43 protein-coding genes and 1 pseudogene (2 of these 44 cut by a window edge) are annotated in these 57671 nt (G+C 60.6%); 5 read left to right on the forward strand and 39 right to left on the reverse strand.

Going from position 1 to position 57671, the window contains the following annotated elements; translation table 11 throughout:
* The 6 genes and pseudogenes from IPI01_16800 to IPI01_16825 form a co-directional block, all read right to left on the reverse strand.
* Positions 1-566 carry the 5' end (the start) of a DEAD/DEAH box helicase family protein gene (locus IPI01_16800; GenBank protein MBK7259423.1) on the reverse strand. 1237 nt of this gene lie to the left of the window's left edge, so only the first 566 of its 1803 coding nucleotides appear in the window; the start codon lies at positions 564-566; the stop codon falls past the left edge of the window.
* Positions 567-1228: 662 nt separating this feature from the next.
* The gene (locus tag IPI01_16805; protein ID MBK7259424.1) at positions 1229-2062 is read right to left on the reverse strand and encodes a DUF3883 domain-containing protein; all 834 of its coding nucleotides are present in this window, start codon (positions 2060-2062) and stop codon (positions 1229-1231) included.
* Positions 2063-2227: 165 nt separating this feature from the next.
* The gene (gene vsr, locus IPI01_16810; GenBank protein MBK7259425.1) at positions 2228-2656 is read right to left on the reverse strand and encodes a DNA mismatch endonuclease Vsr; all 429 of its coding nucleotides are present in this window, start codon (positions 2654-2656) and stop codon (positions 2228-2230) included.
* Between the two features lie 6 nt (positions 2657-2662).
* Positions 2663-3524 (reverse strand): annotated as a pseudogene (locus IPI01_16815) (restriction endonuclease).
* 2 nt (positions 3525-3526) lie between these two features.
* On the reverse strand, positions 3527-4489 hold the full coding sequence (locus IPI01_16820; GenBank protein ID MBK7259426.1) for a DNA cytosine methyltransferase: 963 nt from the start codon (positions 4487-4489) through the stop codon (positions 3527-3529).
* A gap of 352 nt (positions 4490-4841) precedes the next feature.
* Positions 4842-5978, reverse strand: coding sequence for a glycoside hydrolase family 18 protein (locus IPI01_16825; GenBank protein MBK7259427.1), 1137 nt, complete (start codon positions 5976-5978; stop codon positions 4842-4844).
* Between the two features lie 209 nt (positions 5979-6187).
* Here IPI01_16825 and IPI01_16830 point away from each other — a divergent pair, with 209 nt between their 5' ends.
* Positions 6188-7429 (forward strand): hypothetical protein, encoded by a 1242-nt coding sequence (locus IPI01_16830; GenBank protein MBK7259428.1) that lies wholly within the window; start codon positions 6188-6190, stop codon positions 7427-7429.
* A gap of 88 nt (positions 7430-7517) precedes the next feature.
* Here IPI01_16830 and IPI01_16835 read toward each other — a convergent pair whose 3' ends face one another.
* The 3 genes from IPI01_16835 to IPI01_16845 form a co-directional block, all read right to left on the reverse strand.
* Entirely contained in the window at positions 7518-8018 is a 501-nt protein-coding gene (locus tag IPI01_16835) for a DUF1569 domain-containing protein (protein MBK7259429.1), read from the reverse strand.
* 216 nt (positions 8019-8234) lie between these two features.
* Complete coding sequence (locus IPI01_16840; GenBank protein ID MBK7259430.1) at positions 8235-10532, reverse strand: PAS domain S-box protein; 2298 nt, start codon at positions 10530-10532, stop codon at positions 8235-8237.
* Positions 10533-10544: 12 nt separating this feature from the next.
* Positions 10545-11027 (reverse strand): DUF1801 domain-containing protein, encoded by a 483-nt coding sequence (locus IPI01_16845; GenBank protein MBK7259431.1) that lies wholly within the window; start codon positions 11025-11027, stop codon positions 10545-10547.
* 522 nt (positions 11028-11549) lie between these two features.
* Here IPI01_16845 and IPI01_16850 point away from each other — a divergent pair.
* From IPI01_16850 to IPI01_16860, 3 genes are all read left to right on the forward strand, one after another.
* Positions 11550-12071, forward strand: coding sequence for a hypothetical protein (locus IPI01_16850; GenBank protein MBK7259432.1), 522 nt, complete (start codon positions 11550-11552; stop codon positions 12069-12071).
* Positions 12062-14209, forward strand: coding sequence for a methyl-accepting chemotaxis protein (locus IPI01_16855; protein MBK7259433.1), 2148 nt, complete (start codon positions 12062-12064; stop codon positions 14207-14209). The genes IPI01_16850 and IPI01_16855 overlap by 10 nt, the downstream gene beginning before the upstream one ends.
* A 99-nt stretch (positions 14210-14308) precedes the next feature.
* Positions 14309-15289 carry a HAMP domain-containing histidine kinase gene (locus tag IPI01_16860; protein MBK7259434.1) on the forward strand — a complete coding sequence of 327 codons (981 nt, stop codon included), beginning with the start codon at positions 14309-14311 and terminating at the stop codon, positions 15287-15289.
* A gap of 15 nt (positions 15290-15304) precedes the next feature.
* Here IPI01_16860 and IPI01_16865 read toward each other — a convergent pair whose 3' ends face one another.
* The 12 genes from IPI01_16865 to IPI01_16920 form a co-directional block, all read right to left on the reverse strand.
* The gene (locus IPI01_16865) at positions 15305-16762 is read right to left on the reverse strand and encodes a response regulator (GenBank protein ID MBK7259435.1); all 1458 of its coding nucleotides are present in this window, start codon (positions 16760-16762) and stop codon (positions 15305-15307) included.
* Between the two features lie 78 nt (positions 16763-16840).
* The gene (locus tag IPI01_16870) at positions 16841-18976 is read right to left on the reverse strand and encodes a PAS domain S-box protein (GenBank protein ID MBK7259436.1); all 2136 of its coding nucleotides are present in this window, start codon (positions 18974-18976) and stop codon (positions 16841-16843) included.
* Between the two features lie 571 nt (positions 18977-19547).
* A complete protein-coding gene (locus tag IPI01_16875; GenBank protein ID MBK7259437.1) occupies positions 19548-19946 on the reverse strand; it encodes a hypothetical protein in 399 nt (132 codons plus the stop codon).
* Between the two features lie 55 nt (positions 19947-20001).
* Complete coding sequence (locus tag IPI01_16880; GenBank protein ID MBK7259438.1) at positions 20002-21228, reverse strand: glycoside hydrolase family 88 protein; 1227 nt, start codon at positions 21226-21228, stop codon at positions 20002-20004.
* 76 nt (positions 21229-21304) lie between these two features.
* Positions 21305-24487: a hypothetical protein gene (locus IPI01_16885; GenBank protein ID MBK7259439.1), complete on the reverse strand. Its 3183-nt coding sequence runs from the start codon at positions 24485-24487 to the stop codon at positions 21305-21307.
* Between the two features lie 70 nt (positions 24488-24557).
* Complete coding sequence (locus IPI01_16890) at positions 24558-25511, reverse strand: sugar phosphate isomerase/epimerase (protein ID MBK7259440.1); 954 nt, start codon at positions 25509-25511, stop codon at positions 24558-24560.
* A gap of 304 nt (positions 25512-25815) precedes the next feature.
* Entirely contained in the window at positions 25816-26475 is a 660-nt protein-coding gene (locus IPI01_16895) for an epimerase (GenBank protein MBK7259441.1), read from the reverse strand.
* A gap of 222 nt (positions 26476-26697) precedes the next feature.
* Positions 26698-27042 carry a cupin domain-containing protein gene (locus IPI01_16900; GenBank protein MBK7259442.1) on the reverse strand — a complete coding sequence of 115 codons (345 nt, stop codon included), beginning with the start codon at positions 27040-27042 and terminating at the stop codon, positions 26698-26700.
* Between the two features lie 124 nt (positions 27043-27166).
* Entirely contained in the window at positions 27167-27475 is a 309-nt protein-coding gene (locus tag IPI01_16905) for a superoxide dismutase (protein ID MBK7259443.1), read from the reverse strand.
* 6 nt (positions 27476-27481) lie between these two features.
* Complete coding sequence (locus IPI01_16910; GenBank protein ID MBK7259444.1) at positions 27482-27844, reverse strand: CZB domain-containing protein; 363 nt, start codon at positions 27842-27844, stop codon at positions 27482-27484.
* Positions 27845-27883: 39 nt separating this feature from the next.
* Positions 27884-28648 (reverse strand): cation transporter, encoded by a 765-nt coding sequence (locus tag IPI01_16915; GenBank protein ID MBK7259445.1) that lies wholly within the window; start codon positions 28646-28648, stop codon positions 27884-27886.
* A gap of 306 nt (positions 28649-28954) precedes the next feature.
* Positions 28955-32131 carry a T9SS type A sorting domain-containing protein gene (locus IPI01_16920; GenBank protein MBK7259446.1) on the reverse strand — a complete coding sequence of 1059 codons (3177 nt, stop codon included), beginning with the start codon at positions 32129-32131 and terminating at the stop codon, positions 28955-28957.
* A 619-nt stretch (positions 32132-32750) separates the two neighbouring features.
* Between IPI01_16920 and IPI01_16925 the strand changes: the two genes are divergently transcribed.
* Entirely contained in the window at positions 32751-35288 is a 2538-nt protein-coding gene (locus IPI01_16925; GenBank protein ID MBK7259447.1) for a hypothetical protein, read from the forward strand.
* Between the two features lie 261 nt (positions 35289-35549).
* Here the strand turns inward: IPI01_16925 and IPI01_16930 are convergent, their stop codons facing one another.
* The 18 genes from IPI01_16930 to IPI01_17015 all read right to left on the reverse strand — a co-directional run.
* Positions 35550-36386, reverse strand: a complete 837-nt coding sequence (locus tag IPI01_16930; protein MBK7259448.1) for a hypothetical protein — start codon at positions 36384-36386, stop codon at positions 35550-35552.
* Between the two features lie 242 nt (positions 36387-36628).
* A complete protein-coding gene (locus IPI01_16935) occupies positions 36629-37036 on the reverse strand; it encodes a PH domain-containing protein (GenBank protein MBK7259449.1) in 408 nt (135 codons plus the stop codon).
* Positions 37033-37851, reverse strand: coding sequence for an EcsC family protein (locus IPI01_16940; protein ID MBK7259450.1), 819 nt, complete (start codon positions 37849-37851; stop codon positions 37033-37035). The genes IPI01_16935 and IPI01_16940 overlap by 4 nt, the downstream gene beginning before the upstream one ends.
* Positions 37852-37986: 135 nt before the next feature.
* Positions 37987-38544 (reverse strand): YdeI/OmpD-associated family protein, encoded by a 558-nt coding sequence (locus IPI01_16945; GenBank protein ID MBK7259451.1) that lies wholly within the window; start codon positions 38542-38544, stop codon positions 37987-37989.
* Between the two features lie 53 nt (positions 38545-38597).
* Positions 38598-39329 carry a hypothetical protein gene (locus IPI01_16950; GenBank protein MBK7259452.1) on the reverse strand — a complete coding sequence of 244 codons (732 nt, stop codon included), beginning with the start codon at positions 39327-39329 and terminating at the stop codon, positions 38598-38600.
* Between the two features lie 93 nt (positions 39330-39422).
* A complete protein-coding gene (locus tag IPI01_16955; protein MBK7259453.1) occupies positions 39423-39602 on the reverse strand; it encodes a hypothetical protein in 180 nt (59 codons plus the stop codon).
* 107 nt (positions 39603-39709) lie between these two features.
* Positions 39710-41323, reverse strand: a complete 1614-nt coding sequence (locus IPI01_16960) for a T9SS type A sorting domain-containing protein (GenBank protein MBK7259454.1) — start codon at positions 41321-41323, stop codon at positions 39710-39712.
* Between the two features lie 372 nt (positions 41324-41695).
* Entirely contained in the window at positions 41696-42307 is a 612-nt protein-coding gene (locus tag IPI01_16965) for a nucleotidyltransferase domain-containing protein (GenBank protein MBK7259455.1), read from the reverse strand.
* A gap of 207 nt (positions 42308-42514) precedes the next feature.
* Positions 42515-43267: a class I SAM-dependent methyltransferase gene (locus IPI01_16970; GenBank protein ID MBK7259456.1), complete on the reverse strand. Its 753-nt coding sequence runs from the start codon at positions 43265-43267 to the stop codon at positions 42515-42517.
* Positions 43268-43362: 95 nt separating this feature from the next.
* Positions 43363-45336 (reverse strand): DUF3857 domain-containing protein, encoded by a 1974-nt coding sequence (locus IPI01_16975; protein ID MBK7259457.1) that lies wholly within the window; start codon positions 45334-45336, stop codon positions 43363-43365.
* Positions 45333-47183: a transglutaminase domain-containing protein gene (locus IPI01_16980; GenBank protein MBK7259458.1), complete on the reverse strand. Its 1851-nt coding sequence runs from the start codon at positions 47181-47183 to the stop codon at positions 45333-45335. Before IPI01_16980 ends, IPI01_16975 begins: the two co-directional genes overlap by 4 nt.
* A gap of 39 nt (positions 47184-47222) precedes the next feature.
* Positions 47223-49550, reverse strand: a complete 2328-nt coding sequence (locus IPI01_16985; GenBank protein MBK7259459.1) for a hypothetical protein — start codon at positions 49548-49550, stop codon at positions 47223-47225.
* Positions 49551-49824: 274 nt separating this feature from the next.
* Positions 49825-50715 carry a hypothetical protein gene (locus IPI01_16990; GenBank protein MBK7259460.1) on the reverse strand — a complete coding sequence of 297 codons (891 nt, stop codon included), beginning with the start codon at positions 50713-50715 and terminating at the stop codon, positions 49825-49827.
* A gap of 433 nt (positions 50716-51148) precedes the next feature.
* Positions 51149-51595, reverse strand: a complete 447-nt coding sequence (locus IPI01_16995; protein ID MBK7259461.1) for a C_GCAxxG_C_C family protein — start codon at positions 51593-51595, stop codon at positions 51149-51151.
* A 170-nt stretch (positions 51596-51765) separates the two neighbouring features.
* Entirely contained in the window at positions 51766-53946 is a 2181-nt protein-coding gene (locus tag IPI01_17000) for a response regulator (protein ID MBK7259462.1), read from the reverse strand.
* Positions 53936-56974, reverse strand: coding sequence for a response regulator (locus tag IPI01_17005; protein MBK7259463.1), 3039 nt, complete (start codon positions 56972-56974; stop codon positions 53936-53938). The genes IPI01_17000 and IPI01_17005 overlap by 11 nt, the downstream gene beginning before the upstream one ends.
* Positions 56971-57387, reverse strand: coding sequence for a substrate-binding domain-containing protein (locus IPI01_17010; GenBank protein MBK7259464.1), 417 nt, complete (start codon positions 57385-57387; stop codon positions 56971-56973). The genes IPI01_17005 and IPI01_17010 overlap by 4 nt, the downstream gene beginning before the upstream one ends.
* A gap of 10 nt (positions 57388-57397) precedes the next feature.
* Positions 57398-57671 carry the end of a hypothetical protein gene (locus IPI01_17015; GenBank protein MBK7259465.1) on the reverse strand. It continues 857 nt past the right edge of the window, so only the last 274 of its 1131 coding nucleotides appear in the window; the start codon falls outside the window, past its right edge; it ends in the stop codon at positions 57398-57400.

A 57671-nucleotide genomic window follows, 5' to 3' on the forward strand; every position in this document is an offset into this window, starting at 1 on the left:
GAAATGAGCCGTGGTGTGCGTGCAACTGAAAGTCTCATGCGCTGCCGCTGGTAGAATTCCGGGTTTGCAAATGCCGCAAGATTCTTGAGACCACGCAGGATCGGAGAACCCATCCCCAACTTTGGGATTGCCAGATTGTTTGATAGACACATTTCCACGAACGGTGGAGCTGGGACCTCTATCTTCAAACCGCCTTCTCCGGCACCCCCCATCAGCAAATGTGTAGATGGTGGTATATCAGCGTCACGGACTCCCACAGCAAGCAGTGTGGTCCCGCCTGGTCCTTTGATCGCTTTAAGCGTGTCCGGTGTGAGCCGTTCGATCGTTGCAAGGAATTGCCATTGGTCCGGACAGTCTTTCAAATCTTCCCCGAGGAACATCGTGTTGCCCTGCTCTCTCGGACCGCGCTGAAGTGGAAGAGCGATAAGATTGCCAAATCCACCCCGTGGAAGCATATCCTGGTTTGGAAAGAGTCTGTCGTACGATTGAAGAGAAATCTCATGCCGCTGATTCATGGTCTGTGAGAGGAGGAAGAATCCGAAGGACCTGGCCAGCAATGCTTCCACCGGAACCGTGAAGAAGAACCACGCATGCGCTCCCTGGCCGGATCGGGATCGCTCAATCGCAACTCGCAGGCCATATCGATTGCAGGTCGTCGCAAGGCAGAGGCGTCGGAATCCCAGTGGATTCCGTCGAAGTCGAGAGCCAGGAACCAGCAGGTGTCATCACGGAGGAGGGGATATACCCCCATTACTTGCTCACCCTTCAGGTGCCGCGCGATCTCCTCATCCGTAACCGGTCGGAACGCCTGTGATTTGCATGCACCGCACACGGATATTCCGGCCCGCCGCGAAGGGCCAAGCTTCTCACAGATCCCCTCTCGCCATTCATTGCTGCAGGCAGGAGCGTATCCCGATTTCCCCGTGCGAGGGTTCTCCCACCTGAGCGGAAACACATCTTCACGGCCGCGGAAAAGGGATCGGAAGAGGGCAACCTTCTCAGGGTTTGAGGCGGGGACTTCATGCGCTGGTATTGGTTCCCCGGGGGTCTGAAGGTCACGAGGGACGGGGGGCAGAGCTGCAAGTTGCTCGTTGAGCTTCCAGATTCTCTCAAGACATGCAGATTCATCCCTGCGCAGGGTCGCGAGGATTGTTTCCTCGTGAGCAATGTTGCTGAGTATCTCTCTTCGCCGGGACACGATACTCCTCAAATCTCTGATTGTGAACTCTCATAGCTTCGCACGGTACTGGACCGGTTCGATCTTACAGGAATGCTCAAGCCGGCCTTTCAGGACGAAGAATTGTGGATTCGTCCTGAACTGATAGACCCGGTAAAGATGGTAAATTCTCTGGTGGCGGGCTGATGTTTGAAGCTCATCGGCAGACACAAAGAAAGGGGTGTATGCGCCGGAGGCAGTAGTCTTTACCTCAATGAACCTGTCGGTTCCATCGGACTCGTATGACCGGACATCATATCCTGCGCCGGGACCTTCCGTCACCGCGGTATGTTCGATATTCCTGGCTAGAACATCCCTTCCGGCTTCCTGCAGCCGAGCGCGTTCGAAGTCAAGCGCGGCGATTTCACCAGCGGCTCCGAGGGCAATGTTGCGCGCCTCCTGCTCGAGATAATTTGGAAATCCGGAAGGATACCTTGATGGCCGACGGCTATTCACCTGATAGGCGGTTCGTTCAATCCGGACAGGAGTTGGCACCAGTTGTAGCTTCCGGGAGCTGGGCGCAACGATGGCGCTGACAGCAGCACTTAGGCGTTCTTTGACACCTGGCTCCCTAATCATGTCTGAGACACCATCCATGAGAAGCCGCTGAAAATGCTTCAATGGTTTGTATCCAGATATGTACGGGCAGTCAAGTTGAATAAGTACAGCACTGATGTTCTGGTGTTTTGATTCGATGGAACTATCGCTCCTACCATTCAGCGCCTCGGCCAACAAGCGCCGGTGCTCGGTCTTATTGTACGACAGGCCATCCAGCTCTAGGAAGAGCATCGAGAAGTAATCTTCGATGATAGAATCTACTTCCTGACGTGACCAGGGGTTGGGCATCGGCTCATGCCTTTCGGGGGAGGCGGAAAGAGGTTTGAAACCGGTACGTGAGGACGCCTTGGTCCTCCCTTAGTGGGAATTCACGATAGAGTGCTGTCAAGAATCAATAAGAACAGACCACTTGGCAATGTTTCAACGGTTCCAGCGTCAAAGCCCCCCCCGAATCTATCGAGCTACGCTTGCTCTACGCAAGCCTGAGTTGCACAAGAATACACGCAGCTTCGAAGCCGTGGAATCCATGCTGCTGATCTGACATTCCCAAATGGTCAGGATGCGCCATCCGCGAGAGCGCAAGATATGTCTGTTGCGGCGGTCACGCATTCGGTTCTCGGTCAGCTTTGGGATCCAGTATTCTCTGTTGGACTTGGGTTTCCGGATTCCTTCCGCGCAGCCGTGCGCATGCCAAAAGCATCCATTGACGAAAACGGCGACTTTCTTGCGTGACCAAACGATATCCGGATTCCCAAGAATCACCCGATTATTGTTCCGGTAGCCGCGGAACCCAAGCCTCCCTATTGCTTCACGCACACGGATTTCAGGAAGAGTTCCCGTACTCCTTATGCGCCGCATATTCTCACTCCGGCTCATTCCCATGGTCGTTCACACCGCCAGGTCAAGTGGCAGATCTGAAATGTCCTTCAGTCGTTTGCCATCGACCATGATACTGAGCATCTCTTCCGCTTCGGGGTTGCCAAGGTCCCCGACCGCCTCGATTAGTTCATCAAGCGCAAAATGGTAAACACAGTCGATGTCACCGGTGCCCAACGCAAGTGACGCGAGGCGGCTTGGGGTGGGCTCGGCGGTGACAACTGCGATATGCGGCTGACGCCCTTTTCTATTGCGGATCAGATTTAGCGCTTCCGATCGTGCATTTTGAGCGCGGTCACTTCGGAGGGTCCATTTCGTACTAATACTTGCATGGAGCAGTGGAAGCTTGCCAGAGCCTTGGCGCAGGTCTGCTCTCGACGATACTTTCTTGTCAACGAGATACGCGGGCTTGTTGATCGAAGAATCATTCTCAAGACCACGAACCACAATAACGTCCGGTGTGATTGTATAATCATTCCCGAGAGCTGCAGCAAGTTCAGCATCCTTTGCAGCCGCACGCTCGGAGTGCCACCAAGTGAGCATATTGCGCGAATCCAGCAATTACACCCCTGTTGCGATTGCCCACCTGGAGTACCTCCCACTTCCCGGGTCTCAGATGTGACAGCTTCAAAAAAGTCGCCCGGACGAAAGCGGCAACCGTCTCCTCAAATTGGTTTCCCGATGTCTGTGCTGCCAGCCTGATTCCGGTCTCGGCCTGGAGCCGCTTGGCAATCCCGGTGGCGATCGACACGCTCGATTTATTGTCCTTGTCTGCATTGCTGGGAACATCGTTCGTGATGGTAAGCAATGTCTTCAGGAGTTCGTTGTGGAAATCCGTCCTTGCTTTCTGGAGAAATGGCTGGCGTTGAGTCATATCTATGCCGATTGTCTAGCTATTCGCCGCGATGCTGCACGCAGGGCTGCCGCGATCCGTTTCCCTACGGCTTCCGCCACAGGCGGAGGAAATGCATTCCCGATTTGACGGTAGGCTGCGGTCTTCCTGCCCCTAAAATGCCAGTCGTCAGGAAACCCCTGGATTCTAGCCGCCATGCGCGGGGTGAGGCGCGGCATCCCGGCAAAGGCCGCATCGGGAGCTTCATCCGCTATTCCCTGGCCGTCAACGCCAAGCGCTGCCCAGGCGCGTTTTGCCCGCGTGGGTCCAAGATCCGGACCTCCGTGCTTCTTCGACCCTCCAACAATCGTCGGGGCTATTGAATTTGCTTGCGCACGCCATTCTTTTGCCCCCTCCCAGCCGTTTCCCTTCATAAGATCAAACAGCAGCTCACCTACTGTGGGCGGGGAGACGTCCGCCGGATCCGGCCAGAAGAACTCTGAAGCGGTATCCTTCCTGAGACACACAAAGACGACCCGCGGTCTGAGTTGGGATACTCCAAAACTCGAAGCGTGAAGCAGCCGCCACATGGGTTCGTAACCAAGCCGCTTCATCTTGGCCTCAACCTTACCCCGATAGGCATCAAACCTTGGGTCGAGCAATCCCCGCACATTTTCAAGCATGACGGCCCGGGGTCGAATCTCGCTTGCGAGACGAATGGCCTGCGGGAATAAATCCCGTTCATCTTCCGGACCAAGTTGCTTTCCTGCAACCGAGAACGGAGGACAGGGTATGCCGCCTGCAAGCAGGTCTATGTCCCGATACCGAGTTCCATCGAATTCTCTCAAATCGCCTTCAATGACGTTCCATTTCGGGCGGTTTGCGCGCAAGGTTTCGCAAGAAGCAGGGTCGATTTCAATCAATGCTGCGTGATGAAATCCCGCCCGCTCAAGTCCAAGGGCCTGTCCGCCGGCTCCTGCACAAATTTCCACTGATGTCAGCGGCATTTCGTTCGCCCGTTTCGCTTGAAAATGTTCGGCAGAAGCCGAAAAGAGGTTTTCCAATTGATCTTCCCTCTAAGGTACGAACTTTTTCATTTCCGGGCGAGTGGAATAAGGGCTGCTGGCAGCTATCACGATCACAACTGGCGTGGCGATGCGGAATCCAGAGGGTTCGTGTATCTGCTTCAATCTGGTAGTTCAGTGATTGCCGAAGCCAAGGAACCCCTTCCGGATGTGAATCCTCCCCTAGCTATACAATCAAGACAAAGAGTTTCCGTAGTGCAAATTGACCCGTCCTGTGTTCGATGCCACGCTAAGGGTGCCCACGATATTCTCAAAGGAGACGAACGGAAGACCCTTACCTGGTCTTTCCTATTTCCTCATCCTTCACTTTGGTGGTAGCAATCGATTCCAGCAATCCGTCTTTCGGTACATCCCCCGTCAACTCCCAGAACATGATCCCCCTCAATCCTTTGTCCAGAGCATACGCGGTCTTCATCGCCACCGACCGCTTGTCATCGTACGTGGCATAGAACCCGTTCTTCGCATCGTACGCATACGGCGCACACGCGGTGCTGTCCCAGTACTGCACGAACTCATGCCCTTTCCACATGCGATCCTCGAACGAACGGTATGACGTAAAGGTCTTGAACTTCCCTGAACGGTACAACCCGTGGTTCACGTTGTCCACATTCTCCCAGACGCGTGCATAGAACGCCGCGCCGATCACGACCTTGTTCCGCGGTACGCCGAGCGAGTCCAGAGTCCGGATGGCGCTCGCAACGCTGGCGTCCTGCTGCGGGGTGCTGTACAGCGCCGTGTGATGCCCGGTCACGGTGCTGTTGCCGTTCACCAGGTCGTAGCTCATGATGTTCACGTAGTCCACGACGGGCATCACTTTGTCCCACTCCACGCTCTTATAGAAGTACGGACCGAACCCGCCGGCGGCAAACGTGATCTCGTACTTCTCGCCGAACTCTTTCCGCATCTCCTGCACAAGCAGGGTGAAGTTGCGCCGGTCTTCATCCCGGTACGTATGCCCGGGATACCCTTCGATCGCCGGATACTCCCAGTCAAGATCGATGCCGTCCGCCCCGAACCGCACGAGCAACTCCCTGCAGCTCACGGCGAAGTCCCGCCGCCCTTCAGCGGTCATGAACACGTCGGAAGCCGTGGGACTCCCGCCCCACCCGCCAAAGCTCAGCAACACCTTGAGCCCGGGGTGCTTGGCCTTCAACGCGACAAGCCTCGTGATGCCGATGGAGTCCCGCTCCCCACCCAGCTCCAGCCTGTTCCCGTGCAGCCGCAGGAAACAGTAGTTCATGTGGGTGAGGTACTGCAACGGATACTGCTCGAGGTCCTGGCCCCCACCATGCACGTAGGCGATGACGAGGAATTTGTCCTTCCGCCCCCCCGCCGGGTCTTGCGCCAGGAGGATGCCGGAGAATGCCACACACAACGCCACTACGAACACCGGCCGCAGCCGGCGCAACATAGACGATGCTGCCATGGATCTGTTCCGTTTCATTGAATGTCGATCGGTCTTCCCCTGATCTATACGCAAGGTACTCGCAAACGCGGAATATTGCAACCCATCGCACCATACCGTTAACCGAACCCTCCGCACGGCCTTCTGCAGGAATAACCGTTCAACTCTCCCGCACTGTCCGTATCTTGTCCCACCAGACCATCCCGGAGCTCCCTATGCCCGCCTTCCTGCGCTCGGCCTTGCTCATTCCTCTCGTCTCGTTGCACGTGGCACTGTGCTCTTCGCCATCGGTTACGGTCCCGTTCACGCTCGATCACAACAGGATGCTGATCCAGGCAGAATTCCTCACCCCCTCCGGCTCCTGGCTCCCCGTACGCCTCTGGGTGGATTCCGGCAATCCGGAACTGCTTCTTGCCTCCCGCTGCGCAGCAGACATCGGCACCCCGATCCCAGCCGATTCCAACAGCATCCCCGTAGCCACACCTGCCGGACTCCGTATCGGCGGCATGACGCTGAACCTCTCCGGTGTGTCCGCCCGTGCGATGAACGAGCCCCGCTGGCTCTTCTCGACGATGCACATCGATGCGAACCTCCCTTCCACCGTCCTGGCCCGCTACGATGTGGTCTTCGACTACCCGGCTCGCACCCTCACGATCGCCGCGCCCGGAAGCCTCCCCCTGCGCGGCACACCTCTCCCCATCGCAGTGCATCCGCGGACCGGCATCGCGCAGGTGGACGTGCGGGTCGGACCGGACTCGCTGAGCTTCGCACTGGATAACGGCGCCTCGTACAGCTTCACGTCGGTCGGCGTACTCACACGTCTGATGAAGAACTTTCCCGGCGCCCCGCTCATGACGGGCGCATATGGCTGTGCGAATATCTGGGGATGGTGGCCCGACGAAGCTTCATGGAAGGTGATACGCATCCCCCACATCCGGTGTTCCGTAGCGCCGGCTGACGCGGCATCCATCGGTACCGGCACAGCGCTGGAGTTCACGGAGATCGGCATAGTGGGCGTCCCCGACTTCTATGCCGGCGGCGTGTCACTCGGAACTCGATACTCGCGCAAGACCGCCCGCCCGGTCGTCGGTTTCCTCGGCCCGAACGCCTTCCTCAACTATCGCGTGCACATCGCCTTCAGCCGCGGACTGGTAACCTTCGAACGGGGTGCAACCACGTCTCTGCCCGACATGGACATCGCCGGACTCACGCTCCAGCCGTCACCCGACGGCGGATGGGACATCCTCGGCGTGGCACAACACAACGGCACTTCGATCGCCGATGGCATTGAGGCGGGTGACAGGCTGATGGAGATCGATGGCTTCGCGGTGACGGGCGCAACAATGGGCACGGTGGCGGACAAACTGCGCGGCACACCTGGCGAACGCCGTGTGCTCATGATCGAGCGGAACGGCGTCCGGTCGACGGTGGTGGCTACGGTACAACGGTTGATGTGACGATTCCGGACACGATGAACAAAGATGCCCGGAGCACAGCCGGTATGGCCGCGCTCCGGGCTTTCTTGTTGCCTGCTTCGTACTTCCTTCACGCCTGCACGCCAATGACCCCGAACTGCACCAGATGATGATGCACGTGCTTGAAACTCGCCCTCTCCCACTCTTCCATCTTCAACGGCCCGAAGATGGGGTGCGCCCGTACGGCGTCGGGCTCGCTTTCGGCCAACTCCAGGAACCGTTTAACCTCCGCCCGCAATGCCCCAACGGCAGCCGCCAAGTCGGGATGCTCCAGCGGCGGCAACCCCTGCGCCAACAAAGGGTTCATGAAATCATGCGGGGTCTGGCGGTCGTGGTACAGGAACCGCTTCGCCCGCTCGAGCAGGTGTTCGGGCGTGACTACGGCAAAGACATGTGAGCCGGTGGATCCGCGCACGGACCACAACAGATGCTCGATCATCTGCTGCGCACTCATCCGCCCCCACGCCGGCTGCGCATCGGCCTTCAGCCCCGCCAGGCACTGGTGCATCGTGGTGCTCAGGAACGTCTTCCTCAACACGGCATCATCAACAGTGAGCGGCACGATGATCATGCAGTCTTCCCTTTCTCAGTGATGTCCACCCTCTCCGCGGGCCAGAGGGCCCGCATCGCCAACACGGCCAGCATGGCCGCTGCACCCGTACGCCCAACGTGTCGCACGCCCACCCGCCCATGAACACCGCACACAGCAGGAATGCGATACTTCCGGTTACGAAGATCCCGATCTGCAGGTTGCGCACGGACCCCTCCGAAGGATGCGCTTCACCCGCTACGCGGTTTCAAACACGATGGTCCAGCGGGTCCCGGCCGCACTGCTGTCCACCGCAAGCTCGGCCTCGAGCTGCACACACAACATCCGCACGAGCGTGAGCCCGAACCCCTCCGAGTCTCCGATCGCGAACCCCTCCGGCAATCCTTTGCCGTCATCCCCGAGCACAAGGGTGACCACAGCCCCCTCCTGCTCCGCACTGATCCGCACGGTGCCGCATTCTCTCCCGGCGAACGCGTGCTTGATCATGTTGGTGACGATCTCATTGACGATGAGGCCGAGCGGGAAGAGCACCCTGGAGCCGAGCACAATACCCCCGATGCTCTTCTCCACCGCAACGCGCGTCTCGCCGGCCAGCAACCCCACCACGGAGTCCACCAGCCCGCCGAGATAGGTGTCGAGGTCGGCCTCCTGATACTGATCGGCCATGAGCATCCGCTCGTACAACACCCGCATGCCCGACACCCGCGACGCGGCGTCCTGCAACGCCCCGACCGCTTCGGGATTGCTCGCCGCCCGCGCCTGCATGGCAAGCAGGCTCTGGATGGAGGCGATGTTGTTCTTGATGCGGTGATGGGTCTCGCGCAACAACAGGTCCTTCTCCGCCAGCTGCCGCTGCACAGCTGCGAGCGCCGCTTCCTTCTCCCGCTCGGCCCGCTTCCGGTCGGTGATGTCCGTGATGATGGAGTGGATCACGCTCCGCTCGCTGCTCTGGATGGTGCTGGCATACACCGCCACATCCCGGATGGAGCCGTCCGCCCGACGGTGCCGGAATTCGAAGGTGGACCGCCCCAGGTTCTGCACCTTGGCGAGTTCGCTCTGTACTTCCTCCGGCGGCAGGGTGTTGATGTCCAAGACCCGCATCTGCAGGAGCTGCTCGCGCGTCCAACCGTAAAATGCCACGGCGGCTTCGTTGGCGTCCAGGATGCTCCCCGTGGCCGGGTCGAGCAACAACTTGACCGCAGTGTGGTGCTGGAACACGTTCCGGAACAACGCCTCGCTCGCGCGCAATGCGGCGCCGGCGCGCTCCAGCGAGGCGCTCGCCTCGACATGGTCGGTGATGTCCTCGATGACGCCGGTGGAGCGGATCACCTTCCCCGTTTCATCGCGGGTATGGCGGCATTTCTCCCGGACATGCCGCACTTCGCCCGTCCGCGCATGCAGAAGCCGGTGATCGATCTCATATCCTTCGTACCCCGGCTGCAGCGATGCCGTGTACTCGGCATCCACGTCCGCACGGTCGTCGGGATGAACGAGCTTCAGGAATTCCCGATAGGTGGGCGCGATCTCCTGCGGCTCGAGCCCGAAGATGCGGAAGACCTCCTCCGACCACCGGATCTTCCCGACGACCAGGTCCAGTTCCCAGCTCCCGACATGCGCAATGGATTGCGAGAGGGAGAGGAAATGCTCGCTGGCCTGCAGCGCCGCACGCACTTCCCATGTGGCAGTGATGTCCATGTGCGCGACGAGCACGGTGCCTGGCCGCCCCTTGAGCGGCATGACGCGCATAACGTACCACCGCTTCGCTCCGGGAGGGTGACACGGATATTCCATCGTGAAGAACGGCTGCTCACCGCGCTGCACGCGCCGGAGCCCCTCGAACGCCTCTTCCGCCTTCGTGGTGTCGCCCGACTCAGGCCTGCACTGGCGGAAGTAGTTCGCTCCCTTCCCCCATGTGCTCTCGTCCCCGCCACCGTTCTCCACTGCGAATCGCCGCCAGGAATCGTTGACCTCGCTGATGATGCCCTCGGGCCCGACCACCGCCAGCCGCGCATCGATGGAGTTGAACACGCGCTCCCGGAAATCGGATTGCCGCACGAGCATCTCCTCCGCACGACGGCGTTCGGCGATGCTCTCCTCCAGCTCCCGGTTGATCTCCTCGATCTCCTGCTGCCGCGCCTGCACCCGCAGCTTCTCCGCATGCAGCTTGAATGCCATCTTGATGGAGGCAAGGAGGACCACCTCGGAACTGTCCTTCACTACATAGCCATACGAGGTGACGCGCTCGGTCTTCTCGATGATCTCTTTTTCAGTGTGCGAGGAGAGGAAGAGGATGGGGATGTCGCGCTGCTGGATGATACGCCCGGCCGCTTCGGTGCCGTCCATGCCGTCGCCCAGGTCCACATCCATGAGGATGAGGTCGATGGCCGCCCCCGACTCCGCCAGCTCCACCGCACGCTTGCCGTCGCGCGCGGTGAGCACATTGTACCCCGCCTTCGCAAGCGTCTCCTTTCCGGACATGGCAAGGAACGCATTGTCCTCCACGAGAAGGATCGTGCTACGGACCTGCGCGGTCATCCTGCAACTCCTTTATCGTTTCCCCCGTGCCGTGCGCTTCGTTGCGTTCCTGCCGGTGCTCTTCCTGGCTGTCCGGACTGTCTTTGTCCTGGTGCTCTTGTCTTTGTTCTTCCGGATGCCCGTGCCCTTGCTCTTCTGCACGCCCTTCCGGGTGACCCTGTACTTCACGATCCGCGACACCAGCCCGAACGGTAGCGGCTTCTCCAGCGGGAACTGGATGGAACCCTTCGCATGCACGTACTTCGTGAGTTCGCTCTCGAACTCCACGATCGCCTGCGCGCCGGGATACAGTCCGATGTGCTTCTCCCATGCCGCGAAGTACACGAGCACACCGTTCAGGAAATACGCCGGCATCTGATAGCTGATCCGCTCTTCCGCCCCTGGGGCGTTCTTCAGGATCACCGACCGCAGCTTGCGGAGGACGGCCTGGGTTTTCTTATCCTGCCGTGCGATGTATTCCGCGGCGGTCGCCGGTGCCTCTGCCTTTCCCTTCATCGCATCCCTCCTTCTCTTGAAAATTATCCATTATCCATGATCCATGGATCATGGATAATTCTCCCGGTTGAGGAACAACACGACGATCGCCTGCAGTCCATCCACGGGGAACTGTTGGGTCCGGTCGGTATTGTCCAAAGTACTCTCCAGCCCACGAAGAAGCAAGCCCATCCGTGGTGTACAGAATTGTACATCTGGCTGCGCCCTGTCTCCTTTCCGGCCCTGTGGAGCGCAACTCCGCCCGATCCCTCTTCTCATCAGCCCCCCGCTTCGGCCATCGACGGTGCCCCGATCTGCTCTTTGCACACGCAACCACCCTGTTGCGGCCTGGATCTGCGGATCGTCCGGTCGCATCATGTGTAGGACAATTCGTACAAGACACCGTCCGTTCACCCTACACATACAGGTATACGTCATGCCGTACGTTAGATGTACGCGAATGGATCGCGAATGTCTGGATCGAACTATGTGACCGGAGGTGTGACGATGATCGAATGCTCTCCCTGCAGTAATGCGACTCGCATGTTGAAACGGGTCCTCGCCGGACTGGACCGCGTGACTGACCCGGAGTTCTTGACGCATCTGACGCGCGCGATCAGCACGATGCGCGATACCACCGACCCCGCCTCACTCCCGGACGTCCGCGAGGCAATGGACGGCATCGCAGAGGAACTTGGTGACCTCCGGGACGAGATCAATGCCTTCCTCGCCGCATACCGCGAATGGAATGCCGAGCAATCCCATTCCCTCGATGAGATGGATGCCCTCACCCATGTCCGACTCGGCACGGATGACGTGGAGTTCCTGAATATGGCCGCCCGGTTCTTCGGGCACGCCTCCGGACTCCTGTCTGGTTGTGCATCCTTCTGCACCGGCCCCGGCGTGCGCCTCTCCGATTTCCGGCAAGCGGTAGCGGTTACGATCTGCGGCCTCGGACAATATCTGGAGAAGCTGGAGATCGTGCGCCCGCCCGTACTCGAACTGCTCGACCGGATGTGGCGCGCGCGTGATGGCAGCCCGGAGGGACCCGGCGAATGCGCCTGATCACGGTTTCGAGACTACGTTGGCTGCTCCTCGCCCTCACACTCGCCGCAGGCAACTGCCCGGCAGCCCCGTCCGAGGATTCTTCTGCAGCCGACCGCCTGCGTGCCCTTCTCGGGCAGAATTCCCGGACCGTTCAGCAGCAACAGGAATCGGGACAGCTACCAGTACATGCATCGCCGGAAGTCTCGTCCAGAGGTCTCGCCGCTGCCGTCGGTCTGCCCGCACACGAAGCATCAACCACAGCCACCACGCCCACCCGGGTGCCAGCACGTGACCGCATCATCATTCCGCCACAGGTTCCTGCTTCCACGCACAGCACCGCAGTGTTCCTGGGTGCCGCGGGAACCTGCCTGACGATCTTTGTACTCATCACATACAACAGGAGAAGCACCATGCGTTGGTTCAACGATCTCACACTCAGAACGAAGCTCCTCGCGGGCTTCGGTATCGTCGCCGCGGTCGCCTCCGTGATCGGCGTTGTCGGCTATACGTCGATCAGCGAACTGACCGACCGCACACGGTCGATGTATGCGCAACAAACGATCCCCCTGCGCGACGTCGGGGAGATCTCCACGGCCTTCCAGCGGATCCGCGTGAACACCCGCGACATCCTGATGACAACCACCCTCGCGGAGCGGCAGGACAAGGCTTCGCGCATCCAGACCTACCGCGATCAGATCGGCCGTCTGGCTGCCAGCTTTGACAGCGCGATCACCGATCCGGCTTTGCGTACCTCGTTCGAGGAATACAAAGAGGCCCGGAAGGGTTACGTCGTCCACCTCGAGAGACTGATCCAGCTCGCTCTCGCGATGCGCGATAAGGAAGCGCTCGCACTCCTGAATGGACCGATGCAGGGGCCGGCCGATACGTACATGAAGTGCATCCTCAAACTGGTGGCCCTCGAATCCTCGCTGGCGGAAGCAGGCGCGCAGACGGCCGAAGCCGAAGGGAATACCGCCAGGGTCACGATGCTGGTCGTCCTGGGCGTGGGTGTCCTGGTCTCGGTGGTACTGGGATTTCTCCTTGCCCGGGCGATCAGCCGCCCCCTGCAGATCCTCGGCGAGAAGGCTGAACGCGTGGCTGAGGGCGACCTCACCGTTGAGTTCGACGATCCCACGAAAGATGAGATCGGCCAGCTGATCGCTTCATTCATCCGCATGGTGGCCAACCTCAGGCAGACTCTCGGCAAGGTGACGGATGCATCGGCCGCGGTGGCAAGCGCAAGCAACGAGATCAGCAGCAGCACAGAGGAGATGGCTGCGGGGGCGCAGGAACAGACCTCCCAGGCAGGTGAGGTGGCCTCGGCCGTGGAAGAGATGACGAAGACGATCGTGGAGAATTCGCGCAATGCCGGCCTCACAGCGGAGAATGCACGCAAGGCGCGTGAAGCCGCGGAGCAGGGTGGCCATGTGGTCGAAGAGACGGTGGTCGGCATGAAGCGGATCGCCGAAGTGGTGTCGAAGTCGGCTGAAACGGTGAAGCTGCTCGGCAAGTCGAGCGACCAGATCGGCGAGATCATCGGCGTGATCGATGACATCGCCGACCAGACCAACCTGCTGGCACTCAACGCGGCGATCGAAGCGGCGCGCGCCGGCGAACAGGGGCGCGGCTTCGCCGTCGTCGCGGATGAGGTCCGCAAGCTGGCAGAACGTACGACCAAGGCGACGAAGGAGATCGCAGGAATGATCAAGACGATCCAGGGCGATACGGATGGCGCTGTCCGCTCGATGGAGGAAGGGACGCGGGAAGTGGACAATGGGATCCAGCTTGCCGATCGTGCCGGAACTTCCCTCCGCCAGATCGTGGAGATGATCCAGACCCTGACGGACATGGTCACACGCATCGCTGCGGCCAGCGAAGAGCAGTCGAGCGCCAGCGAACAGATCTCCAAGAACGTGGAAGCGATCAGTTCGGTGACCGCGCAATCAGCGACCGGCACACAGCAGATCGCCCGCGCTGCGGAGGACCTGAACCGTCTCACCGAGAATATGCAGACGATCGTGGGCACGTTCATTCTCGAGCGGACAGCAGGCGGCGGTCATGCACAACCCGCTGCCGCACATTCCGTCACCAGGCCATCAAAGTCGACGACCGCCGTACGGCCGAACGGCAAACTCATCGGTCAGGAGGCACAGTAGCGGCAAGGACCCGCGCGGGTCCCGGCACAAGGGTATCGTGCCGGGGCCGGTGGGTATGTGGGGAAGATGGTTTCAGCGAACGGCCTGAGGAGTGGGTATATGATCGATTGGCAACGTTCGGTATACGACGACGCGTGGGACATGATCGAGTCCGGATTGGTAAGCGCGGCCCGGATCATCCACGACCGGACCGAGCTCCGGCAGATCGCCGAGGGTGCACTCGACGTCTTCGAGTTCCGCCGCCAGTTCTCAGCGGTACCGCCGATCCGTGCACAGGCAGGAAGCATGAATGCACGGGATGATGCGGACCGTTGGTCCGGGCCCGATGCCCGGGGCCCCGGACCCGGACCGCTGCTCCTCTCACGCGGCAGCCATGCGGCGGCACATGAACGTTCCAACGAAGCCGTGCTCACCTGTCTTAGCCACGAGTTCCGGACACCGCTGAACGGCATTCTCGGTTCGCTGGAGGGGCTGAAGGAGGAGATCCAGGGAGACGAACACCGCGCCCTCGTGGAAGCGGCGCTCAGCTCGGCAAAGCGCCTTTCACAAACTCTCTTGTGTATCCTGCGCCTCGCCGAGATCGAGAGCGCACGGCTCCATCCCGGGATTCGCCCGTGTAACGTCACCGCGGTCCTTGCGAAGGTCATGGAGGAGTACGCTCGCCGCGCACTGTTGAAAGGGATAGCGATCAGAGCGGACCGCTCGAATGCGCCGTGCATCGTGCCTGTCGATCCTGAGATCCTCACCGAGGCGCTCGGGCATCTGATGGACAATGCCGTGAAGTTCTCATCGCGGGGTTGTATACGGACGGAGATACGACGAACGGCATGTGGCCAGGAGAAGGAACGGCGCGTGGAGATCGTGATCGCGGATGAAGGCATCGGCATCCCCGCGTCACGGATCGGCGTCGTGCAGGACTCCTTCCGGCAGGCAAGCGAAGGGTACACGCGGCTCTACGAAGGCATAGGGCTCGGTCTCACGATCGCCACACGGCTCGTGGAACTGATGCGTGGCTCTCTTCGTATGGAGAGCACCGAGGGCAGGGGGACGACGGTCCTCGTCAGCCTCCCTGCGGAGTGAACGGCATCCGCCGTGTCAGGACGGTTTCTTCGTCGACGGGTACAGGACCAGATCGGCGTTCGACCGCAGACCCAGTTTTGTGAGGACACGGCGCCGGTACGTGCTCACGGTCTTCGTACTCAGATTCATTTCCGCCGCGATGGCCTTGAGCGGCTTCCCTGACTGTATGCCGCGGAACACCGACAGCTCGCGATGCGACAGGCGGCCGCTGAGGTCCTTCGGCGGGGCGGGGGTTCCACCCTTTCGCGTCAGGGGGAGGAACCCCGGACTCAGGAAGACCCTGCCCGCAGCAACCTCGGAGCAGGCGCGGATGAGCGGACCCACATGGTCGGTCGTGACCACCAGGCACGAGTGCCCGCGTTCGACGGCTTGCCTGACGGCATTGCCATCGGACTGTGCGGTCATGAAGAGCAACGGGATGTTCCCGGCGATCCGTTCGAGAGAGGCCCACACGGCAGGCGGGGCCTCGTCGAACTGACGCGCATCGATCAGCGCCACGTCGGCAGCGTCCGCGAGTTCCGGCCTGCCCAGGTCCTCGGGGTGCTGAACCTCGGCCACGATCCGGACCAGCGTTGAGGCATGCACCACATCGAGGAGTCCGCGCCGGAAGAACGGGTCGCGGCTGAGTACGACGATCCGCGTGAGCCGGGCAGGCGCGTGGATGACCGGTGATGCGCCGGTACCGTACCCGGGAAGGGACGCGCTTCCGCTCTCCGCGGCCCGGAGTGTCAGCACCAACCCGAGCGGCCGCCCGCTTGAATCCATCAACGGTGTCAGCGCATACGTGACGGCTATGGTGCTTCCGTCGGAACGGCGCACATCACCGGTGCCGTACTGATTCCGTGTATCATCGGCAGTGGCATCGGCGATGCACATGGGAAGGGGAATGTCGGCACGCGCACCGCGGATCGTGATGAGTTCGCCGATCGGCATGCCAAGCAGTTCACCCCGGCTGAACCGCAGGTACTGCTCGCTGCGTTCGTCGGCGTACAGCACACGCCCTTCCGTATCAAAGACGAGGCACGCAAGCACGTCGGGTTGGAAGGTCTCCGCAAGCCATTGATCGCTCTCCTGCAGACGGCGGTTCATCCGGCTCCGGTGCAATGCCACCTCCACGGCGGCGAACAGTTCCCTGTCGCGCACCGGTTTCACCAGATAGCCCAGCGGGTTCGTACGCGCCGCACGCGAGACCAGCTCATGGTCCGAGTAGGCGGTCAGGTACACGGTGGGGATACGCCAGAGGGAATTGGCCTGTCGGCTTGTCTCGATCCCGTCGATGTGCCCGGGGAGGTGCACGTCCATGAGAACCAGGTCGGCCTGCGAATGGGAGAGGACGCGTAACGCATCTTCCCCCGTCGGGCACAGGTTTAGAACCTCATATCCATTCGACCGGAGCCGCTCCTCAAGATCCATGGCGATCACGGCTTCGTCCTCAACGATAACGATACGTCCTTTGGTGTCAGTCTGAACCATGACACTCCCTTCTGTCCTGGCTGCATTACACGTTCACGCTGTCTGCCCCTCCTTCACCTTCACCGGCTGAAGGAGGGATCACGTGGGGCACGCAGTGAATATCAACGTCCAGCGTGTCCCGTTCGAACCCTGCACTGTGGCATCCCCGCCGAGCTGCCGGATGAGCGCATTGACCAGCCGGAGCCCCAACGAGGCCGACGTCTCCGTGTCGAAATCCGATGGGATCCCGGCGCCATCATCGGCGACCTCCAGCGCGAATCCTCCGTCCACGCCGCGATGCAGGGCGATCTTGATCGTCCCACGTTCGCGGCCGCGGAACGCATGCTTCATGGCGTTGCTTACGAGTTCGTGGATCACGATGCCAAGGTAGATCGCCGGCTGCAGGTTCAGCCTGAACTCGTCCAGCGCAAAACGAACGTCGATCTGCACATGCTCCTGGCGCATCGATTCTACAAGATCGTGCACAGAACGACGCAGGAAATCGGCGAAGTCGATATGGGCCAGGTTCTTGGATTGATACACCCGTTCATAGACGGACGCCATCAGCTCGATCCGGTGGCGGCTCTGATCGATCATCGAAAGTGCAACGGGGTCCTTGATCCCGCTCTTCCTCAGATTGAGCAGGCTGGCGATGATCTGGAGGTTGTTCTTGACGCGGTGATGTGTTTCCTGGAGCAGGACCTCTTTTTCGGCGACCGTATTCTTGAGCCGTTGCTCGGCCTCCCGGCGACGGGAGATATTGCGTCCGACGGCGAGGACCGCATCCTCGTCCCGGAGCCGGAAGTTCCTCACGCTGATCTCAGAGGTTTGGTTCGGTCCTGACGCTGACGGGAATGTCCAGTCGAAGATGCCCTCGCCGTTCTTGAGATTCTCATCCACGACATTCAGAAAACCTTCCCACTGCATGCCGAGAATGGTCCTCACGTCTGTCCCGATCACCTCCTCGCGGGGAAGACCCAGGATCTGACATGCCCCCGGATTCACATCGAGGATGATCCCGGCCATGGAGGCAACACAGATGGGATCGAACGACCGTTCAAACAATTCACGGTACCACTTTTCACTCTCCCGCAGGACCTCTTGATTGCGGCGCTCTTCCGTTATATCTGTCGCAATACCTACGATGGACGTGTCGTTCTTCCAGCCAGGCGACAGGGCTGCGAGCGCCATGGAGAGGATCATGGGAGAACCGTCCAACAGCCTCAGGGCCAGTTCTCCCTTCCAGTAGCCCTGACGCAGCGTTTCCCGAACGATCGCCTGTGCATGTGGCTCGTCGATTCCCGGGTTGTAGAGATCGGCGCCTGTCTTCCCGATCACCTCTTCGCTCTTCAGCCCGAAGAGAGCGGTCGCAGCCTTGTTCCAGTATGTGATCACGCCATCGATGTCCGAAACGATCACCGCCTGACCGATCGTGTCCAGGACATGCGAGTGGAACTGGAGTGCCCGCTGCATCTCTTCCTTTTCCGTCACATCTGTCACGATACTCAGGAGACAATCGGTGCCATCGATCTCGACCGGCTCCGCCGACATCCTTGCTTCACCTATGACCCCATTCCGTCTCCGGAAGGTGAACGGCATCTCTCTGACCCTCCCCGATCGCGCCATCTCCGCGAGAACGTCTGCGCGTTGCCCTGGCTGCACCCAGATGTCGAGGTCGAACGAGGTCTTGCCGATGCTCTCCGCCCGTGAATAGCCGGTCGCCCTCTCATACGCAGCGTTCACATCCACGAATCTTCCATCGTGCATCTGGGAGATCACAAAGATATCGGGTGCGAGGCGAAACGCGGTCGCGAACTTCGCCTCGGAGGCCTGCAGGGCGCGTTCAGCGGCGGTGCGGGCGGTGTCGTCACGGACAAACGAATGGAGGTGTGTGCCGTCGTCGCTGAGGAGTGCGCTGATCTGCAGACAGAGGACACTCCCGTTCTTGTGCCGCTGCAGGGTGGTGAAGCGCTCTTTCCCGGCGGCCGCCACGCGGGCGATATGGCGTTGAATCTCGTCCGGCGTCTCCTTCGCCTCGACCTCCGCGAGCGACATCCCGAGAAGTTCTTCGGCACCGTAGCCGATCATTTGGGAATACGCTTCGTTGACCTGCAGGAATCGTCCGGTGAGGTCGATGCGGAAGTAGCCGTCCAGCATCGCATCAAGGATGGTGGCGAGAACCCTGCGCTGGGGGGAATGGGGGCTGGACTCCTGGTTGCCGGGGCTTCTCTTCATCTCTTCCTGCCGTATCGCTCCGCCTCCGGTGTGCGGAGAGCGGGAAGCATGGTCACACGTGGCCCTTCGAGCAGAATGCGGAACGGGGTCTTCGTGGAGCGCAACCGACGACCGGTCGGCGAGGTTCAGAGACTGTCGCTGCGGGGATCATACGCCACAGGGCAGCTCTTCAGCCGGGGTGCGAAATTCTGCTACCGCCGGAACATGGGATGGTGGGTGGGATGATATTCGCTGAAATTCGATGGATTAGCTGTCTATCTCCGTTGGAACCAACCCATGCACATGATAACGATTGCACCTATAAATCGCAACCGTCTGATCAGCCCTGAAACGGAGTATATTCGGCATAAAGCGGGGAGTGTGTCAAGTTAACTTTACACTTCTTCTGTCTTCCAATTCTTGTTCCAATCGCATCCATTTTTCACAACACCACCCGCAGCTTCCGCAATCCGGCCGGTGTCTTCGTATCCTGCCGGGCGATGTATTCCGCAACCGTTGACGGTGCCGCTGCCTTATCCCTCATCGCATCCCTCCTCCTCTTGAAAATTATCCATTATCCATGATCCATGGATCATGGATAATTCGGCTCCGCCGGGGGCAGCCACCGGTTCAGCAACAACAGCACGATCGCTGCTATGGCTACCGCGGGCTGCAACCACGATGTGTACCCGATGATCATCACCTGCACCGCCAGCCACACAAACACGATGCCCATCGACACCACGACTGCCCACTGCGCGTGCCGCCACCGGCGGAAGATCAGAATGGATGCTGCAAGCATGGAGCCACCCACCACAACGAAAAGGATGAGAGATGGGATGAGATACGAACCGAACGGACTCCCGCGGAGCAATGCCGTCGGCACACCTTCGGCACCGAGCATACCGTAGATCCCGCCACCGAATGCGTTCAACGCCAGGAACGCCAGCAGCGTTCCCAGCACCAGCCGTATCCAACCTCTGTCCTTCATGCGTGCACCCCGTGCTTCCTTTTCCTGTGGCCGTTCGCCTTCAGCTCTTCCCTCTTCATTTCTTCGCCGACGCCCGCAGCCGCATCACCTCGATCCCCGCTTCGATCACCGCACCGAGCCCGTGCTTGTCGTTCAATGGCGCCGGACGGTTGTAGTAGTACGCCAGGTTGTCCTCAACGCCGGTGCCCGCACAGATGTCCACCACCTGGCCATCCGGCCGTATCTTGTGCTTCTTGAGTCCTTCCCAGCCCTGCCCGGCGATGGACCCGTAGCGTGCATGGATCCACCCCTTATTCACGGCGCGCGCTATGCAATACGTGAACATCGCCGAACAGGAACTCTCGACATACGAGTCGTTCTTGTCGAGGAGCTGGTGCCAGAGGCCGTCCCCGTTCTGATACTGCGCGACAGCGGCGATCTGCATCTCCAGGTCCTTGATGAGCGATCCCCGCTCGGGGTGGTCCCCGGGCAGAGCATCCAACAGGTGCACCTTTGCCATCATCACCCAACCGTTGCACCGCCCCCAATGCGCCACGCCGGTCCGTTGCAGGTTGGCATAGTAGCAGTGGAAGTATGTCCCCGTCCCGGGATCCCACAGATAGCGGGTGAATGCCTTCACCTGCCGGATCGCATCATCCCAGTACCGGCGATCGCCGGAGTAGCTCCCCATGCGCGCGAGGAATGGGACACTCATGTAGAGGTCATCCGCCCAGATGCTCGTCCCGTGAGGGTAGGGCCGTGCCAGCGTCCCGTCCGCAAGCCGCACCTGCTTCTCCGTGATGTGACGCGCGGTCTTTTCGATGTACTCTTTGTAGTCTTCGCGCCTGACGGATGCGTACACCTCGATCATGCTTGCGCCCATGGCGCCGCAATCATCCAGTTCGCGCATCGTCCAGAGCTGTCCGAAGGGGAGGAGATAGTGCGGACCGGGTGCTCCTTGATATCGCTTCTGGAACCACCGGTAGTTGTCCATCCCGTAGGCAACATGGGCGGCCGCATACGCGGCATACCTCTTCTCGCCGGTGAACTCCGAGAGGTGCATGAACGCCAAATTCAGGACGCCATTGGTGTAGTGCCATTCCCCGAACGGGCTCGAGAGAGCAACGGTGGCGTCGTCCGGGACCGATGCCGTAGAACGGTAGACCGTTCCGGTCTTCGCGTCAGTGAAACTCAGATCGCCCTGTGCGAGGACCTGATCCGCGACGCTCCGGACGACCAGTTCGTCCGAAGTCTGGCTCTTTGCACACACACCGACCCCCGTCATCAGCACCAGCAGGAACATCAGGATCTGTTTCGTCCCCATGTTTCCCTCATTGCGGTTCCGCTCATTCGTCTGCCCGTTCTTCATTTCCCGTTCCTCATTCCCCGCTGAGAATTGAAAAGCCCTCCATGAACCCGTATCCCAGCACGGAGTACGTCGACCCCGGTGCCGGTTGTGTATCGCCGCTCTTCTGGAACGACCCCGGCCACGCCATGCCCAGCGGCGGATCGCCGTGATGCGGACCCAGCGTATTCTTGAGCGAGCCGTAGACGATCACGCTCACAGTGTTCTTCCCTATCTTCATCAGCTTCGTGATGTCCAGGTTGGAAGGAGCGAACGCGATGATCCCCGCATCCTTCCCGTTCACCATGACGCTGGCAACGACGCCTTTCCACTTCCCGAGCTGCACGCAGTACTTCGCTGCGGCACTCTTCCCTTTCTTTGCGTCCTTGCTCACGACCTGTGTGTACTTCATGCCCGCGGCATAGAACGGCATACCCTGCTCGTTCCACGGCCCCATGCGTACCGGCGTCGCCGGCACCATGGTGAACGCCCGCTGCGCATTCTCAAGGGAGAAGTTGCCCAACACATACACGGGCTCGAGTTCGGTATGGATGGTGAACGGCTGCGCGATGACGGTGATGACGTTGTCGCCGGGCTTTACAAACGCGCCGATCTCATACACCCCGAACGACTTGTCCAGCCACCATTGGCCCTTCAGCGGCTTCACGGGGGTGCCGTTCACCGCCACGCGGAACACGCCGGGACGCTCGACAACAGCGCGCATGCCGCGCGTGTCGACGCCATTCTCCATGATGAAGTGGAAGTCTGCAGTGAATCCGCTGTTCACCGCGAACGTGTCACGGTCCAGGATGCTGCTCCGGTATTGCACGGCATTGTCCCATGGATCGGCCGCGAACCCGTGAGCCTGCCACGTGCGCTTCTGCGCTTCATAGAAGTACAGGTCCTTCGTCGTAACGCCGCCGATGGTGAGGTCGCAATGGTCGAGGGTGAGGACATTCGAGCCAACCCGCTCGATGACGGTCGGCCCCTGCGGCCGCAGAATGACACGCTCTTCAGGCGCGGTTGAACCGGTAGCGGCGGTTGCAGTTACCGGCGCCGGGGCACTGGCGCTGAAATGCAGCATGAGGCTCCCGCCCGCCGGGATGGCATAGCTGACAACGATGTGGTCGCCCTCCTGCTTCACGGGATACGGACTCACAGCGCCGGTGAAGAGGTCCCACTGCGCGGCAGAACGCGCGTGCACAACGATCTCACCTTTGGTCTCGGCCATCTTCGTGTTGGCGAGGAACAGCATCTCGCCATCATCCAGCACCCGGCGGTGATGGAAGAACTGAGCGATCGAGGCCGGCGTGCCGTCGGCGTTACGGAACCCGATGACGGGCGGCGCGAGCAACCGGATGGCAGCAAGGGCCTTTGCCTCTGATACCAGCGTGAACCCGGCGGGGTTCTTCTCCAGCAGCTTCGGGAAGTTCACTTCCGGACGCGCATCGACGTACCGCGGCACGTCGCCGATGCACAAGAGCAATCCGCCCTGCTCAACATACTTCCGCAGCAGCGCAAGCGTGGACCCTTCGATGCTTTCCATGCCGGCAGGCAGGACGACGAGCTTGTAGCTGCGCTTGCCGACGGTGAACTTCGTGCCTTCAACCTTCGCATGGTCGCGCAGGATGTTTTCGCTCCCGAGGTCGTATTCCACCTGATCGGCCTCGAGGGCATTGACGAAGTTCTGGAACACGGTGCCGATGGAGTCCATGACGGGGTTGGGCTCGCCCACTGCGGCATGCATCCACGCCGTGGTGGTGGGCTCGAGCACGAGGATGTCGTTCCGCTGCTCGCCGCTGGTGAGCGCGGTGCTGAGCCGCCCGTAGTAGTCGCCGAGCGCCCGGTACTGCTCCCACCACGGCTCATGGTACGAGAACGAGAGTGGATGGTCGCGCTTGCGCGCTCCGGCCACCGTGACGTACGTGAGGTGCTGGTTCACGAGGTTCACTCCGAGCGCGTACTCCCAATCGGCGATCCGCTTCTGGTCGGCGAACGTCATCTCCCACCCGCCGGCGCCGAAGGTTTCGGAGAGCGTGCGCTCCTTCCCGAGCTGGTTGGCGGCACTGCGGATCTCCTTCACCGCACGCGCGTTGCCGAACTGCCCGTGCATGTCGGTGCGCCATTCGTTCATGAGGATGTCGACCCCCGGCACGCCGGCATAGGCACAGAAGGCCATGTTGTCCGGATTCATCACGGGGCGCGGCCATTCATGTTCCCAGTAGTGGCCTGTGAGCAGGAGGTTGTTCTTTTCGCAGTATTCGAGGTACGGCTTCGCCCACCCGTCGATGAACAGCTCAAGGATGAGGGCGTAGAAGTCGTGCCGCACCTTCCGCCATTCGCCGGTGGTCTCATACAACGCAACAAGATGCGGGCGGAGATCATAGCCGAACCGCTGCCGGAACCTGTCGAAGAGTGCGGGGGTGTACTGCACCACCCGGTTGGTGTCGATGTTCGCGGGACGCACTTCGGCTTCGTCCTGGAACACGCCGGGCACGGTCTTCCCGAACTCGTCCCCGATCACTTTCTCGTACGCGCCCATGGTGACGCGGATGAATTCCCGCGTGACCTCCGGGCGCATGACGTCCACATAGGTGAACCCGCCGTGCCAGGGTGCGGGCTGCTCGTATACCACATCGAAGACGCGGTAGCTGCCCGCGCCGAACTCCTTTGTCCCGAGCTGTGCGGTGATGTCCGTGTAGCCGGCGGCGTCCTGCTTCAGTACGATGAGCGGCTTCTCCCCGGCGGGCGGTGCATCCATGCGGCGCATGCGGAGTCCGGCGCGCTTCGCGTCGGGCATAGTGGCCGGCACGATACCGCCGGCGAAGCCGGAGGGGTACGAGTTCTCGTCATAGATCCAGACCTTCATGCCGAGCTTCTTCCCGGTTTGCACGGCGTGGCGCACGAGCGAGAGCCACTCCTCCGAGAGGTACGGCGTGATGAGTCCGGGGCGCGGATGGATGAACGCGCCGCCGATCCCCTTTGCCTTCATGTCGTTGAGGTCGCGGTCGATGAGCGCGGGCGTCATCCGGTCGTTCCACACCCAGAGCGGCGCGGTACGGTACGCGGACGGCGGGTCCTGGAATGCCTGCAGCGTTGCCGCGGTGGTGGTGCGGGCGGGGTTGTCGCCTGCATCGGCCAGAGTGGAGGCAAAGGCACAGAGCATGAGACAGATGACCGTGATGTCGAAGAGGTGGGGCAGGATGCTGGTGGACATGGGGTGCTCCTGGAATTTCTGGATCACAGGATGAAAAAGCTGCGGGCCGTTGTGAGCGGCCCGCGTCGGATCAGATGGTGAGTGCACTCAGATAGGCGTAGCTCTTCCGGATGCTCGCCACGGGGTCGGCCGGACTGTCATGTTCCACCACATGGTGGATGGTGCCGTGCTTCTTCGCGGCGGCGAGGACCTTCTTCCAGTTGATGCTTCCGCTCCCCACATCCTCCAGCAGATCATCGCCTGACGGCGGTGCGGCCTTGCCCTTCTTTGCGGCCGGCTTCTTTGCGGTCTTCTTCTTGAGGTCTTTCACATGCAGCAGCGGGAACCGGCCGGGATGCGCGGCGAAGTACTTCGCCGGATCGGCGCCCGCGGCCACGGCCCAGGCAACGTCCATCTCGAACTTCACGAGGTCCTTATCGCATTCCTTCAGCAGGATGTCGTACGGCAGCTTCCCGCCCACCTTCTTGAACTCGAATTCATGATTGTGGTACGCGAACTGGACGCCGGCGCCCTTGCATGTCTCGCCGGCGATATTGAACCGGGCGGCGAGGCGTTTCCAATCGTCGACGGTGGCGTATTTGGCTTTGTCCACCCACGCCACGATCACGTATTTGTGTCCGATGAACGCGCTCCGTTCCACGGTCTCGTTCCACTTGTCGGGTTCGTCCTCGAGCCCCACGTGCGTGGAGGGCGAGGTGAGGGCGTTGTCCACGAGCATGGACTTGATCTGCTGCGGGGTATGGTCGAAGTAGCCGGCGAACTCCACTTCCTTGTAGCCGATGCCGGCGACGGTGGAGAGGACGCCGTCGATGCCCTTCGGCATGAGCGAGCGGACGGTGTAGAGCTGCAATCCGATGTGGTCCAGGTGCGCTCCTTCGGCGGCAGTGGCAAGATGTCGTGCGATGACGGGGGTGGATGCTAGGGCTGCGATGAAGCTGCGGCGGTCCATGGTGGCTCCGTGGTTCGGATAGTGCGCGCGATGCGGATGCCCGGGGGCATCCTGTACCTTGTAGGGGCCGTGCATGCACGGCCCCCTACGGGGTATCGTGGATTCCATAATGAACGGAGGGATTCGCCCAAAATCAATCGCCGTGTTGCCGGTGGAATGGTCGGCGTCGGGTGGTCCCGGAGGGGCGCCCGGGGAGCTCCCCGACTCGGTTTCTCCAAATTCTTCGAAGGGCAACAGAGGCAACACGATTGCTTAAGCCGTCCGGAACGGTGATGGCGCCCAGGGAGCCCTCGCTGGGGCATCTCCCCGGCCGCCTTCACCGGGCTGCTGTTCTGCTTTCCCTCTTCTCTTCTCACTTCATTCTCTACTCTTCACTTCTTCACGCCGTCTTCGCGATCTTCTCGATGTCCACGCACTCTACGACCTTACGTTCGTAGCCCTTGGCCGACACGCGGAGCATCGCCCGCCCGAGGTCCTGCATGGTGCACACCCACTTCGGCATAACGACATGCAACAGCGGATACAATGGCCCGATGATCTTCGCTGCCAGGAATGCACGCTTCTGTCCGGGCGTCGGCTTGATGAAGCCCGGACGGAACGCATAGGCATCCTTGAACCCGAGGCGCATGATGTCGTTCTCGGTCTTCCCCTTCACCCGCGCCCACATCACTTTGCCGTGCTCGGTGCTGTCCGTGCCCATGCCGGAGATGTACGAGAACACCATCCCCGGACACTGCTTCTCCATCGTGCATGCGGCCGCCATGGTGAGATCGTACGTCAAACGGCGGTACTCTTCCTCGTTCTTCCCCAGAGATGTGACGCCGAGGCAGAACAGGCATGCGTCGTATCCGCGCAGCTGTTCCTCGATCGACGTGTAGTTGTAGAAGTCGCGGTGAATGATCTCCGTGAGTTTCGGATGATTCATCTCACAGGGGCGCCGCCCGACGACAAGCACGGCTTCCACGTTGGCATCGCGCAGCACTTCCAGCAGCACGCCCTCGCCCACCATGCCGGTGGCGCCGAACAGTATGATCTTCATGTGTCCTGCCTGTTATCTATCAGTATGGTCTTCATGCGGTCGACCTGCTATCCATCAGTATGATCTTCATGCAGTCCGCCTGCTATCCATCAGCATGATCTTCATGCAGTCTGCCTGCTATTCATCAGTGTGATCTTCATGCGGTCCGCCTGCTATGCATCATTATGATCTTTATGTACCCGGCCAATTTTCCACTGTCCAATATCCATTCTCAGTCATCCATCATAGTATGACCACTTCCTCGGGGATGACCAGAAGCACCGTGCACCCTGTCCGCGAGAATACGGAGTGTGTCCCTCCGGGTGGTGTGTACAGGTAGTCGCCTGCGTTCAGCTGTGTCGGCCCGAACCGCACTTCGCCCTCGAGGATGTACGCTTCTTCTCCGGCCGGATGACTGTGATTCGGGTACGATGCTCCGGGTTCGAAGCGCAGCAGGATCGTGGGTGCACGGCCCGTCCCGGCCTCGCGCCGGAGCGGCTTCACATGGACGCCGTCGGTCTTCACCCCGGGCTCCACGAGCGGCTGCCAGCCGCCTTCGTTCCGTGTCACGGTGATGTCTTTCGCCATGGTCGGTCGTATCCCTTCAGATGGTCATGGTGCAATGCAGTCGGTACTTGGACCTGCAGGTGGAGTGTGTGTCAATGAAGCTGCCTTGTTGGTGCCGCCCCGCTCATGGTCGTGACACCCCCCCTCAGCCGCGCCGGTCACCGCGGGCGAAGAGCCGCACGAAGCCGGGGTATGCCGCGAGCGGGATGACATCGAATCCTATGAGCCCTGCGCTCACGAGCGGAAGTGTGCCGAGGGCGCTGCGCGCCGTGTCCACACTGTCGCACTCCAGCACCAGTACCGCGGCCTGGCGGTCGGCGCGGAAGTAGAGTTCGCGGATCACGCCGGCCTGGTGCAGCTCCCAGGCGCGTACGGCTTCCTCCCTGAGGAGTTCTTCTGTGAAGCGGTCGTCCGTGATGCCGGGGACATCACATTCCAATGCGAGGATCTTCATGGTCAGTTACTTCGTCGATTCTTTCCAGACATTCATTGCCATCACGAGTTTGCCGCAGATCCGTGCATAGTCCCCGCCGGGCTCCAGGGCCTTCTGCGCTTCTGCTTTCCTGCCGGTCACGGCCATGTTCAGGATCTTCCCCGCCATCGTGTGAAAGTCCGCATGGAACGACTTGACCTTCGCATAGTGCGCGGTCTTCGCATCCTCGCCGCCAACCGTGCGCAGCCACTTCCCGAAATCGCACACATCATTTTTGGCCACTTCCGCCGGGATGAACTCCGACCGCCCCGCGATGATGGCAGTCTCCAGGCGGGCCTTCCACTTCGCGTGGACACCCAGGGCTGCTTCGATCTCATCCTTGTTGACCATACTCATACTCCTTCGTGTGTGGGGTGAAGCCAGGACACTTCAGCGTGCCAGCCGCAGCATGCGCCACGAACCTTCGAAGACCAGGAAGAAGACGATCGCACCGACGATGAGGTCCGGATACTTTGAACCGGTGAAGTGCACGAGCACGCCCGCCACGATGACGCCGGCGTTGGCGATGACGTCGTTGGATGTACAGATGAGGCTCGCGCGGATGTGCGCGTCGGTGCTCTTCCACCGCTGCAGGATCACGAGCGAGGCTGCATTGCCGATGAGCGCGAGGGCCGAGATGAGGACCATGATCTGGAACACCGGCATCTCTTCGCCGCCGGTGAAGCGGCGGACGATCTCGATGAAGCCCAGGATCGCCAGGATCATCTGAAAGTAACCGCTCGTGCGGGCGATGTTCTTTTTCATCATCACCGTGCCGCCCACGGCGAAGAGGGCGAGGCCGTACACGATGCCATCCGCCATCATATCCAGGCTGTCGGCCACGAGTCCCATGGAGTGTGAGAGAAACCCGGTGAGCAGTTCGAGTCCGAAGAAACCGATGTTGATCGCGAAGACGGTCCAGAGCACCTTGCGTTCGCGCGCATGATCGTCCGTCTGCGCCGGTTCGTCCATCGTCTCGGTTCCGACGAACGCGGAGTCGAGTCCCAGCGTATCGAGCCGCGCGAGGATGCCGTCGTGGCTTTCGCTGTGCCACACCTCCACCGTCCGCTCGGGGATATTGCAGCGGAGCGAGCGCACGGCGGGCATTGCGCCCAGCGCCATCCGGATCATCTGCTCCTCGGAGGGGCAGTCCATCCGTCTGACATTGAATGTGGTCCTGTACGTCACTCTTTAGCCCCGTTCTCAATTAAGAACCAAGAATTCTTAGTTCTCAATTCCTAACGGTAGCCCCCCGCCGTCCGTTCCCTAAAAAGGTACGCTTTTCCCTGTGCAAAAAAAGGGGGGGCATGACGACATTCGTTCGAACAGATCCCCGACATTGACCGGACCTTTGTGAGGGTCACGGAGCAGGTACCGGAAGATGGTCCCGAAGGGTCTGGAGACTATCAAACAGCAACCGGTGGCACGGCGGGAGACACCGGGTCAGAGGATGCATGATACTCATTTCAAGATCATCATCTTCTTCACGGATGTGAACACACCTTCGGCCGTTTGTGTACCAAGGGGACGCGTTTCGATCCTGTAGAAGTACACTCCGGATGAGAGCCCTTGCGCATTGAACACGACGTGTTGGGATCCCGCTTGTATCTCACCATTCACGGGGGTCGACACAGTACGGCCGAGAATGTCGAAGATGATCAGGCTGACGTGCGATGCCACGGGCAGATCGTACTGTATCACCGTCGAGGGATTGAACGGGTTGGGATAGTTCTGCCGGAGAGCGTAGGCCGTCGGGACCGGTGGAGGAGGATCATCTTCGATCGCGGTTGTCCCCGCCGGACGCAACGCAAAGAAGCCGATATTGTTGTCCTCGTGGATCTCGCCCATCGTGTTATCAGGATCAACATACGCATAGATGCGTGACGATGAGGAGAGCCCGGCGGGAACCACCCAATCCATCTCCAACACTGCACGTTCGCGCGCGCCGATCGGGGTTGACGTCACGAGGTCTGGCGTCGCCCTCCCGATCCCGATGATCGGCGTGCCGCCTGCCCCTGGATCACCCAGATAGCACCGGACGGTAACGAGCCCGCTGGTCTGCTTGAGACTGAAATTGTGCACACCGAGAGTGATGTGCACGGTGTCGCCCGCATACGGGGCTGCCGGCGACACATGGATGCTCTTGCTGTAGGAACGGAGATTCTCGGCACCCCCGATGTTCTTCAGCGAATCCAATCGCCAGGGGAGCAGGAGTCCGGGATCGGGCTTCGTGAAATAATTCTTGTCCCAGAACGTGCCGAGCACGGTATCGCCGTTCGAGGGGAGATCGATGCCATAGTCCAGCACCAGCGCGCCGTTCTGTCCCCAGTACAGATACGGCGTCACGTAATAATTCGCATCGGAGTAGGCACGGTTGAGATCACCCATCTTGATGTCGACGATGACGTTCCGGGAAACCTTGATCGTATGTGTCGAGCCCACGGCATCGGAGTAATGCCCCGACACCTTGGCCTCCACGCCCCATTTGCTCACGGACAGCCCGACCTCAGCCCTCACCGAGTGGGTCAACCGCGTCTCATCGACAGTGGAGTCGCCGAAATTCACCGTGAACCCTGCCGCACTCGCCTGGGCGATCGTCTTGGTCTGGAATGTCGCCAGCAGGTTCTCGCCGGCCCAGGATGCGATCCTGGAATTCGGCCGGTACGACAGAAGATTCCCGACCTCCCGGTCGGCCATCCAGTCCCGCAGCGTCACATCCATGTACGGCAGCCAGAGTGTCCGGATGTAGCGCGGCATCTGCACCAGGTACGTCCCGAGCTTTCTGTCCAGCGCGTACACGGGATATTCCCAGAGCTCAAGACTGGATTCCGTGCCCAGCATCCAATCATCCCGATACGATTTCTGGATACTTGTTGTCGTGATGGTCTTGTTCACCGAATGAGAGCCGTAGTATCCGCTCTCGAATGCCTTCTTCGCATACCCTTCGATCTTGATACCAAAGAAGCTGAAACCGCCGCTGATCTCGCGCGACGAACCCGACGAATGGGAGATATCGGCCTCGAGGTGTGTCGCCGATCCCTGGGTTTCCGTGTACGAGACTTCGAACCGTCTGACCTGAGACGTGTCGTAGGCATTGCAGAGATCGTATGCCTGTCCCCGCAGGTTATCGAAGTGAGTCGGTGGCCCGCCCATCACGACGATCGGCTGCACGAAGCTCTCCACCGTGACGAGGTTCGGCGTACCGAAGCGGATCGCATCTCCGTCCAGATCGGCGGCAGTGAGCGCGCTCACCACAGAATGCCTGCCCGCGTCGATCGACGGCCGTTCTGTCATTCCCGTGAAGACGTTCCTTGCATTGACAACCGGCCTGAAGATGCGCAGTACCGTAGAGGTGTCCTTCCTGTGTTCGGCAACGATGATCTCGGGCACCCACTCCTGGTTGCTCGTATCCGGATCGATGTCGCCCACCGCCAAGGCCCGGAGGTTCATGCCGCGGTTCAGCGCCGAGACGTAGACGGTATCACGCCAGTAGAGGACGGGTGGGAACATGCCGGTATCGGGTTTGACAACACCGAATCCGAACGGGCCCACAACAAGAAGTTCATCGCCGTCGTTCCGCATGGGGTTGACGTCCATGACAAGGGCATCTGCTTCCCCTCCGGCGCTGAAACTGAAGATGCTGCCCGATCCGAGGCCGTGCGGATAGTTGAAGAAGGTGGGGGCGGTAAAGACCGTGCCATCAGCCGAGAAATTGATATAGTAGTAATGCTGCTGCCATGTTGATGTCCTGGGCCGCACCACCGAGATCACCGCTTCATCATGTCCGAGGCGGTGGAAGTCTCCCATCACGAGCTTCATCGGACCCCAGTCCATGTGGCCAGAGATGACCATGGTAGGCAGTTTCAGCCGATGCGGCTGCCGGGTGAACGATCCCGCCGCCGGGTTGAATTGCGCGGTCTCAATATCAAGTGTATCGTAGTGTGAGATATCCGTGAAGAACAGGAGCGAGCAGCGCAGGAGATCATCCAGGCCATCGCCGTTGAAGTCGCCGAACCCGACAGTCCAGTTGTTGCCGCGTACCATCGATTGCGATCCGATCTCCGTGAAGCCATGGTTCACGTCGTAGAGCTTCAGCACGATCGAGGAATCGGTCGCAGCCACCATCGCCAGTTGTTTCTTCGTCGAGTAGATGGCGCGGATCGCATGGAGGCGTACCGTGGACCGGTACTTGTTCGTGGTTTGCAGGGTCTCTCTGGAAGCCCATTGCCAGCTGTATCCGGGTCTACTGCGGACGGGGTGCCAGCATTCAAGGAGGATGGGTGCCTGCCTGCCGCTGTCGGGGATGATGCGGGCGGTGATCACCTCGGCGAGGCCATCGCCGTCAAGATCCTCGGACAGGACATCGGCATATTCGCCCACGTTGAACGGTCTGCCGGTTGCTCCATTCCAATCGTCGCGCACGAGATCTCCGGCACCATTGACATCGATCACCTGCAACCAGGGTGTGATAGTACCGGACGGGCCGGGACTACTGGTCATGAGTATGAGTTCGGCGGAGTTCGCCAGGACAGGATGACCACCGTAGGCATCCTGGAGGGGGTCGTGGCGGGTCGTATCCTGAGCCAGAGCGATGAGAGAGAAAAGCTGGATGAGGAACAGTCCAAGTGCCGATTTCATAGTGCCCCCGGGGATCCATCATGGATCGTGGCGTTATGTGAGAGGTGTGATAGAGAGAGAACGGGATAGAATGGCAACGCGCGCATCCCGTGCACCATCGCGGGCCACGAGAAGCTGCGAAAGATCGGATCGCAGATAATATAACCACATTGCGGACAAATGTCTTTCATCAAGGAGGAGCAACCTCTTCGTCTCCGTGTATCCCCTCACTCTCATATGATAGAAGTAGACCCCGCTGTAGGGAAGATCGGTTTCTACCCATTGGGCGGGTGATCGCAGGGGAGGAGTATCAGAAGCGCCGGTGCGAATGCGCAGACATTGAGACGGGTTGTCGCGATCTTGCCACCGCCGGGTGGTCTTGACGGATAACCAGGGCCCGGGTTATCGGTGCCCTCAGAGTGGCATCTGACACCAGAAGCACAAAAGCCTTCCCATCCATGCGGACAGAAAGGCCTTCTCTTCGATCAACTCCCGTCTTCCCCGGGGACTTGAAACAGAATAGCGAAACGAGGTGCGATGGTCAAGGCGTTCCAGTACCCTCCAATTGACTTTCCCCCTCATCCCGCCTACATTGACCAAAACCTCTTCCCGGGCCACCATCACCACGAACGGACCTCTTGTGCGACCGACCCTCATTATTATAGTGCTTGCAGCATGCATCTCCTTCACATCCGGCGCGTCTCTCCGCGTCCACCATGATCCCCCCGCAAAGTCCGTCACGCTCACGACGGCCAGCGGCCTCTCCATGTGCGTACACTACGCCACGGGATGCACGATCGATGGGGTCAGCATCCGCGGCCAGAACGTGCTCGGAGCTACAGGTCGTGTAACAACAGCCATGGGCATCCAGAGAGCAGCACAGGGAGGACCTCTCGCTTCCACACCCGCCGATGCCCCACCGCCAACAGTCCTCTGCACCGATAGCTCGGCCACCTTCAGCGGCATCAGTCGCGGCAACGGCACCAATGAACGCTGGCTCTTCACCGTCCGCCACAATACGATCGTCTGGCGGATCGAACAGAGCCATCCCTCTCCCTTGACCGCGGCATGGAACGCACTCCCCTCGTGGGAGTTCTCCTCCCCCGACACCTGGAAGGCCGCCTTCCTCGGCACAGGCGGCGTGGCGTGGTTCCATCTCATCGATTCCGCGAACGGCACGCTCGCCGCGCACACGGGCAAGGCAACGTTCTGGAACGAGGAAACGAAGACCGCCTTGCGCATCGATGCCCGCGGACTCCATGATACGCACATCGGCTCATCCTTCACCCGCATGCCGGAAGGCGGGATCCGCTTCCGCATCTCCGCCGCCGACCGCCCCCTCACGCTCCGCTACGACGAAGGGATGCACCGGCGCCGGTACCTCACCTCGCGCGACGATGTGTGGCAGGACGTTCAGTCCGGTCCGCGCGGACTCGCCGTGGAGCTCACGATCTCCGCCCCCGACCCGGCGGAGATGTTCCCCGCGGAGTCCATGCCCCCGTTCGATGCCGCATCCGTCCGCGCCCTCGGCCGCACCGTTGCCCGCCTGGGCGTGATCGATGCGAAGACCTTCGGCAGCAACAGCTGGCGCACTCCCTACGGTCCGGTGTGTCTCCACGAAGGACACATCGCACAGATGGCGTCGTTGATCCAGGACGAGGATTATGTGAACGGATACAAGTCGACGCTGGACCATTACCGCGACCGCGCCGTGCGACCCGACGGGCGCGTCATCTCGCGCTGGGCGTACACCTGCGAGGACGCGATGCCGGGCACCTGCGACTCGCTCGGCTTCTATGAGGCGCAGTGGGGGTACCTCATGGATTCCAACCCGGACCTCGTCACCAATGTTGCCGAACTCTTCGACCTCTGCGCGGACAGCCTCTGGCTCGCAGGGCAGAAGTCCGTGTGCGAACGCGCGCTCGAGTTCATGCTCGCGCGCGACAGCGACGCGGACGGATTGGTGGAGATGATGACCGACGACCACACGGCGCAGCGCGGGAGCGACTGGATCGACATCATCTGGGCCTCGCACGAGAACGCGTTCGTGAACGCGAAGATGTACTACGCACTCACGCTGTGGGCGGACTGCGAAGAGTACCTCGGCGACCATGCCCGGGCCATGCGCTACCGCAACGCAGCGGCAAAGCTCAAGGCAAGCTTCAACAAGACCACCATCGACGGCGGGTTCTGGGACGAAGGCAACCGCTGGTACGTGCACTGGCGCGACCGCGACGGCTCGGTGCACGGCAACAACCTCGTGACGTATCTCAACTTCATGGCGATCGCCTACGGCATCTGCGACGACCAGGTGCGCAGTCGGGTGATCCTCGGCCGCATCGAGTCGGAGATGGAACAGGAGGGGCTCTTCTTCTGGCCGATCTGCATGTTCTCGTATGAGGAAGGTGAAGGGCTCCACTGGCAGTTCCCGTTCCCGGTGTACGAGAACGGCGACATCTTCCTCACGCTCGGGGAAGTGGGCGTGCGCGCGTATGCCGGCGTCGATCCGACCATCCCATTGAAGTACATCGGCAACCTGCTGGAGCGCTATCGCAAGGATGGACTCGCGTTCCAGCGCTACCTGCGGAAGGATCAGAAAGGTGCGGGCGATGATATCCTCGCCGGCAACGCGATGGCGGTGGTGGGGCTGTACCGGAACATCTATGGCCTCCAGCCCAAACATGACCGGCTCATCGTTGCGCCGGTGGCAGCGCGCGAGATCCGGGGGACGCGCCTTGCCTACGAACTGCGAGGCAAGACCTACCACGTGGCCATCGACAGTGGAAGAACCCGCGTGAGCGTGGGGAGTGTCACGGTGTCAGCACCGCATGCGTTCGCGGTACAGCCCGTCCGCGGTGGTATGGCCTGGTATAGTTCCCCATCAGGACCAGAAGCACTCGTCATCACGAAAGAAGGGTTCGCAGGAACACGTGCGCTGAACGTCCGCATCGACAGTTGGGACGACCAGGCAGGCGGGGTCAAGCGGTGGAATCAGACAGGCGGACAGGCGATTCGCTACAAGGTCGGGTCGTTGACGCCGGGCACGGCCTACGCGGTGACCGTGAACAACATGCGGCATCGGGGACTCACGGCTGATGGCATGGGAAAGATCACCTTCGCCGTGCCGGGGAGCACTTCGATGCGAACTGAGATCGTTGTCCGTCCCGCGGGGAAGTAGGGGCACGTGGCCCGGGGGCAAGGATTGACATCGGGGGACAGCAGTGATATTGATTCGCCGGGGCTCGGGCGTGACACCGATGCGATACGCCGGGATCTTTGTAGGGGCGGTGCATGCACCGCCCCTATTCCCCGTACCTCTCTGCACCCTTCTGATTGCCCCTGTACCACACGATCATCGCGGGAGTGTACAGAATGTACCTCGATCCGCCGGCGATCCCCGGCCTGCTGCTGGACGCACGGAACGATTCATACACCGCTGTCACAGGCGCACATCCACGCCCACGAGTATCGTCAGACTCCTTGTGAGTCCGTCCACGTTGACCTCCCTGCTTCGCAACGGGAGTGCGGCTGCGATGCGGAGTGCGAAGGCTCCCGCGAGCGGGATCTCCGCCGACGGGACCACGTTCACCTGGAATTGATCGCTGCCGGGAACGTCCACAAAGGTCCCTGCTACGGCGCCGGCAACACTGGAACTCTGCAGGCGCTTGATGGCGAGCAGATCCAGCCCGGCCTGCACCCCGCTGAGATCGGTGGCGTATCCCGCACGCAGCATGAGATCATCGCCCCGGCGCAGACGGGTGATGGCATTGGCGCTTCTGCCGCGCGACACCTGATAGCCGGCGGCCGCGTGCCAGTTGCCCGATGTGAATGTCAGTCCGAACAGCACGTCGTTCGTTCCGAGTCCCGGTTGATATGCCTGGGAAAGCCCTCCACCGTCACTCTCTCCGGTGGCAAGCCGTGCGCCGGCCTGCGCACTCAACGTGCCGGGTCCGATCATTGCCAGGGGTTGATGCCAGAGAACCGTCAGATCGCCCGGCCCGCTGAGGTCTCCCGCCGGGCCGGAGCTGCGGGACCATGGCATGGTGATCAGAAGCCGGGAGGAGCCGAACAGCGCGACATCTGCTTCCACCTCGACCGCATGGAAGGTGAGACCGTCAGCCTTGCCGCTCTTGCCTAAGGCGTAGCGAACGCCAATGCGATGGCCCGGCCCTTCTTCCATCGCCCCGATCGAACACGCCCCGGCATCGGAACATTGCGCCGACAAACCTGACGTGATGAATGTGAGCAGCGCCGCGAGTGCGATGGTTCTGGTCATTCCCTTGATCTCCGGATGTAGGTTCTGTATCACCGCGTGAGGAAGGCGGTGTTCGGTAATCAATGAACAGTATGCAGCGCGCTGGCGTTCCCTATGCCACCTCCCCTGCACGGTTCATCACGGCAGGGCGGTGCATGCACCGCCCCTACACCACATTGATCGTTGCCTGCGGCATTCGGGGGGCGGGATTGACACCGATGCGATACGCCGGGATCTTTGTAGGGGCGGTGCATGCACCGCCCTTAGGCCACAGTGATCGTTGCCTGGGGGCAGCGCGCGGCAAGTTCGTTGATGAATTCCTGCCGGAGGCGCGGAGAGATGAGGGATTCCGCACCGAACCGTCCATGGATGATGCTGATCCGGTCCAGGGACAGCGCCGCACCCGACATGATACTGCGCGATGCGGAGACCTTCGTGATCGATGCGAGAGGGATGGATTCGCGGAACGGCCCGCACCGGGTCTCGAGCGTCGTGTCGGTGATCATGTAGTACGTGCCGAACCAGATCCACGCCACAAAGCCGATCGTCGGGATCAGCACGAACAGGATCCCGTGCGCGCGCGTGGAAAAGAGCACAAGCGGAATGAGCAGGGGTGCCCACACGAGCACGGCCAGTACCACACTGTATTTCGATCTGTATCGCGTCTTCATCGTGCAGTGCCTGCCGATCCATCCTCTGTCATGCTGAGATACTCTTTCCGCACTTCTTCTTCTCCGTAGATGCGCTCAAGCCGCCGCACCGTGAAGTGCCCGAGCGCCATGCTCTGAAAATGATCGATGAAGACGTAGTTGATCAGGGCACCGCCTGCAGCCCCGATCACCGGTACGGCCTGGGTGGCGATCTTCTCGGATACCTGGATGCCGAATCGTTCCGCCACATACATGATCAGCCGCACGACCGGCGGCGCTGATTCCTTCGCAAGACCGCGCTGACCGATGTACCGTGCAGCATCCACCATCACCTTGCCGAATGCCGAACGGGCGGCATAGTAACCGGCTTCCGATGCATCGTTGCGCCCGGGACGTCCGCCGAGGGCGAAGACTTCCAAACATGCCAGCCGCGCATGAATGTCCGAAAGATCCTCTCCCTGGCTCCGCGCAATGGCGGCGATGGAGCGGAGCATGATGGTGGTGGAGACAGGCAGTTCGATCGCAAGCGCGGGAAGCCCGAACGCACCACCGCCTGCGCCGGTGGCAACCACGAGCGCCTTGTGCAACCGGTTCCCCGCCCGGCCTCCCAGTGTGTTCTTCAGCGATCCTGCGGCAACGTGCAGCGCGGTGGCAATGGCACTGTGAGCGGCACGCGAGACCGGCACGGACCATGTGTCGGGCAGCATCCCGAGCGCCTTCTCAACAGGCACGCCGAGAGCGTTGGTGATCTTCGCAGCGATCCCGGGGTTCTCCAATGCGTGCTTCGCCTCCCGGAGCGCCTCCAGGTCCTTCGCCGTCATGGCCGTCTGCCTCATGCTTCCATCCTTGCCTGCATTCGTATGCTTATCGGAAGCATAGTTCCTTCGTCCCGCCACGCACATCGCGGCGGGATACTCATTCCCACAGCACTGGCACCTGCACTTCGTTCGGCACTCTTGCCTGGTGTAGCACTACGTGAGCCTCTTTGCCTGCGCGCTCGCGGCAATGAGCTTCTTCAGCCGCACCTGTCTCGTCTCATCTTTTTTCGCGCTTACCACCCAGTGCGCCACGGCGCGCTGGTACGACGGCGCCGCCGACGTGAAGAATTCCCATGCCTTCCTGTTCTTCCTGAAGATCTTCACACAGTCTTCCGGCAGTTCCTTCGGGCGGTTCTCATATCCATAGATGCCCGACTTCTCTTCCTTCCGCTTCGCGTATGCCGCGATGCCCGCCGGCGCCATCAGTCCCTGCTTCGTCAGTTCAGCGATCTTCCTGATGTTGATCGCGCTCCAGTTGCTCGTCGGCTTGCGCGGCGTGAAGCGGATCGTGTAGCTCTCTTCGTCGCGCGACCTCCGGATGCCGTCGATCCATCCGAAGCAGAGCGCCTGGTCCACGGACTCGGACCAGGTCATGCTGGGCTTCCCGCTGTCCACTTTGTAGAAGCCGACGATCAGTTCGGTCTCTTTCGTGTGGTTCTTCTCGAGCCACGAACGGAAAGCGTACTGGTCCTTGAAGAACGAAGGTTTCACACCCACAGGCATTCCTTCTGTTTCATGGTGGCTGATCTTCCCGGCAGCCTCTCTCAGCGACCGGAGGTTGGTGGCCACGGGCTGCGGAGCGGAAGCAGCATCGGCACGTGCTGTTGATACTCCGCGTACTGTGCCCCGAACTCGTGCAGCAGATCGCGCTCCTCCAGGTACGTCGCCCCGACGACCCATGCGGACCATAGGACATTGAAGAGGAGCCGGTCGGCCGTCAGTACAGGATTCGCCCAGAGCACGAGGAGCACTCCCGAATACAACGGATGGCGCATCCATCGATACGGCCCGCGCACTTCAAAGGGGCCGTGTGCGAAGACCCTGCCGCGGAGTCGCGCACGCAGCGGGGCGATCCCCAGGATATCGAACGAATGGATCGAAAGGGCACTCCACACGAACAATGCGAGGGCGAGCAGAGTACAGCCCAGGAGCAACATGCGCGCAACGCCTTCTGCTGCCCAGAGCATCACGCCGGACCGCTGCCAGAGCACCACCACGAGGGTCAGGGTGATGCCGGACGCGACCGAGTAGAGCGCCCCGTGGTACTCCTGCGGGACGGAGCGACCGAGCCATGCACGGAACGGTTTGCGCACCATGCCGCTGTGCTGCACAAAGAACAGGAGTGAGATGAATGCATCCCAGAGCAACAGATCACGCTCGCTCCATCCGAAGTCGGTGAACGCATGAGAGCCACCTGCCGCGAGGAGGAGTACGGATCCTCCGCCGAGGACCACGGCGAGAGCGATCAGGATACCATCAACGATCTTCAAGGGCATATGCTTTCTTCATGACCTGAGCGACGCGCATGTGCTGCTGCGTCTTCCTCCCGGCATAGTTTTACCATGCTCCCGGCCAGGGGGAACGGGCTCCTAGCCCATCCAGAACCCTTTGCGGTGGGAGATCCCCAGCACCTTCCTGCACGTCGGACAGAAGTACATATACCGCTTTCCGAACACACTTTCCACCTCTCTGTACCATACGTTGTGCATTTCCTGGCCGCAATGCGGACAGAGAGGCGTCACGTCTTCCTTTTCCTGGGACGGGATCATGAGCGGTTCTCCTTTCTGCGAGAGGACCACGCCGGGGGCCGCCCGGTTCGTGGATCTCCAGGCTCAAAGACCTCCAGGCGCGGGGACCTCCGCCCCTGATGCTGGATCTACTTCATGAGCAATAAGGCTTTTGTGGCCTGATACCCGCCGGCCTGCAGCCGGTAGTAGTACACCCCCGCTGCGAGTCCTGCAGCGTCGAAGATCACATCATGCACACCGGCGTCCTTCGGGCCGTTCACGAGTGTCTTCACCGCACGCCCGAGCCCATCGTAGACGGTGAGCGTGGCGAATCCGGCCGCAGGCAATCGGTAGCTGATCACCGTATGGGGATTGAACGGATTGGGATAGTTCTGCAGCAGTGCGAACTCTTTCGGCACCCCGGATGGTTCCACGGGAATCGTGGTGATCACCTCCCCGACCAGCGAGTTCAGATAGGTCTCGAGCTGCGTGTAGCCGCCCGGGCCCGCTGCGTTGCGGTCCGCGGGATCGGAAGCCTGAAGGCCGTGGGCGTTCTCCCAGGCATCCGGCATCCCATCGTGGTCGGTATCCGCGGGAGGCGTTGTCGAAGCGAGCAACGGCCACGCACCTTCCGGCTGGTTGGCGGTGGTGGAGATCGAACTGCCGGTCCGGTCGATGACATCCTTCACGATGCGTCGGTCGATGGTGTCGCGCTTCGGAATGCTCGCGCCGGCCGAAGCAAGCACGTCGATGTATGCCTGTGCTGGCGACGTCGTCGTGACGGACGGCATGGAGATGAGAGCAGAGCGCGCTTTGTACGCCGTGATGTGGGCAGGCGTCATGGTGGTGCGGAAGGTCACGGCGCTCCACGGATCGGCCGGAACGACCCCGTTGATGGCGTTGTCCGCGAAGTACCCGTTGCAGACGCGGCATCCTTCACGGAAGGCGAAGTTGCCCGAGGATTCGGTGCCGCTGATGTACGCATTGCCGACGACGTTGTAGCTTGTCAGCATCGTCGAGTCGTCGTTGTACCCGGCGTACGTGCTGGACCAATTGTAGACCACATTGTTGCGGAAGTCGACGAAGTTCCCCACCGAATCGGTGCCGATCACGGTGTAGTTGCCCGGGCGCGGGTTGCGCGCGTTGTTGTGCGCATAGAGGTTGTGATGGTACGTGCGCCGGTCGCCATAGTCGCCGCGGATGAGCGAGCCGTAGCTGTGCGATTCATAGGTGAGCGCTTCGCTGATGATGCACCACTGCACGGTCACATTGGCCGGCACCTCGGTGCACGAGATCCCCTCGTCGCGCGAATAGGATGCCGTCACGTGGTCCACGATGATATCCGAGCCGCCGGAGATATCCACCGCATCGCCCGACGAGTTCGCGCCGCCGGCATCGACCCGCACGCGGATGTGCCGCACGATGATGTTCGATGCATTGAGCTTCAGCCGGCCCTTGAGACAGATGCCATCGCCCGGGGCGGTCTGACCGGCGATGGTCGTGTTCGCTTTGGGCGTGAGGATCGTTGATCCGAGGGTGATGGTGCCGGACACGCGGAAGACGATGGTGCGGTTGCCGGCGCTCACGGCATCCACGATCGAGCCGGGTCCGCTGGCATTGAGGTTGGTCACCTCATACACATCGCCGCCGCGGCCGCCTGTCGCGAAACGTCCGCTCCCTTCGGCGGTGGGAAAGGCAAGCTGTTGTGCGCCGGCATGAGCGGCCAGAAAGGTCCCGGCACAAAGGAGGAGAGTACGCGTCACTGCACGAAGAGCAGTCATAGGGGCCAGAGTTTGGATCGCAATGGGGTGGCGTGGAGCAGCGCGAAAGAGACGCATGCTTCAGGATCGTGTATGCAATATCATGCGGAACGGCGAGAATGTCAACGGACGGATCGACGTCGCTGTGTTCAGTAAAGTTACGGGCGTTCGGTGGAGCGATCGGAGGGGGGTGTGCCGGGAGAATGCGAAGGGGAGGGTTCAGGGATGAGTATGCCGAGAACCCAGGCACGGTATTGCTGAAGGCGTTTCCACATTCCATGTACCTCGCTCGCTTCTGCCGCCTTCGAAAAATGCTCCGTAACCATCAGATAGTTGTGGTGCCGAGACCGATCGACGGTCTTTCGCCGACGGCGCTCAGCCACGCAGCACTTTCTCGGGAGACTTCCCGAAGATCACCCGGCCTTCCCTCACAATGTCCCCGATAAGGCGGGAATGAGCTTTTCGCCTGAACTCTTGTTCCGAAAAGAGAATTGGAGCAAGAGCAACTCCATACTTCCTGGAGAGATGAAGTGCATTGTCGTTGACCACCGTCCTCACACGATCCTTCTCCAGACTGTTCTTGGTGATGCAACAAAGATCCAGATCCGACCCCGGAACCTCCTCGTGTCGTGCCACGCTCCCGAAGATGATCGCACTGACGACGACGGGTGACAGCATGCCGGCCAGGGTTTCTTCCAGCGAAGACCGCAAGGCCCTTTCACCTGAATACACAGGAAGGATCGCCTTTTCGAACAGGAAATGTTTCCGATTGAGTGTAAAGATGTGGTCTCTGCCGCCTCGTTGTCTGCGAACAAGGTGCAGGGCCTCCAGAGACGTCAGCGCCTTGAGCGCAGAACGCGGGTGCATTCCCGCGCTTCGCGCCACCGCATTGCCGGTCAATCCGTTGGTCGTATCGAACAGTGCACGCATGACAGCAGCATGCGTCCACGACCGGAAGACTTCATTCAAGACCCGATGGATCACCATTGATCACCCCGTATGGAAAATGAGGCGCTGCAGAGCATCATATACTATGGTATATAAATATATACCATAGTATATAATATGCAACAACGGCATTGTTCCCCCGCTGGGGTCGGGGCATCCTCGCCTCCTGACCGTTCTTGATCGAAAAGCGGGGGCGGAGGTCATACAGTGTACGGGACGACCTATGCCCCGACGATCCAGACAGGTCTATCGGACAAAGACGAACGCGTGGTTCTCGAATGCAGGGAGGTCGGAGAATCGCCCGTAGTTCCGGTAGAACACCTCGCGGAACCCGAGCTGCTTCATGTGCGCCCGCAGATCGGCATCCGTGATCCCCCACTGGAACACATTGTGGATGTCACGCCACGGCTTGCCGTACTCCGGATGGATCTCATCGGCATGGGCGTACACATGCCGGTACACCTCATCGCGGCCTTTGGGTGCGATGGCGATGTACTCTTCGAGCGGCAGCGACGTGAGCCGGACCGTTGCGGGGCCCTTCACATACTGCTGGTTGTAGATGGTGATACAGGGTGCGAGTTTCGCATAGCGTGCGAGCACTTCGGTCCACGAGGGGTTCGCCTGATGCAGAAGAACATCGAAGAAGAAGATCACATCCACCGGGCCGACCTGATCCGCCACAACCTCGGTCGTGAAATCACCTTTGATCAGCCGCAACCGGGAGCCGCTCTCGAGCCGCTGCAGGACCTCCGGCGGGAAGTCGGTGTCGACCAGCGTGCCAAGCCGGATGTTCTTCCGCTTCGCGGCATACCGTGCGTAGCCCCCATTCACCTTCCAGACACCACCGAGGTCAGCAAAGGTGGATGCCTCCGGACGGGCGTAGCGGAAGACGTGATCGATGAGGCGAAGCTTGTCGGTGTCGACATAGATGTTGTACCCCATCGCAACGCTGGGCAGATTGCGGACCAGCTTCCGCACACGGTGGAGATTCAATTGCATGGAAATGCCTCGTGATGTTCTGCGGTGACAGGCGATCTGTCACCGGTGGCTCAATGATCTCTGATCATCAATACAGTCCACACTACATGAGAAACTCAACGCCCGGTGCCCGTCTTTACGAAGCTCACTTCCCTCTCCAGGGCTGCATTGACATTGTCCAGAAATGCCTTCCACTCCGCGTATTTCTCCAGCGGTATGGTCTGCTGTGCGAAGACCACGATCCCCTTCACCATCACGCGATCCTCCTGCTGCATGCAGGAGATCTGCGCAGTTGCACCAGAGGGGCCCACGATCTGCTTTTCCGCGGGCAGCGGCCCGGCATGATATCCCGTCGGAACGGCGATCTCCCAGGATAACGAATACGCAAACATCTGCGGCAGGAAGACGTCGAAGTGTCTTTTCGGCAGCGAGAACTCGGACCGGAAGTGCCGCAGCAATTGGTTCTGTGGCTGGAAGAGCAACACCGTATCGATCGCCGTGATGGCTCCGCGCGACGTGCCGGTTCCGTTCATGATGATCACGGGTTCATCGCGGAAAGCATTCACTGTCACAGTGGTCGAAGCGTCCAGTACGTTCTCTTCCAGATACGAACGCACTTTCCCGTCCAGTTCCTCGCCCTCCGACGCATACCACGCGCCCCGCGTCGATTGCGCAAGCGCCCCCTTCAGCGCGATCACCACCGAGTCCGCGGCCTTCTTCCCCGGCTTCAGGGTGATCTGGTGCATCTCCGAAGAAATGTGTTCGCGCCACGAGGAATTGTACCTGAGCTGAAGGTGCGCGCCTCCGGTGTCTTCAACGGCGAACATGGTGATCGGATTCAGGAACCAGGGTGATTCGTAGCGCGACGGCACGCACCGGTCGAAGTCGTAGATCAGGTCCTTCCCCTTGTGCGAGATGAGCAATGCCATGCGGTTGAACCAGACCAGAGAAGGGACGGTCAGTTCGTACGAGCCCGCCCGGCGGTCCCGGATAAGGACCGGCACAGCGTTCACGTTCCACCGCTCCAGGGCCTTGAGCATGATGAACGCGACATCGGTGGCATCGCCCTCCTTCTCCTCGATCTGTTTGTCCATCTGCGATGCTGCGGTGAACACCGACGATCTCTCCTTCAGCCGGAAGTACTTTCGCAGTGCGGAGTACAGCGAATCGATCTGACCCCATGACGCATCTCCCAGCGACCGTGGCACGCCGAGTTCTTCCATGAAGGACCCCGATACCGAGCCTTTCTTGACTTCGGTGCTGAAATAGCGTTGTGCCACCTCACGCCAGCCATCGCTCTCGTCGGACTCTGGCTTGTTCACGATCGTTGTCAAGTACGTCACATCGGCCAGCGGGCGCCCATAGGGCTCGTCCGGGACCGCTGCCAGGCCTTTCAGCGTCCAGGAAGAGGAGATCGATTTTCCCTCATCCTTCACCGTTGCCGGTCCGAACTGTTCGGGCGGGAAGTGTACATACTCCACGTTCTCCTGTTTGGGCATGTTGATATATGCCATCGACGTGAGCACAGGGTAGCGGTCGTGATGGTAGAACAGGACCTGCCGCTTGTTCGAGAACGGCTCTGCATGTGAGTACTCGTAATGCACGATGTCGCCTGGCGCGAGGTCCGGAAGCTTGTACATCACCTTTTGCGTCAGGGCGCGGCCACGCCCGGTGGCGATGCCGGTCACGGTCTTGATGGCGGTGTCCGGCAGCACATGCACCGTGCCGTCTGGTTTCATCACCCGCACCGCGATCCTGAAGGTGTGTTTCTCTTCCTTCATCGGGCGGTCGGGGAATTCGTAGGTGAATGAGCCGAAGATCTCCACAGCCCTCTGGTTGAAGAGTTTCACCATCAGGGCTTTTGTCGAGATCGTCACCTCATTGTAGATCATGAAGATGCTCCTGGTGTGCGGCCCCTCCATGAAACCCTCTTCCTTGGCAAGGATGAGAGCATCGGCATCGGGAAACTTGTCCTGTGTGAGCTTGGCGGCGTCGGCGGTGGTGGGCAGCGTCCACCGGAATGTCGGTTCCTGTGCGTGGACGGTGATCGAAACGCAGAGAGCGCAAAGGGCGAAGAGCAGTGTTCTCATGGATGGCTGGTCCCTGTGAGTGCGATGGATCGTGTGAAAGCGGCGAGAGCATCCTTCAGTTGTGCGAGAAACGCCGGCCGATCCGCATCGGTGAAGGGTCCGGCGGGCAGCTGATACGCCAGCCGCAGGTGCACCGGTGCGGTGCCGCCCGCGGCGCGGGCGATGGCAACATCCATCGCTACCCTGTTGTAGTACGGGAAGAAGAACGCGTGCTGCACACCCTCTTCCTCTGTATCGTCCGGTAGAAGGTTGGGGAACAACCTGGAAGCCGCTGCGTAGCGATTCTCCCCGATCGCGGCCAGGCAGTTGGGCATCCGGCAGCGCGCGGTGATCGTGAATGCATCGCGTGCGGACGACCATCCGATCGAATCGATGATCATGGTGGCGCCCAGGACCTCATGCAACGCGTGTGTCAACCAATTCCGCATCTTTTCAGGGTTCAGATGCTCGCTGGCCCACGAGTATTCCACCGCGTACTGTTGAGTGAAGGTCGCCCTCAGGATGCCCGTGAGTCCCGATTCGTCCGACATCACAAGGTCGCCATCCACACGCAACAGATTCGCAGGCGACTCGGCGATCATCACGAGCTTCGACTGACCGCGGTCCACAACGAGTGCCGTGGCATTTGCAAGGTCGAACGACGGCGTGCCACACAGCCCCAACCGGTCCGTGGCATCATACCAGCGGTCCACACCGTTGTCGCTGTAGTGCAGCAGAACGTGATTGAACTGGGAGGCGGGGATGTTCTCATGCAAGCGATGGCCTCGCCCCCGGTAGCAAATGGCCAGGTGTGCAGGGATGCCGACACTTGCAGCCATGGCGTGCATCAACGTTGTGTAGTCTTTGCAGTCCCCGAACTTCCGCGCAAGGATCACATCGGCGGCGTTCGGCACAAACTCACCATGCTCCAGGAACATCTGTTCATAGCGTACGTTGCGTTGACAGTATTCGAAGATGGCATCCATGCGCTCACGTGCCGTGGCCTTACCGGCGGTCACCCTGGCCGCGGTATCTGCCAGCGCCTTCCCTGGGACGAGTCTGTCCTTCACCAGGTCCAGATACCAGTCACCAAAGGACGCCCAACTCTGTCCTGAAGGGACGATAAAGAGCGCCGGCGACGGATTCCGCTCGAGCATCGCATGATAGGTGCGCCCTGGGGGCCGGTACGCCGGCCACGTGAAGCTATGCACCGTGCCGGCGGGGGTCGTCGTTATGACCGGTGTGATCGATACATTTGCCATCTGCATCGCGAGGTCATGTCCGGGTATCGTGGTAACGGTACACGCGACGTTGTCTGCGGCATGGCCGAACATGGCGGGTGAGAAGAGTACTCCCATCTGCGGAAAGACATGCTCGATCAGCACGACGGTCTCGACAAGGTCACCCGGCGCCACCTTCTCGCTCAGGGGCGCAATGCGCGTGTACTCTTCAGCAATGGTCTGGTCATCACTGACATTCACGCGGTAGAACGCCGATGGCTTGATCCGTGCGGCGGAACCATTGGTGTGAAGGATGCGTCCTTCCACGTTCAGCACCCTGTCGTTCGCGTCCTCGCTCACCGACAGTTGCCGCGGGAATCCCGCGGCATCGCTTCCGACACGTACCACCACGTACCGCTTTTCCTGAATGGTGCCATCGGGCATGGTCGTGAAGTCCGCCGTGCAGTGCACAACATGTGCCGCAGCATCGGCCGGAGCGGTGATCCGCCGGACCGCATCCTCCTCCATCAGCATTGTCGTGCCGCATCCGGAAAGCATCGCCGCCGTTGCTGTAACAAGCATTGCCACGGCGGCCGTGATCGGTGTGCCCCGGGTCCGCGCATCCCTGGTGTGTGGTTCGGTTCTCATGATCCTTCAGTTTCTGTTCTTGGCGTTCTGTGCTTGCACCTAGTCCCAACTTTCATTTTCCACTTCGCACAACACCGCATGGAGATCATTGAAGATGATGTCCGTTGGCTCCATCGGGAGCAGCGGCAGCTTGTATTCTGTCTGATCGCCTTTCACGATGATGCGCAGGCGGTAGAACTTTCCCCCGTCGAATTTCAACAGCAACGGTACCGGCATGATGAACTCGGGGCCTACATTGGTATGCGTGATCCGGCATGTGGTCTCGAATTTGCCGTCCGGCGTCTTGACCGTATTGTAGGCGAACGAGTACTCCGGCACCTTCGTGTCCATCACCCACTGACGGAAGAACCAATCCAGGGGTGCCCCGAAATGTTTCTCCATCACGCGCTGGAAGTCCACGGTCCGGGCTTCCTTTCCCATGAACTGTTCATAGAACTCCCGCATCGCGGCGATGAACTTGTCTTCCTTGAACGTCTGCAGATCCACCATGAGCGAACGGAGCATATGCATGACCCACGCGCCCTTCTGGTACACGATAAGGTCATAGTCACCGCCGGTCTCGCTGGATTGCGTGCGGTAGCCCAACCAGATCGGGCCGCTCTCCTGTCCGCTCGAGAACATGTACTGCCGTGCACCCAGGATCCGCTTCTTCATACGGTCCAGCGCATCGAAGAACTTGTCGTTGTCCCGGAGCGCCATCTGCATGAACCACAACCCGGAGTACTCGGAGATCCCCTCGCTCAGCCACTGGTCGTGGTAGGTCCGGTACCCCACGCCCACGCCCCACCATTGATGCGCGACCTCATGAGCCCGGAAGACCTCGTTCCACCCCTTCCCATCGGATGCTTTGAATGTCGTCCAGGACAGATGAATGAGGCCCGGGAACGCTTCGCCGTGGTCGTAGGGGATCTCTGTAGCCGTGAAATCTTTCACCGGACTCTTCCCGTACACATGCTGGAAGAAGCGCATGCAATTGAGCATGTCGGCGCGCACTTCACTCCCCAGATCGGCGAACCCGTATCCGGCCGGCGTGTGATCGAACGCAAGGACCGTCACGTTCGGCAGCGCTTCGCCCTCCTTCGCTTCGGCGACCGTCTGGTTCCCCTCCAGCTCGATGCGCTTGAACGGGCCGATGCTGAAGGATGCATTCCGCATGGGCCGGACACTGTGCCAACGGGTGATCAGGGTGTCACCGTCCACGGTGGAGGAGAGGGGTTCTCCGACCGACGCGAATGCCCATTTCGCGGGCGTCTTGAACGAGAGATCGTAGTTCGCGTAGGCATGGTATCCGATACGCGGATACCAGCCGGAGGATGAGATCAATCCGATCCAACCAAGCTCGTCTTGCTGCACCACATCGCCGTGATACGCCACACTGAGTGAGCATACTGCCCCCTGGTTCATCGCGTGAGGCAGACGGATCCAGAGATAGGGGCTATCATCGGTCCGCACGAACTGCAGCGTTTCGCCCGTACCCCACCGCACGCTGTCCACATCGAGCTTGGAGAAGAGCGTGAACGGGATCCAGCGGAGGCTGTCCGCGGACAACGTCAGGCTCATCCCGGCCGTTGCGGAGAGATCCCGGTTCTCCGCGATACGCGCTTCGATCCGGTAGTCGATCACCGAGGCCACAGCCTTGTCCTCCGCACGGCCAGCGGTATGCATCAGGTATTCACGCCGGGTGTGAAATTGCGAGACGACCTCGATGCCGTGCAGCAACTCGATCGGTCCGTGCTGGGAGAACGTGATCTTTTCTTCTTCGAATGGGTTCACGCTGAAAAAGACCGGCTTGAACGGTTCATCGCTGATATGCGCATGGAAGAGCTGATTCTTCTGGTGGTGCAGGAAGGTCAGCATGAATGCGTCCTGAAATGTGCGCGTGGATCTGTCGTGGAGGTACTTGAGGCAATAGGTCACGTCATCATTGATGCGCGGATCGGAAGCGGGAGCGAACCCCGCCATGCGCGTGAGTTGCTCCCACGTCGTGTCCGCGAACATCAGAAAGAGCCTTTTGAATCCCATCCGGATGGAATCCTGGCCGTAGAACCGCATGAGCTGCTGCTGTTCGACGACCGTGGGCGGCTTCATCGTGAAGGTGCCGGTGCCAACGAAGAGGACCGCCACACGCCGGCCGTCCACCGGAGTACATCCGTACAACTGCCCCTGCTCCAAATGGAAGCGGCCCGCATCGCGCGTGAAGTCGAGGCCCTTCACCTGAGCGGAGAAGAATGGATCGATCTTCAGGCCCACGAGCCGGTCGTACAACCGGTCCAGTTCCGTCGATGGTGTTCCGGCCTGCACGGAAGGAGAAGACAAGAAGGACCTCAACACACAGAGTGCTGCAACGAACCAGAGACGATGGCGCATAGGATCACTCATGGATTGAATGGTTGGAGACCAGAGGTGACCCGGGATACTGCTGCGGAAGAGAGGTCGTGCGGATGAAAAGGAGGAGCAGGGAGCCGAGTGCAGGAGCACTCTCCCCGTACAACAACGGCCGGCTTCCCCCCCTGTTCGATGAGTCCCCCCTGATAGATCATTGGGATTGTACACTCACGGATACAGCACCTACAATGTAGGGGGAGACTTCGGGATTGTCAAGAAGGTTATTCGCAACGCATAAACTGGTCCGACAGAGGGGTTACATCCCTTCGGTGGTATCCTCCCGGTTCTTCCAGTCGGTGGCCTTCTGAATGGCGATCAGCGCAGCACCGATGATGGCGCAGATACTCCCCGCAAGCAGCGACCCGCGCAACATCTGCGTCAGGTTCGCCGGATCGACATTTTTCAGTTGCATCTGCGCGGCGTACTGCGGCACCGACATCGTCTGCTGGACCACTACGCCGATCATGAGGAGCTCTCCGCCGACGACCGCCATGAGCACCCCGAGAACGATCGCCGAGCGGCTCCACCCCCAGAAGTACAGCGCCGGAACGACGAACAGCGCCGAGATGAACATCATGATCCCCGTCATGATGAAAGCCCCGAGACCGAGTTCGGGAAGGGCGCCCAGAACGAGAAAGCCGGTGCTCAGGATGATCGTGGCCGGCACCAGAAGGACGATGCTCGCGATCCTCCGCCCCACATTCACCGGCTCCGCCGGCGGATATGTCCCGTGACCGCTCCCGACCGGAAGCGCGCCCGGGTCATTGGTGAAGTACGCGGTCACATCCCGCCGCATCAGCACCGCCACGATGCCGAGATAGAAGGCGAGGCCCAGCAGCATGATCCCTCCCAGCTCGAAGCCATACGCAGCATAGGAGGCAAGTGTCTGCAACGGTGTCGCTATTATATAGAGCATCCGGCCCCAACCGCGCCGCACCAGCATTACGCCGCCAGCCGCACCCTGGATCGCAGCGCTGACAACAGCGATCACGATCAGAACCCACGGTGGGGCCGCCGCCGCGGAGAGCAGCTGGAGGCCGAGCGGGTTGGACAGGAGCGAGGGTGCCATCGCGATGTTGATCATCGCCGACACCACAAGGAACCAGCAGAGCACGGTCAATACCAGCGGCCGGGGGACGTTATTCATCGGGTATTCCATACGTACGTTGTCGTCATGGTCGTCGGAATTCATGCGGGCCGTGCATGCACGGCCCCTACACAACATCATCGATGCGGTTCAACGGCAACGCACCCGTGCGGGTCGTGCATCCACGGCCCCTGCACAACATCATCGATGCGGTTCAACGGCAACGCACCCATGCGGGCCGTGCATGCACGGCCCCTACACAACATCATCGATGCGGTTCAACGGCAACGCACCCATGCGGGCCGTGCATCCACGGCCCCTACACAACATCATCGATGCGGTTCAACGGCAATGCACCCGTGCGGGGCGTGCATCCACGGCCCCTGCACAACATCATCGATGCGGTTCAAAGGCAACGCACCCATGCGGGGCGTGCATCCACGGCCCCTACACAACATCATCGATGCGGCCGGGGCAGGCGGACGCAGTGTGATCATGCGGTCGGCGTCAGCAGGTCGTCCACGATCTGTGCCGCATCGCGTACGCACGGGACACAGATCGTTTCGCGCAGGTTGTTCTGTGCGTGTGCGGCACGCCCTTCTTCCGTATTGAGGTCCACGTTCAGCAGGTCACGGCATGTGGTTGCACCGTGCAGCCCGACGAAGCGCTTCTGAAACTCCCTGAATGCTGCCGAGGTTGCATCCTTCGCCTTCGCCGCATCGGGCTCCTGTGCGCCGATCGCAATGCCGAGCGCCATGCATGCGCCGGTGAGCGCACCGCAGGTGCCCTGAAGCCGGGCGATCCCCCCGCCGAAACCGGCGGCGATGTGCGATGCCGTTGCGCTGTCCACACCATGGTCAGCTGCAAATGGGATGAGCACGGCCTGTGCACAATTGGCATGACCCCGAAAGAGTTCTTCTGCGGCGGCAGATCTGGACATAAGAATCCCCACAAGGGATGGACGTATGGACACGACGATACAACATGGGGGAAAAACTGTGTAAAATCAACGGGTGGGAAGGCACCCAAACATCCTGGATCGGCGTAGGGGCGGTGCATGCACCGCCCCTACAAAGGCAGGTCTTCGCTGGAATGCCTGCCCGTACAGCATTATTGTTCCCGGTGTATCTGTTCGTGGATCATTGTCAGGAGTTCCATCGATGTGAACGGCTTCCCCAAGAGGGGCACCGACGGCCCGAGGGTATTGCCTGCCTGCCGCATGGCCTCCTCATGCCCGCTGATCGCGACCAGGCGGGCCTGGGGATTCAGCTTGCGCATCGTTTTGATCGTGATCGGCCCGTCAAGATTCGGCATGAGCAGGTCGATGATCGTCACGCTGATCTCCTTGTTGCGCTCGGCGAACCGTGCCAGCGCTTCGATGCCGTCGCTCGCCGTCACCACACGATATCCGGAACGTTCCAATGTCGTGCCGACCACCTCGCGGAGGATCTGCTCATCATCCACGAAGAGCACCAGTTCGCCGTTGCCGACAGGCGCGACTTTCGTCTCGTCGTGCATCACATCCTCGCCGCCGCGCGGTGCGACCGGGAAGAAGATGTGGAACTCCGTGCCACGCCCCTGTTCGCTCTCCACATGCATGAACCCGTTGTGACTGCGCACGATGGACAGCACGGTCGGCAGGCCAAGCCCGGTCCCCTTGCCGGCGTCTTTCGTCGTGAAGAATGGTTCGAAGATGCGTTCTTTGACATGCGGCGGCATCCCCATACCGGTGTCTTTGACCACGAGTTCGATGTATTCTCCCGGCTTCGCGTCGGGATCCATGGTCACATATGCCTCATCGATCGTGATGTGACGCACGGCGAGCGACAGCATGCCGCCCTCCGGCATCGCATCACGTGCATTCACGCACAGGTTCATCAGGACCTGGTGGATCTGGGTCGTATCGCCCAGAATGAGTGGAAGATCCTTCGTATAATCCAGCGTCAGCGAGATCGACGGCGGGAATGAGCCGCGAATGGTCTGCTGCATCTCTTTCAGCAGGTGTTTCAACTGGACCCGCACCCGTTCGCCGGTCGTCCCGCGTGCGAAGGTCAGCACCTGTTGCACCACATCCACTGCGCGCCGTGCGCCGGATTCAATGACGCTGAGCGTTCTCCGGATGTCCTCGTCCTGGATCTTGCGCTTCAACAGCTCCGCACCCATCAGGATCGGGCCGACCAGGTTGTTGAGATCGTGGGCGATGCCGCCGGCAAGCATGCCGATGCTTTCCAGTCGCTGCGTGCGAAGGAACTTCGCCTCCAGCGATTTCCTCTCGGTGACGTCCACGTTGATCGTCAGAATGCCTTCGGTCTTGTCCTGATCATCGGTGAGGAGGGTCCAGCTGCTCTGCACCACCCGCTCCTCGCCGTCCTTGGTCACCTGATGCAATTCCCCTTCCCATACTCCCCACTCCACCACCGCCCGCAGGGAATCCGTGGAAGCCGGGTACCGCATGTTGTGCAGGATCGACCCGACCGGTTTGCCGGCCACCTCCGCGGCTGTCCAGCCATAGAGCCGTTCTGCACCCTTGTTCCAGTACTTGACGTGGCCCTCATAGTCCGTCACCATGATGGCGTCGTGGGCCCGGTCGAGCAGCTTCGCACGCGCCTGGCTTTCATCCTCGGCCTTGCGTTGCCGCACATGCGCATCGACAGCCTCCGCTGTTCGTTCCTCGACGAGTTGGGAGAGGTGTTCGGAGTAGTACCGCAGTTTCTTGTGTGCTGCCTGCAGGTCGTTGTGACGCGAGAGCGCGTCGCGATACATGCTGACGAAGAAATTCAGGATCTGTTTCCGGGAACTCCGGATGGCGACATGTTCCTCGTCCACTGCCAGGGGAGGGAAGTCCCGGCACGGGCATTCCGTTTCGGGGTTATCGGCGTGGTCCGCAAGAACCGCTTCACACGTCTCCAGAAGCCGTTTGGTATCGTACGGCTTCGTCACGTAGTTGTCGGCCCCTGCTTCCAGCCCCTTGATCACATCGTCCATGTCTCCCTGGGCGGTGAGCAGGACCACATGGGTTCTTGAGAGGCCGGGTTCCTCGCGGATGGTGCGGCAGAGTTCATAGCCGTCCATCTGCGGCATGATGATGTCGCTCAGCACAAGATCAGGGCGGAGTTCCCTGGCCTTGGCGAACCCATCCATGCCGTCCACGGCAACGACAACATCGTATCCCTGGGTCTCGAGGATGGCCGTGAGTTTCAGCCGCTGTGTCTGATCATCTTCAACGATCAGGATGCGTATCTGGGCGCCTTCTCCCTCTTCCATGCCCCGGTCCCCCTGTTCAGTGTTCATGTGTCGTTCTTCGGTGTTTGAGTTTCATGATCGGGCGCGCTGCTTCTGCTTCTGGCAGTGCAGCCAGGAACGCCGGGATGGCTTCTTCGAGCTGGACGAGTTCAGCGGAGAGGGATGCCCATCCGGCCGCTGCCGCTGCCAGATCTCCAGCCTTCGCCGCCTGTTCGATGGCGAGCGAGGCGAGCGACGAACGCTGGGCCACGATGCTTCCCGTGGCCCCCTTCAATGTGTGCGCCGCCTTCGCGAGCACCGGTGCATCGCCCGCGGCAAGGGCGTCACGAATGTCCTTCTTCACTGCCGGCAAACTTTCGACGAAACTCTGCACAACGCGCCTGAGCAGGTCTGTGTTATCCAGGCATTGGCGCAACGCTTCCGGACCATCAAAAACCGCCCCATGGAAGTGGGGGACATCGGGCGATGGTTGATCCAGGGCGGCGGCGGCGGCGACCGGTTGCCGAGGCGGCACAGGCGTGATGGTCCGTGGTCCGAGACGGCTAAGAAATTCAAGCAACTGGTTCGCGCGTACGGGTTTGGACAGATAGTCGTCCATGCCCGCGTCCAGGCACTTCTCTTTATAGCCACTCATGGCGTGTGCCGTCATGGCGATGATCGGAATATGGTCGCCGGTCTCTTTCTCCCGGTCACGGATGATCGCCGTTGCCTGGAATCCGTCCATCTCGGGCATCTGCACATCCATCAGGACCACATCGAATTCCTGCCAGGACAGCATGTCCACCGCTTCCTTGCCATTGCGTGCGAGCGTGGTGATATGGCCTGCCAGCTCGAGGATCCCCATCGCGAGTTCCTGGTTCACGATATGATCTTCGGCAAGGAGCACGCGCAGCGGTTGCTCGGCCGGCTTGATGGCATCGCCGGAGGTCTTCCGGACGGTCATGGACTGGTCCTTGTCGAGGACCGTAACGATGGCATCGAACAACTCTGATTGCTTCACCGGTTTCTCAAGGACGATGTCCGGCCAGGAGAGCGGATCGTCCGACGCATCGGCATCCTGCATCTCCTGAGAGAGCATGATGAATTTGGGGCGTGTCTTGAGCGCCACGGTGGAGATCGCCCGGATGAGATCCCCCCCTGACGTTTCGGGCATCTTCGAGTCCACGATCACCACCTGATAGGGCAGCAGGGTCTGGTCCGCCTTCGCCAGCACGTCCTGCAGATCCCACGGATGATCCAGGGGCTTGGGCTTCATCCCCCAGTACGTGAGCGAGTCGCAGACGAGATAACGGTTCGTCCGGTTGTCATCGATCACCACCACACGCATCCCCTCAAGCCGCTCCACACCCGTGGGAAGGAATCCACTGTGCCCCTCGATCACACCAAGGGTCACGGTAAAAGAGAAGTTGGTCCCCCTTCCGGGGTCGCTCTCCACCTGAATGGAGCCGCCCATGAGATCCAGAAGGCGTGCGGTGATCGACAGGCCAAGCCCGGTGCCACCGTATTTGCGCGTCGTGGAAAGGTCTGCCTGGGTGAACGACTCGAAGACGCTGCTGATCTTCTCCTTCGGGATACCGATCCCGGTGTCCTCGACGTCGAACCGGAGCACCGCGGTGTTCCCCTTCAGGGATCCCAGCTTCAGGCGTACGATGATCTCGCCTTCTTCGGTGAACTTGAGTGCGTTGTTGATGAGGTTGGTGAGGATCTGCGACAAACGTGTGGGGTCTCCCTCGACCACCCGGGGGACGGCGTTCGCGATGTCCAGCAGGAGTTCCAGATGCTTCTTACGGGCCTGGGGCGCCATGGTCTTGACCACATCGCCGACCGTCTCGCGCAGGTCGAATGGTGTCATCTCCAGGATCAGCTTCCCGGCCTCGATCTTCGAGAAATCAAGCACATCATTCACGACCACCAGGAGCGAATCCGCCGATGTCTTCACGGCATTGAGATACTTCCGTTGACGGTCGGTGAGTTCCGTGCGCAGCGCGAGATCGGTCATCCCGATGATGCCATTCATGGGTGTACGGATCTCGTGGCTCATGTTCGCAAGGAATTCGCCCTTGGCGCGTGATGCCGCTTCGGCGCTCTCCATTGCGCGCATCACGTCGAGTTCCCATTGTTTCTGTGATGCGATGTCCTGGCCGATCGTCAGGATGTGCGTGATCACGCCGCGACCGTCGAAGAGTGGCAGTTTCTTCGTCCGGAGGAGCCGCTGCGGACCGAGAGAAGGCGAGATGGTCTGCTCCTGCACTTCCACAATGCTCCTGGTGGCGATCACCTGCGCGTCGCTCTCTTTGATAGCCCGCGCTTCGCCGTCCGGGAGGATCTCGCTCAGGTGTCTCCCCAGCATTTGTTCCGCCGTTGCCTGGAAGACCTCCTCGCACATCTTGTTCCAGAGCACGATCCTGTTGTCGTTCCGGACATCCTTTGCCAGCAATACCACGGGAGCGCTGTTGACGATATCCTCGAGGAACCGCTCGGACTTGCTGAGATCCTCGGCCGTGTGCCGGAGTGCCTGGTCCTGTCGCCGGAGCAAGTACACGCCGTACAGGCCGATCGCGAAGACGATCAAGCCGACGATGAGCGTGAAGGTCCGGAGGGATGAGGCCTTCTCGCGCAATCGCTCCAGTGAATAGACCATGCTCACCCGTCCATATACGACCCCCTGATACTGTGCCACGGCTTCGGCCCGGATCTCCCTGTCCCTGCGCTCAACGAAGGGTACCGTGATGTCAATGCCAAGCGGTGTTGCCGCAATGAAGGCCGGGTTGTGCTCGATCAGGGGGATGTCCTGGTCGTCAAAGATCCCGATGTAGGTGAAGTTGCTGTCACGCCGGACAAGGTCATAGGACTTCTGTACCAGTTCGAAGCTTCCTTCACTCAGCCCCATGCCCACCGACGATGCAAGGACCTCGCACGACATGCCCGCCTTTTCTTCAGCATGGGCGAGCATTTCCTGTTCCATCGCTTTGGTGAATTGCCAGACAACGCCGAGGGCAAAGACCACGAGGGGGACCACGAAGGTCCCCACCATGAGTCCAAGGCGTGGGCTCTGTTTCAGGGCCACACGTTTCACTGGTTGACCTGTCGCAACACCTTCACCTTGTCCGTGACCTGGGAAGGATCCACAAACCCGATCGCACCCGGTGTGGCAGCGACACGCGCCACGATCTCTTCCTCGGTGATCGCCGTGGGCGCACGCCCTTCACCGGTCAACTGGATCCGGAGCCACTGTTTGTTCAGCGTGAGGGTGTTGAGGCCCAGGGGAGAATAGAACCGCTCCACCTGTGCTGACCCTTTCTTCAGGGTGAAGACACGGATCGGAGTGTCGTCCGCCCATTTGGTCTTTGAAAGCATGTAGATATCGACGAGCGATGTATTGTCGATGGTCGACCCGGGAACCGATGGGTGGACAATGACCACGATCTGGGCACGTCCCGTCGCCGTTATGGCGATGATGATCAGGAGAATCGTGAGGAGCTTTTTCATGGTCGTCTCCTCAGAACATCACGCTGACAGCGATGATGGGAATACCGATATTCAGCTGGAAAGCCGGACTATCGGACGAGATCTTCACATACTGTGCCTTCACCACAACACTTTCCACCGGACGCCAGCCGCCGCCAAACGACAACGAGCTCACGCCATCGTCCATGCCGACGTATTCCTTGACCTGAGAGACACTGTACGAACCATAGACGTAGAACGCATCATTGAAGTCCCAGAGCAGCGTGCCGTACAGAAAATTCCGTTCGAGGCTCTTCCCGAGCATG

It is taken from the genome of Ignavibacteriota bacterium, from assembly GCA_016707525.1.
GTDB lineage: Bacteria > Bacteroidota > Ignavibacteria > UBA10030 > UBA6906 > JAGDMK01.

Coding starts and splice junctions, on each gene's coding strand:
- IPI01_16850 (MBK7259432.1), top strand. CDS start 11,550: ATGTTGAAACGGGTCCTCGCCGGACTGGACCGCGTGACTGACCCGGAG.
- IPI01_16805 (MBK7259424.1), bottom strand. CDS start 2,062: ATGCCCAACCCCTGGTCACGTCAGGAAGTAGATTCTATCATCGAAGAT.
- IPI01_16965 (MBK7259455.1), bottom strand. CDS start 42,307: ATGGTGATCCATCGGGTCTTGAATGAAGTCTTCCGGTCGTGGACGCAT.
- IPI01_16915 (MBK7259445.1), bottom strand. CDS start 28,648: ATGGACTGCCCCTCCGAGGAGCAGATGATCCGGATGGCGCTGGGCGCA.
- IPI01_16900 (MBK7259442.1), bottom strand. CDS start 27,042: ATGGCGAAAGACATCACCGTGACACGGAACGAAGGCGGCTGGCAGCCG.
- IPI01_16980 (MBK7259458.1), bottom strand. CDS start 47,183: ATGAGAACCGAACCACACACCAGGGATGCGCGGACCCGGGGCACACCG.
- IPI01_16865 (MBK7259435.1), bottom strand. CDS start 16,762: ATGGTTCAGACTGACACCAAAGGACGTATCGTTATCGTTGAGGACGAA.
- IPI01_16940 (MBK7259450.1), bottom strand. CDS start 37,851: ATGAGGCAGACGGCCATGACGGCGAAGGACCTGGAGGCGCTCCGGGAG.
- IPI01_16950 (MBK7259452.1), bottom strand. CDS start 39,329: ATGCCCTTGAAGATCGTTGATGGTATCCTGATCGCTCTCGCCGTGGTC.
- IPI01_16985 (MBK7259459.1), bottom strand. CDS start 49,550: ATGCGCCATCGTCTCTGGTTCGTTGCAGCACTCTGTGTGTTGAGGTCC.
- vsr (MBK7259425.1), bottom strand. CDS start 2,656: ATGGGAATGAGCCGGAGTGAGAATATGCGGCGCATAAGGAGTACGGGA.
- IPI01_16860 (MBK7259434.1), top strand. CDS start 14,309: ATGATCGATTGGCAACGTTCGGTATACGACGACGCGTGGGACATGATC.
- IPI01_16930 (MBK7259448.1), bottom strand. CDS start 36,386: ATGACCAGAACCATCGCACTCGCGGCGCTGCTCACATTCATCACGTCA.
- IPI01_16880 (MBK7259438.1), bottom strand. CDS start 21,228: ATGTTCCTGCTGGTGCTGATGACGGGGGTCGGTGTGTGTGCAAAGAGC.
- IPI01_16870 (MBK7259436.1), bottom strand. CDS start 18,976: ATGAAGAGAAGCCCCGGCAACCAGGAGTCCAGCCCCCATTCCCCCCAG.
- IPI01_16885 (MBK7259439.1), bottom strand. CDS start 24,487: ATGTCCACCAGCATCCTGCCCCACCTCTTCGACATCACGGTCATCTGT.
- IPI01_16935 (MBK7259449.1), bottom strand. CDS start 37,036: ATGAAGACGCGATACAGATCGAAATACAGTGTGGTACTGGCCGTGCTC.
- IPI01_16840 (MBK7259430.1), bottom strand. CDS start 10,532: ATGACCGCGCAGGTCCGTAGCACGATCCTTCTCGTGGAGGACAATGCG.
- IPI01_16975 (MBK7259457.1), bottom strand. CDS start 45,336: ATGAGAACACTGCTCTTCGCCCTTTGCGCTCTCTGCGTTTCGATCACC.
- IPI01_16855 (MBK7259433.1), top strand. CDS start 12,062: ATGCGCCTGATCACGGTTTCGAGACTACGTTGGCTGCTCCTCGCCCTC.
- IPI01_17000 (MBK7259462.1), bottom strand. CDS start 53,946: ATGAACACTGAACAGGGGGACCGGGGCATGGAAGAGGGAGAAGGCGCC.
- IPI01_16830 (MBK7259428.1), top strand. CDS start 6,188: ATGCCCGCCTTCCTGCGCTCGGCCTTGCTCATTCCTCTCGTCTCGTTG.
- IPI01_16895 (MBK7259441.1), bottom strand. CDS start 26,475: ATGAAGATCATACTGTTCGGCGCCACCGGCATGGTGGGCGAGGGCGTG.
- IPI01_16820 (MBK7259426.1), bottom strand. CDS start 4,489: ATGCCGCTGACATCAGTGGAAATTTGTGCAGGAGCCGGCGGACAGGCC.
- IPI01_17010 (MBK7259464.1), bottom strand. CDS start 57,387: ATGAAAAAGCTCCTCACGATTCTCCTGATCATCATCGCCATAACGGCG.
- IPI01_16905 (MBK7259443.1), bottom strand. CDS start 27,475: ATGAAGATCCTCGCATTGGAATGTGATGTCCCCGGCATCACGGACGAC.
- IPI01_16835 (MBK7259429.1), bottom strand. CDS start 8,018: ATGATCATCGTGCCGCTCACTGTTGATGATGCCGTGTTGAGGAAGACG.
- IPI01_16970 (MBK7259456.1), bottom strand. CDS start 43,267: ATGCAATTGAATCTCCACCGTGTGCGGAAGCTGGTCCGCAATCTGCCC.
- IPI01_16990 (MBK7259460.1), bottom strand. CDS start 50,715: ATGAATAACGTCCCCCGGCCGCTGGTATTGACCGTGCTCTGCTGGTTC.
- IPI01_16995 (MBK7259461.1), bottom strand. CDS start 51,595: ATGTCCAGATCTGCCGCCGCAGAAGAACTCTTTCGGGGTCATGCCAAT.
- IPI01_16890 (MBK7259440.1), bottom strand. CDS start 25,511: ATGCACGGCCCCTACAAGGTACAGGATGCCCCCGGGCATCCGCATCGC.
- IPI01_16825 (MBK7259427.1), bottom strand. CDS start 5,978: ATGTTGCGCCGGCTGCGGCCGGTGTTCGTAGTGGCGTTGTGTGTGGCA.
- IPI01_16920 (MBK7259446.1), bottom strand. CDS start 32,131: ATGAAATCGGCACTTGGACTGTTCCTCATCCAGCTTTTCTCTCTCATC.
- IPI01_16845 (MBK7259431.1), bottom strand. CDS start 11,027: ATGAAGGGAAAGGCAGAGGCACCGGCGACCGCCGCGGAATACATCGCA.
- IPI01_16875 (MBK7259437.1), bottom strand. CDS start 19,946: ATGAAGGACAGAGGTTGGATACGGCTGGTGCTGGGAACGCTGCTGGCG.
- IPI01_16910 (MBK7259444.1), bottom strand. CDS start 27,844: ATGGTCAACAAGGATGAGATCGAAGCAGCCCTGGGTGTCCACGCGAAG.
- IPI01_16955 (MBK7259453.1), bottom strand. CDS start 39,602: ATGATCCCGTCCCAGGAAAAGGAAGACGTGACGCCTCTCTGTCCGCAT.